This is a genomic window from Flavobacterium sp. CFS9 (assembly GCF_041154745.1).
Lineage (GTDB): Bacteria > Bacteroidota > Bacteroidia > Flavobacteriales > Flavobacteriaceae > Flavobacterium.
Genome location: NZ_AP031573.1, coordinates 4,611,719 through 4,669,389, shown reverse-complemented (window position 1 = coordinate 4,669,389; position 57,671 = coordinate 4,611,719). Strand labels below are relative to the sequence as shown.

The following is a 57,671-nucleotide window of genomic DNA, read 5'->3' as shown; positions in this document are numbered from 1 at the left end:
CTGATCATGGCATAAATAATTTGTTTGTTTTCACCGTTTTTCTGCAATTCGTTCATGATTTTTGCATAATCGGCATCAAACACCTTCATTTGTTTTAAGGCATCGTTAATAATCTGTTCATTTTGAGGAGAACTTTTTTCTTTTAATTTTACTAGCTCATTATCGATTAAAATACTGAATATCGAATCGGTTCTTTTGGCTTCCTTCGAAGCAAACTTGTACTGTTTAGGCTCCTGGTAACTGTTGTAGAATATAGACACTCCCAACAATACCACAATTGAAGCAGCAATGGCCCAAACCGCGTGATTTTTTTTCTTAGGTTGTTTTTGGTTTAATTTATTTAAGAAATCAAGCTGATGGTCAGAAGTTAATTCCTGTACATCCCATTGGTTCTCAAAATTTTTGAATAATTGATCTAAATCGTCATTTTCCTTTTTCATATCTCCTCTAATTTTTTTCGTAAACTTTCTTTTGCTCTGCTTAGCGTCGTCCGGCAATTAGCATAACTGATGTTTAATATTTCACTAATTTCCTCCTGATCGTAACCCTCAATATAAAAAAGGGTTAAAACCATACGATAATTGTCTTTCAGGTTCGAAATCGTATCTAAGACTTGTTTTACTTTAAGTGAATTAAGGTCGATGCTGTCACTTAATACACTGTCGTTTTCCTCTATTTTATAAAGAGTTTTAGTCAAATCCTCTGCCTGAAAAGCATTCTTCTTTTTATAAAAATCAATACTGTAATTGATGATTATTCTTTTTAACCACGCACCAAACGCTACTTCTTGTTTATAGTCATTGATTTTTGTAAAAGCTTTAAGAAAACCTTCCTGCATGACGTCTTGTGCAAAATGTTCATCTTTCACAATGCGGAATGCCACATTGTACATCGCTTTACAATATCGATTGTAAACTTCGAACTGCGCTTTTTGGTTGTTCTCCTTACAAAGCGTGATTAATTCTTCGATATTCTGGTTAGTTATATTCAAGTAATTGTTGCTAGTTTTTAATAATGACTTTGCTTTTTTTGGTTTGTTACAGTTTTGATAAAATTAATTTTATTTTTTTTTAAATAATTGTCTTTCTTAGGTTATTTAACCTCTATCATACAATTTCAAAACTTTCTTTTTTGCTTTTGGCACAATGATTGTCTATTTTTACCGCTAATCTTGTAAATGAAATACTTTGCACAGATTTAGCGAAAACTAACGCTTGTAACATTATATTTGCGGTTAGTATGAAATATTTAATGACAAAACGACTTATATACTATTATGTCAAACCATAAAATACTCACAATTGACAATCTGTCACTTCAGGAATTTGACTCAGAAGCAGATTTGATTCCATTATTAACTCCGGAAGACGAAGAGGAAATGAACAACGAAGAGCTTCCGCTTTCGTTACCTATTTTACCGTTGCGTAATACCGTTTTATTTCCGGGAGTTGTTATTCCGATTTCGGCAGGGAGAGATAAATCAATCAAATTAATTAATGACGCCAACGCAGGCGGAAAAATTATTGGAGTGGTTTCTCAGATTAATGAAGAAGATGAAGATCCGTCAAAAGATGATATCCATAAAATTGGAACTGTAGCGAGAATTCTTCGCGTTTTAAAAATGCCTGATGGAAACGTAACCGTAATTCTACAAGGTAAAAAACGTTTCGAAATTGACGAAGTAGTTTCAGAAGAGCCTTATATCACTGCCACGATCAAAGAAGTTTCAGAAGAACGTCCGGCAGAAGATGATACAGAATTTACCGCTATTTTAGATTCTGTAAAAGAATTGGCGATTCAAATTATAAAAGAAAGTCCAAACATTCCGTCAGAAGCCACTTTTGCGATTAAAAACATTGAAAGCCAGTCGTTTTTGATCAATTTTGTTTCTTCGAATATGAATTTATCCGTAAAAGAAAAACAAGGTTTGTTATCGATTAACGGATTAAAAGAACGTGCGCTTGAAACTTTGCGTTATATGAACGTGGAACTGCAAAAATTAGAATTGAAGAACGACATCCAGTCAAAAGTTCGTTTTGATTTAGATCAGCAGCAGCGTGAATATTTTCTTCACCAGCAAATGAAAACCATTCAGGAAGAATTGGGAGGTGTTTCTCAGGAAGAAGAAATGGATGAAATGGGATTGAAGGCCAAAAGTAAAAAGTGGGACGAGAAAACGCAGAAACATTTCGAAAAAGAATTGTCAAAAATGCGTCGTATGAACCCGCAGTCTCCTGATTTTGGAATTCAGCGTAACTACCTGGAATTGTTTTTAGAATTGCCATGGGGTGAATATTCTAAAGATAAATTCGATTTAAAACATGCACAAAAAGTATTAGATAAAGATCATTTCGGACTTGAAGAAGTAAAGAAAAGAATGATCGAACATTTGGCGGTATTGAAACTTCGTAACGATATGAGATCGCCAATTATATGTTTGACAGGGCCTCCGGGAGTGGGTAAAACCTCAATTGGACGTTCAGTTGCCGAGGCTTTAGGGCGTGAGTACGTTCGTATTTCCTTAGGTGGTTTACGCGATGAAGCCGAAATTCGCGGACACAGAAAAACGTATATCGGTGCAATGCCGGGACGAATCATTCAGAGTTTGAAAAAAGCGGGAACATCAAATCCTGTATTTATACTGGACGAGATTGATAAATTGTCAAGCGGAAACAGCGGTGACCCGTCTTCAGCTTTACTGGAAGTATTGGATCCGGAGCAAAACAATGCTTTTTACGACAACTTCCTTGAAATGGGATATGATTTGTCTAAAGTAATGTTTATTGCGACTTCAAACAATATGTCAGCCATTCAGCCAGCATTACGCGACAGAATGGAAGTTATTAAAATGTCCGGTTACACCATTGAAGAAAAAGTTGAAATTGCCAAAAGACACCTTTTTCCAAAGCAATTAGAAGCACACGGATTAACCGTTAAAGATTTGACCATTGGTAAAAAGCAATTGGAAAAAATTGTAGAAGGTTATACACGTGAATCGGGAGTTCGTAATCTGGAAACTAAAATTGCTCAGGTCATTCGTAATGCCGCAAAAGCGGTTGCAATGGAGGAAGAGTACAATAAAAAAGTAACCGATGAAGATATCGTGACTGTTTTGGGCGTACCAAGATTAGAACGTGATAAATATGAAAACAACGATATTGCAGGTGTAGTTACAGGTTTAGCCTGGACGAGTGTGGGTGGAGATATTTTGTTTATTGAGTCTTTGATTTCTGAAGGAAAAGGAGCTTTGACCATTACCGGAAATCTTGGTAATGTAATGAAAGAATCGGCTACAATTGCTTTAGAGTACATCAAAGCCAATGCTAAAAAATTAGGTTTGAATGTTGAATTGTTTCAAAAATACAACATCCATTTACACGTACCGGAAGGCGCAACACCAAAAGACGGTCCAAGTGCCGGAATAGCGATGTTAACGTCTTTAGTTTCATTACTTACACAAAAGAAAGTAAAGAAAAGTTTAGCAATGACAGGAGAAATTACACTTCGTGGTAAAGTTTTACCGGTAGGTGGAATTAAAGAAAAAATCCTGGCAGCAAAAAGAGCTAATATTAAAGAAATCATTTTATGTCACGAGAACAAAGATGATATTGATGAAATTAAAGCCGAGTATTTAGAAGGGCTAACTTTTCATTATGTGAAAGAAATGAGCGAAGTTTTGGCTTTGGCATTGACTGATCAGAATGTTAAAAACGCGAAAACGCTGAAATAAAGTTGGACTTCAAATTCCAAAATTCAAATTCCAAATTCCAAAACTGAAATCTCAGATTGGAATTTGGAATTTTTTTATTGTAATTTATTTTTATAATTGATATAATTTTATCTTCGCACTTGCGTTATCCCACTATAGGATCGCCCCAGAAGAATGTTAAAACAGTTTGTTTTATTTTTATTAGTAACAATTTGTTCCGTTAGTTACGGGCAAATAGGAGGGCGGTACACCTATCAGTTCTTAAATTTGACGACTTCTCCGAGGCAGGCAGCATTAGGAGGAGAAACAATCACAATTTATGACGAGGATGTCAATCAGGTGATGTCTAATCCGGCGGCTTTAAATGAAGACATGGACAATCGTCTTGCTCTGAATTATGGGAGTTACTATGGAGAAGCTTCTTATGGAACGGCTTCATATGCTTATACTTACGATAGACATGTACAAACATTTTATGCTGGAGTGAGCTATGTCAATTATGGTTCGTTTGAAGGTTATGATGAAAATGGTCAGGCTACTTCTAATTTTACCGGGAGTGAGGGCGCACTTTCATTGGGCTACGCTTATAATGTTCCGTATACGGATTTGCATATTGGAGCGAATGCCAAGTTAATAACTTCTACGTTAGAAAGTTATAATTCGATAGGAGGAGCAATTGATTTAGGTTTTTTGTATGTAATTGAAAAAAATGATGTAAATTTGGGTCTGGTAATCCGTAATATAGGTACACAGTTTACAACGTATTCAGGAATAAAGGAAAATTTACCATTTGAAATCGTGGCCGGAGTTTCTCAGGAATTAGAGCATGTGCCCCTTCGCTGGCATCTTACATTAGAAAATTTGCAGCAGTGGAACATCTCTTTTTCGAATCCCGTTCGTGGAGGAACCGGCATAGACGGATCAACAAACAAAGAAAAAGTTTCGTTTTTAAACAACGCTTTAAGGCATGTTGTTTTAGGAGTAGAACTTTTCCCAAAAAAAGCATTTAATTTGCGTTTAGGATATAATTTTAGAAGGGGAGAAGAATTACGGGTGAATGAACAGCGTAATTTTTCAGGGGTGTCAGTAGGATTTGGATTAAAGATGAACAGATTAAAATTTAACTATTCATATTCCAGATATACGTTAGCAGCAAATACAAGTCTTTTTGGTCTAATTTTAAATTTTCAGTAATGATATGAAAATACTTAGTTTGTTTTTGTTTTTAACAGTAGGAGTTTTAACGGGTGCAAAACACTACTATAAAAAAGAAACCACTATTTCCAGTTTGGAAGTAGAACGTATGAATCTTAGGGTAAACGAAATAAAAAACATGATTAGTATTGATTCTAAATACAATACTAAAATTGCTTTTTTCGTTGACATGAGTATACCGTCAGGCAAAAATCGTTTTTTTGTTTACGATCTGGTAAACAATAAAATTATCGATCAGGGGCTTGTAGCTCATGGTTCAGGGTCAGAAACCGGGGTAAAAGGAAGTTTACGTTTCAGTAATACTCCTAACTCCAATTGCACTGCTTTAGGCCGCTATGCAATTCAGAAATGTTACAAAGGAATCTTTGGAAAAGCCTATAAATTAAACGGTCTGGATGAAACCAATAATAATGCTTTAAAAAGAGCTATAGTGTTACATTACTACTCTGCAGTTCCTTATGAAGAACAAGACTATTACATCAGCAACAGCCACGGCTGCCCGATGGTGAACGAGCAGTTCTTTAAAAGACTCGAAAAATATATAGATTGTTCTAAGTCAAATATCATTTTGGATGTTTATTATTAGAACGCTTAAAGTATAATTTCAATAAAATAAATCATACAGCTGTTGTTCTTTCAACAGCTTTTTTTATGGTTTGATTTTTTATAATATAATTAATTAAAAAAAGTTGGGGAGAGAAGGGCTGAAAGCCCGAAAAGCAAAAGTATAGTGCGCAGCACTATGAATTAGATTAAGGTGTAGAATTGCCCTGAAAGGGCAAAAGCAATTTTTGCCTCTGTAAATCTCAAAAAAAACTTAACACATAGAAACATAGGTTTCATAGCTGTTAAGGAGTGTAAAAAAGAAACAAGTTTCGTACACATAGTTGTCTCTGTGTATTTTAAATAAGTGAAACATCTTTTTTGAGAATATTAAACCTATGTTCCTTTGTGTTTAAAAATAATTGCACACCACAATGGGTTAATTAAAAAAAATAATCTAAAATGTAGTAAGGTGCTTTTTTATGAAGGGCTGCGTTAGGGATGGAAGCGGTATCCTTTTGCGAAACCTTAAAATTTTATGGTTTATATAAATTTTCTGTCGAAAAAGATTTAGCGTACAGCCCGACCCGGAGGGTAACGCTATCACTAGTAATAAATTAGAATGTCTTCACGAGAGATTGTTTTTCATTATTATTTTGATGTTCCGTATAAAGAGCAAAAAGGATATATTTGCAACAGTTATGGATGCCCGATGGTGAATAAAAAGTATTTTGAAAAAGTGGCAAAAATAATTGATAATTCCCGTTCAGAGATTTTGATGTACCTATACTATTAAAAAGGGATTTGAAGCAGTAAATAAGTTTAAATTAAAAAAAATATAAAAATTGAAAAAAATTACCATTGCAATTGATGGATTCTCCTCAACTGGAAAGAGCACTTTGGCAAAACAATTAGCAAAAGAGCTAGAGTATGTTTACGTAGATACCGGAGCGATGTACCGTGCTGTAGCGTACTTTGCCATGCAAAACCAGCTTATTGCAACCGATTTTTTTGATAAAGCTGCCCTTGTAACCGCTTTACCGAACATTCAGTTAGAGTTTAAATTTAATGCCGATCTGGGTTTTGCCGAGATGTATTTGAATGGCGAAAATGTCGAGAAACAAATCAGAACCATAGAAGTTTCCAGTTTCGTTAGTAAAGTAGCAGAAGTTTCTGAAGTGCGCTCCAAATTAGTAGAACAGCAGCAGGAAATGGGAAAAAACAAAGGTATTGTAATGGACGGTAGGGATATCGGTACCGTAGTATTTCCAAATGCCGAGCTTAAAATATTCATGACAGCCAGTGCCGAAACCCGCGCACAAAGACGTTTCGATGAATTGCAGCAAAAAGGTGACGACGTTTCTTATGAAGACGTTTTAAAAAATGTAGTAGAAAGAGACTATATCGATACACACCGCGAAGATTCGCCTTTAATTATTGCCGATGATGCGATAGAAATAGATAATTCTTACTTAAACAGAGAAGAACAGTTTACAGCAGTGCTGGAATTAGTAACAGATGTTGTTAAAACAGTTTAATTTTTTGTAGATATCATTTTTAATGGTAGTTTTACCGCTTCATTTATTTTAAAGACAATTTCATCATATGGGAATTAAAAACAGGTTGATTATAATGAGCTTTCTTCAATTTTTTGTTTGGGGAGCCTGGCTTATAACAATTGGAAATTATTGGTTTGGAACTAAAAACTGGGAAGGAACCCAGTTTGGTTTGGTCTTCGGAACCATGGGAATTGCTTCTTTATTCATGCCCACTTTAACCGGAATTATTGCAGACAGGTGGATTAATGCAGAAAAATTGTATGGTGCCCTGCACATTCTTTATGCAGCAGTTTTATTTGGTATTGCACACGTTACCACACCGGATAATTTTATATACGTAATGTTTATTGCAATGTGCTGCTACATGCCAACCATTGCTTTGAGTAATTCTATTTCGTATACCTCGCTTAAATTAAATAATAAAAATATTGTAAAAGATTTTCCGCCTATCCGTGTTTGGGGAACTATTGGTTTTATTGCCGCAATGTGGATCACTAATTTAAGTGGAAGCAAAGCAACAGAATATCAGTTTTACATTGCCGGAGTTGGTGCGTTGATTCTTGGAATTTATGCCTTCACATTGCCAAAATGTAAGCCGCAGCGCCTTACTAAAGAAGACGCTTCTCTGGTTGAAACTCTTGGATTGGAAGCCTTTAAATTGTTTGGAAATTATAAAATGGCCTTGTTTTTTGTGTTTTCTATGTTTTTAGGAGGTGCTTTACAATTAACTAATGCCTATGGGGATGTATTTTTAGACGAATTCAAACATTTTCCTAAATATGCAGATTCTTTTGTAATCCAGTATTCGACTATCATCATGTCAATTTCTCAGGTTTCTGAGACCTTGTTTATCCTTGCAATTCCATTTTTCTTAAGACGTTTTGGAATCAAACAGGTAATGCTGATTAGTATGCTGGCCTGGGTACTGCGTTTCGGATTATTTGGTTTTGGAGATCCTGTAGGAGGTTTATGGATGATCATATTATCATGTATCGTTTATGGAATGGCATTTGATTTTTTCAATATCTCAGGTTCGCTGTTCGTAGAAAGCAATACCGATTCGAAAATACGTTCCTCTGCACAAGGATTGTTTATGATGATGACCAATGGTATAGGAGCCGTTTTAGGAAGTTTAACCTCAGGTTGGGCTATTGATCGCTTTTTTACTAAATCATTCACCAATGCAACTGAATTGGCTTCATTTTTACAAACAGACAGCTCAAATTCAAAAATGCTTGATTTTGTAAAAGGTCAAGGTAATTCCGTTTCGGCTGAAGGAATTTTTGCCAATCCTATTTTAATGAAAGACTGGCACACCATCTGGCTGTCATTTGCAGCTTATGCCTTAGTGATTGCAATTGCATTTGCGATTTTATTTAAACACAAACATGACCCGAAAGAAATAGAGAATTTGAGTCATTAGAAATAAATAAACAGTATTTGGAATCCCGTTTTCATCAATAGAAAACGGGATTTTTTTTGAAGTAAAATCTAACATCACACGGAGGCAATAGTATAACGGATTGCTAATCTAAATCTACCGTGTCGAATAATGACAAAATTGTACAAGAAAAAAACTGTAAAATACAATTTATCCTACTTTTTTGCGAAATATCTTTGTTTGTGTAGTGAAACGACTAAGTCACTATAATGAGTAAATAAATTTAAAATTCAAAAAACATGACAAAATTAAAATTAGCAATTTCTACTATGATTTTGCTCGCTACTACTATGACTGCACAGCAGCAAGGAAATAACCTGAAAGTAGTTGCCGCAATGGATATTCGTCCGGGTGACGTAGCAGTATCGGCTGAGGGCAGAGTTTTTGCGACCATACATCCATTAGGAAGCCAGAAGATGCAGTTGACAGAGATTGTAAACGGAAAAGCTATTCCTTATCCCTCTGCCTCTTTCCAGAAATACGATGCAGAAGCATCCGATGCAAAATTCGATGCGATGTTAGGATTAATCTTTGATAAAAACAATCAGTTATGGGTTACCGATATGGGACTCGAATTAGGTAAATCAAGACTTTGGGCCTTTGATATCAGTAAGAATAAGGTAGTTGAAAAAATTGAATTGCCTCAAACTGTTGCGCCTAAAGGTACATTCACGCAGGATGTCGCCATTGATGAAAAAAATGGTTTCGCTTACTTAGCCGATATTGCCAATCCGGGGATTATTGTTCTGAATCTGAAAACAAAAAAAACACGTCGATTTAGCGGACATGTATCTTTACAGGCAGAAGATAAAGACATGATTATTGATGGTAAAGTAACTTATTTTGGAGGAAAACCGGCTCGTGTAGCCATTGACCCGATTACACTTTCAAATGACAGGGAAACGATATTTTTTGGAGCAATGAATGGAACTTCATGGTACAGTGTGCCGGCTAAACTATTCAGAGAAGGTAAAAGTGATGCCGAAATTAGCAATGCCATAAAAAAAGTAGGCAGTAAACCTTTTAGCGATGGTGCTTTAACAGATGAAACAGGAAATCATTATTTTACAAATCTGCAAGAACACGCCATAACAAAAGTGGATATTTCAGGTAAACTGACTACAGTTGTACAGGATGCTCAAAAATTGCAATGGCCGGATAATGTCTATAAAGGACCTGATGGCTGGATGTACATTTCAGTCAATCAGCTCAATACTTCACCTGCGTTTACCGGAGCAAAAGATCAGGGTAATCCTCCTTATTATATTTATCGTTTCAAACCATAAATCAATCTTTCTTATATAGAATGATAATAGTAATATTCGAATTCGCTTAATTTCCCTAATATTATCATTGTACGACCAGTTATTACCTAAGTGATAACGTGTTTTTAAAACATATGGCTAAACAGTAAGAATAGACTTATGTTTGCGCAAGTAATGCGATGGTTTATTACAGATTGCGTTTATGATTGTACAGTAAAAGTTAATTTTAAATATTACAAATACATAGATAATGAAAAAAGTAGTCAGCATAGCAATATTATTTTGCGTCCTTACAGCAAATGCTCAGGATAAAGGGAAAAGTGAAATTAGAGTAGGGTATAGTGATGCAACATTTCTTCTTATGGGAGAAGTATTTGCAAATGCATTAAGTTAAACTGTGGTTTCCGGTATAACCGGAGTCAGGTACAAAGATGCAAAATCAACCACATTCGGTATGTTTGAAGCAGGTTACCGTTACAACATTGGAGAAAGATTTAAGGCAGGGGGTGATTTGAGTTACCTTAGAACCGAAGATAAATTTGAAAAAAGTGATACAAACCCCAATACAGTTACCAGAAAAAGCAATTATTATATGGGAATGATAATAGGGCAATATAGTTACATTAAAACATCTTTCATTGATTTTTATGGCTCCGGTGGTATTGGGGCGATCTCTTTGTCTACAAAAGAGGAAGGCAACGGTGGTTATAAAGATAATGCCTTAGGATTTGCCTTCCAGGTTAATCCGGTTGGTTTGAGAGTAGGCAAAACATTTGGAGCTTTTGTAGAGTTAGGTTTTGGATATAAAGGAATTGCTACGGAAGGGCTTAATTATAAATTTTAAAAGAAGATTTAAAGATAAACTAACTAACCAATTTAATTACTAACAATTAACCATTTTTAAGAGGGGAGAAATCCCTTCTTTTTTATGTTATTATGTGATATTTTCCATAGCAAGTAAGCGTTGGGAGGAATTGACAAAGAAATTACTTAAGACATAGCAGTCTCTGTGTGTTTTATATAAGTGAAGCACCTTTATTGAGAAGGTTAAATCCATGTTTTTATATATTTTAAGAATAAAATCACTGATAATCAGGTTTGTATGCTGTTGAGTTTAGAGTATATTCCACATTTACAACAAAAGACATCAATTATTGCATAGGTTGGTGCACTTATTGAAACCGGCATTCGAATCCCGTGAGACTACTCTATATTTGTACTCAGAAAGCAAGTTTTATCAACTAACGGCACCTTTAAGAATTAAACAGCATGCAAATCATGATGATTTGTATATCATAAATTTTGATCTTAGCGAAGAGGTAAACTGGATCCAGATTCGTGATACAAGTTATAAAATTGGCTCTTTAGCAAATCTAGGACTTTTTGTCTGGAAAAATAGTGTAGAAAATACATATGAACACCCGGCTGGAAAAAGGATATTTACAATGCGTTTAATCGTAGATCAAAAATTATTGCAGCCTTTGTATGCTAATACTCTTAAGGGCCATAATAAATTTGACAGAAATGAATTGTGTTTTTATGATCTCATTGATAGTAACAGTAGAATATTAATCGATTCAGTAAAACAGAAGAGAGTTTTGGATCAATTTTCCAGTTTTTATTTGAAAGGAGTGGCCTTAAAATTACTGGGAAATTTTATCCAACGATATTCAGATACCGTTTTGCCTTCGTTGAGGATAAAAAAAACAGATCTGAGCGGCATGGAGATTTCTAAAAAGTATTTACTCCATAATTTAAAGAATAAATTCCCCGGAATTGCAGAGTTGTCAAAAAGTGCCAATATGTCAAGTAGTAAATACAAAAGACTCTTTAAAGAAATTGAAGGTGTAACACCAAATGATTTCTTTAAGAGAGAAAAGATTATTCTGGCGCATCAATTATTGTGTAGTGGATCTTATAATTCTATTGTTCGGTTGGCCTACGATCTTAATTTCACCAGAGTAGATTATTTTTCAAAGAAATATTTTAAAGTTTTTGGAAGGAATCCGTCTGAGGATTTGATTATTAAAAACAGTTGATTTTTTAACTGAAGTTGCGTTTTTGTTACTTACGTTTTGAAAAGCAGCAGTATTATATGCCAGAGGGTACACACTTATTGAAAATATTCTTAAAAGAACTAGAGTGCTCTCATTAAAATTGTTAGTTGAGATTTAAATCTTAACTGATTAAAGTTCTAAGCCGATCATGAAGAAAATTATTGTTGTTGTGATTTTTAGTTTAGTTTGCTGCCAAAAGAAAGGTAAAGCAGATTGTAATTCTGTTGATTATCAATCTGTTACAAATCATAAGAGTAAAAAATCTGAATATTGTGAAGATACCATTAAATGTAAGTATCTGAATAGGAGTGTTTTTAGTGACGCTCCGGTTAAAATACTATCCTCAACTTTAAGAAATAATGAATACTCGAGTTTTAAAGATATTCGTATGACTTTTAAAAACGTTACAAACAAAGATATTCAGGCGATTAAATTTCAGTGGTATACAGAAAATGCTTTGGGAGAGCCTTCAAATCTAAGGTCTTCATTTTATCTCCGTGGTGAAAGCTGCGGACTTTATACAGAGTTTTTTAAAAAAAAGGGATCATCTACGGTCGTTTTTGAGGAGTTTTCGAGTGATGCAAAACGCATTATTAAGGCTCAAGCCTATGAAGTAGTTTTTTCAGACGGGACGAAATGGAATCCCAGAAAACAAAAGTACCTAGATATTTATTTGATTAAATGTTATAGAAAAAGGTAGTTATTCTAGATAAATAGAGTGTGAAAAGTAATCGATTGATTCAAGTAAATAAACATTGCTTGAAGAAGGAATATAAAATCATTTAAAGATGTAGAAATTTTAAAATCTCAAAAAGATGACTTTTTTTATGATACTCCTTATTAAGGAACGAGAGTATTTAAAGAGTAGAGGAATAGAGGTTGAAGATGCTTAGGTTAAGTTAGATATAAAGGATTAAAAAAGCACCCGAATTTGGGTGCTTTTCTATAGAATATTGGTTTTGCTTTATAAATTATTTCTAATATTTATCGACAGATTCACGTAAAAGTATCATCCTTTTAATCTGTGGTAAAAGGTTAGATATTGTTGTAGTTTTTATATGGATCGTACCTACGGAACTTCCTGTATTGTTTTTTTTCAACGAATTAAAATCCGTTGGTACAAAATGGATCGTTGCTTCGGAACTGTTGTCAAAAAAATCTCTTTTCAGCCAAGGACCCTGAAGCAAATGAAATCTTTGCGGCTCTAGGCTTAACGAGAAATTCTAATCTGCGCGAAAACAATTAATGTTACAGTCTTTGCAAAGACCAATGTGTTTCTTGTGATTAGAAAAAAATCAAACCGGAAGATTCTTCTCAAATGCTGATCCAAAAGAGAAAAACGAATCAGTACTTCCCACACCTTCAATTTGATGAATTTGCTCGTATAAAATTTTGCGAAGCTCTTCATTATTAACTGCCACGATTTTAATAAATAAGGCATACTTTCCCGAAACCCAATGGCATTCTACCACTTCCGGAATTTCTTTTAGTTTTTCAGCAATAGAATAGGAGAATCGTGCTTCTTTAGTCACAATTCCTGTATAGGTAGTGGTTTCAAAACCAATCTCTTTAGGGTTTAATTTTACTGAAAACCCGGTAATAATTCCCGATTCCTGCAATTTTCTAACTCTTAAATGCACCAATGAATTGGATATGTTTAGTTCCTTGGCAAGATCTGAAAAAGAGATTCTTCCATTCTCACTTAGTTTATGTATGATTTCGCGGTCTAAATAGTCAGTATTTTCATTCTTCCTGATACTTGGCATGGCTGGGCGTAGTTTAGAGATTTCTATTATTTTGACAATTCTAAAGTTAAAAATGATTTTATAAGTGTCAAAATTACAAAAAAAAGGCTATGAAATGTCGGATTTTAAATAAACGTAAAAGTAAGGTGTTATAATTACACTTTTATATATAAATTTGTGTGATAATCACACTATTTTAACAAAACGGAAATGGATAAAAATCAATTACTTATGAAATTATGGGAGCAATATGCCAATATTACCCCATCTGCAAGAAGAATTCATGAATTACTGGAAGAAAGAGGAGAAGAAATAAAAAATGACCATATAGCGATTCGTACTTTTAATGATAAGCGTGTAAATATTGAGGTTTTGGAAAAGCCTTTCCTGAATGTTGGTTATGAAGCAAAAGGAGAATACAATTTTGAGAGCAAAAAACTTTTTGCGAGACATTATGAGCACGCTACTGATAAAGATGCACCGAGAATCTTTATTTCGGAACTGGAATTAGAAAAATGTTCCTCTGAGTTACAGGACTCAGTACAAAATATTCTGAACAGTTGCGATCAGAACTTGTTTAACGATCCTGAATTGGTTTTAAGCGGATCTGTGTGGAAAGGGAATTCTCAGGCCATTTATAAGTCTTTATTGGAGGAATCGGAGTATGCGGCGTGGATGTATGTTTATGGATTCAGAGCCAATCATTTTACGATTAATACCAATGCCTTAAAAGGGTTTGACACGTTGGAAGAGCTGAATACTTTTTTAGAAAACAGCGGATGGAAACTGAATGCTTCAGGTGGAAAAATTAAAGGGACTCCAGAGCAATTATTAGAGCAATCGAGCACACTTGCAGATTTGTATGTAGTCGATTTTGAAGAGGGGGCTTTAGAAATTCCGTCTTGTTATTATGAGTTTGCGCTTCGTTACCCAATGGCGAATGGAGAATTGTATCAGGGATTTGTTGCCTCATCTGCTGATAAGATCTTTGAGAGTACAGATGTAAAGTTACAAGAACTTAAATAATTACAGGAATTAAGTATAGTTATCATTATCATAATCAGTTTTTTATATTATAAAACTGGACAACCTATTTTAAAAAAGTCATAATGGCAGTAACAGAATTACAATTCGGAATAAAGGAAGCTTTAAGCCAGTTGGGAATAAAAGAAGTTAATGAAGGAACTTCAACCGGAGTGAATCATTTTTCAGGAGGGGAAATTCTGGAGAGTTATTCTCCGGTAGACGGACAATTGATTGCAAAAGTTAAAACATCAACTGCTGGAGATTACGAAAAAGTAATGGAGGCTGCAACAACAGCTTTCAAGCAATTCAGACTAATGCCGGCACCACAGCGTGGAGAAATTGTGCGTCAGTTTGGGGAAAAGCTTCGCGTACATAAAGAGGCGTTAGGAAAATTAGTTTCTTACGAAATGGGGAAATCTTTACAGGAAGGTTATGGTGAAGTACAGGAAATGATTGATATCTGCGATTTTGCAGTTGGACTTTCCCGTCAGCTTCACGGATTAACCATGCATTCAGAACGTCCGGGGCATCGTATGTATGAACAGTACCATTCTTTGGGGGTGGTCGGAATTATTTCGGCTTTTAATTTTCCGGTGGCGGTTTGGGCCTGGAATACAGCTCTGGCCTGGATTTGTGGTGATGTTTGCGTTTGGAAACCTTCAGAGAAAACTCCTGTTTGTGCTATAGCTTGTCAAAATATTATAAGTGAAGTCATTAAAGAGAATAATTTACCGGAAGGTATTTCAGGTTTGATCAATGGTGACTATACCATTGGAGAGTTATTAACAAAAGATACACGTGTTCCTTTGATTTCGGCTACTGGTTCAACTCGCATGGGAAAAATTGTAGCGCAGGTAGTTGCAGGACGTTTAGGAAAATCATTATTGGAGTTGGGAGGAAACAATGCGATCATTGTAACTCCGGATGCTGATATTAAAATGACGGTTATTGGCGCTGTTTTTGGTGCCGTTGGAACAGCGGGACAAAGATGTACGTCGACACGCCGTTTAATCATTCACGAAAGTATATTCGACAAAGTAAAAGATGCAATAGTAGCTGCTTACAAGCAACTGCGCATCGGAAATCCGTTGGACGAAAAGAACCATGTTGGTCCATTGATCGATACTCAGGCTGTTGAAATGTACCAGCAGGCACTACGAAAAGTGGTAGCCGAAGGCGGAAAAATTTTGGTTGAAGGCGGTGTACTTTCAGGTTCGGGATACGAAAGCGGCTGTTATGTAAAACCTGCTATTGCAGAGGCTGATAATTCATTTGAAATTGTACAGCACGAAACTTTTGCTCCGGTTTTATATTTATTAAAATACTCTGGTACTGTCGAAAATGCAATCGCCATTCAAAACGGTGTAGCACAAGGCTTATCCTCAGCAATCATGACTAATAATTTGAGAGAAGCCGAATTATTTTTATCGGTTACAGGCTCTGACTGTGGTATTGCGAATGTTAACATCGGTACTTCCGGTGCTGAAATTGGCGGTGCTTTTGGCGGAGAAAAAGAAACAGGCGGTGGGAGAGAATCCGGCTCCGATGCCTGGAAAGTGTACATGCGCAGACAAACCAATACGATCAATTATACCACTAGTCTGCCATTGGCACAAGGAATAAAATTTGACTTATAAAATAAACGAATACCAACCGTTTTTCTAAAGGCCAAATCAAAGAGAATACCGCACTTTATAAGGCAGTTCTGTAATTGAATGTTTTATAAAGTGCTTGCCTACAAATAAAAAAAACTAAAAAAGCGAAATTTTAATTAACCAAAACCATTACCAAAATGAAAAAACTACTCAGTAGGAAGTTCTATTTTCTTCCTTTATTGTTATGCTTGTGGTTGCCAAACATCAATTTTGCGCAAGCAAATCAAGCACAAAAGACCATTTCCGGAAAAGTTACTGATGATAAAAACAATACGCTGCCGGGTGTGAGTATTTCGATTAAAGATTCTAAATACAATGCTGCAACAGATATTGACGGAAATTATACTTTGGTGTATTCATCAAGTCTTGTGAATCCGGTTATCGTTTTCTCTTATATGGGATTTATAGAGAAAAGTGAGGCTGTAAACAACCGTGGTGAACTTAATATTACCATGCAGGAAGAAACCAATAAACTGAATGAAGTAGTCGTTATTGGTTATGGTTCTCAGAAGAAAAGCAACGTTACGGGAGCTATTTCTACTGTTAAAAAAGAAAGTTTAGAAACCAGAGCGACGACAAGTCCTTCTGAAGCACTTCAGGGCCTAGTAGCAGGGGTAAACGTGCAAAAAAGCGGTGGTGTGGCAGGAGCTTCTGTGAGCGTAAAAATCCGTGGGGTAAATACCTTTGGAGCTACAGAACCACTTTATATTATTGACGGATTCCAGGGAGATATTAATACGATAAATCCAACCAATATCGAATCGATGGAGGTATTGAAAGACGGTGCTGCGGCTGCTATTTACGGATCTGTTGCTGCAAATGGGGTTATTATCGTAACCACTAAAAATGGACAAAAAGAAGGTGTAAAAATAGATTTCAGCTCTTTTTTAAGTATCACCAATCCATCGAAAACATTAGATTTATTAGATGCTGACGGATATCGTACGGTTCATAAAAGAATGTACGATGAGTACAATAAGTATGCGGCTTCACCAAAAGCACTTCCGGCTTATATAACAGCTCCGTCTGATGTTAATACCGACTGGCAGGATGAAGTTTTCCGTTCCGGATTTACACAAAACTACGGTTTGGGAGTTCAGGGAAGACAAGGAGATTTTAAGTTTGCTTTATACGGAAACTTTGTAAAGCAAAAAGGAATTATTATCGACAATCAATTTGGTTCTCAAACAGGAAGTGCAAGGGTAAGTTTCAAAAAATCGATTTTTGATATTGATGGAAAAATGGCTTATATCGGAACGCAAAATGCATTGCCTAACTTTCAGTTGAAAGAAGTTTATACAATGTCTCCGTTAGTTCCGGTTTATGACGATAATGAGCAATACGGTTATGGATTGACTAATAAAAATGGTTTGCCGGCCGGAACGAACCCGGTTGCCGAAGAGCATTTTAGAAAAAGTAATAATGTAGGGCAGGATATTACAGCTAATATTGCTGCAACGGCTAATATTGCACCTTGGTTCAAATATAAATTGGCCTATTCTTATCGTGTGAAAAATAACCAGCAAACCGCTCATTTTCCCCCATTTATTGCTAATCCAAAAGAGGTTCACCTTTATCCGTCACAACGAGAATTGAGAACAACCTGGAACGAGCAAATATTAGATAACATTATTACAATTGACAAAACTTTTGGAAAACATGTTTTTGGTTTAATGCTGGGTAATACTTTTAACAGTCAGGCTTCTAACTGGAATGACATAACTGTTGAAGGAAAAACAACTGATTATACTGTAGAAAATGGACAATTGGTTTCGATTGACCGTCCATCAGGATTTCTTGACCCTGGTTTTGAAACAATCGGAGCCGGAAGAGGGGGGACTTATACTGCAGACGGTTCAAAGTTTCAATACAATCGTGTTTCATTCTTTGGAAGGTTAAATTATTCGTATAATGATCGTTATTTATTGCAAATGACGGTTAGAAGAGACGGTTCTTCTAAGTTTGGAGCTGACAGCCGTTGGGGAACTTTCCCATCGATTGCATTAGGATGGAAAATCGAGCAGGAAGATTTTTTCCCGAAAGATATTTTTATCTCTACTTTAAAACTACGTGCCAGCTGGGGGCAATTGGGTAACGAAGCCGCTTTAGGATACTATTCTGCTAATACCTTAATTAATACAGGTAACAAGCTAGGTTCAGGTTATGTACAGGGAGTTGGAAGTAATCCTTGGCCGGGAAGTATCGCAGTAGCATTAGAAAACAGAAACTTACAGTGGGAAACTACAGATTCTAAAAATATTGGTATTGATTATACTCTTTTAAAAGGGAAAATCAGCGGTTCGATGAACTACTATCACAATGTGACGGATAATTTGCTGATTACGAAAAAACTGGCTCCATCTGCCGGAGTTGATGATCCGATTCTTAACGTAGGTAAAATTAGCAACAGCGGTTTTGAATTTGAAGTAAATTACCGTGATCAGGTTAATGAATTTAAATACAATGCAGGTTTGAATTTTACGACTCTTAAAAACAAAGTAATATCATTAGCAAATGAAGGTCAGACCATTTATGGTGAAGGATTAAAGTTTGGTGACGAACATTTTCCAACTCAGGCACGTGTAGGAAGTCCAATTAGTGGATTCTATTTGTACAAAACAGATGGCATTTTTCAATCGGTTGAAGAGGTAAATGCTCATAATAAAAATGGTGTTTTATTACAGCCAAATGCAAAGCCGGGTGATATTCGTTTTAAAGATATAAACGGAGACGGAGTTATTGACGATAACGATAAAGCTTATTCAGGAACAGGATTGCCAAAAGTTGAGGTTAACCTTACTTTAGGAGCCAGCTACAAAGGATTTGATTTCTCAGCATTGATTGGAAGCGGCTGGGGGAATAAATTGTACAACGGAAACCGTTATTTTTACGAGTCTATGAGTTCAGGAACTAACATGTTAGCTTCAACATTAAATTCGTGGACACCGGATAACCGTAGTGATATCCCAAGAGCTGTATTGCAGGATCCTAATGGAAACAGCCGTGAGTCTGATCGTTTTCTGGAAAGTGGAAATTTTATAAGAATGCGTCAATTGCAGTTTGGATATACGATACCAAGCAAAATGTTAGGCAAAGCAAAAATAGACAAGCTTAGAATTTATATCAGTGCAGAGAATTTATTTACGATCACCAATTATTCAGGTATTGATCCTGAGTTTTCACGTAGTTCTGTACTTAATACCGGTATTGATCGTTTTGTGTATCCATTTACAAGATCGTTTGTATCGGGTATTCAGTATATATTTTAATTCTATTTTATAAAAGACATCATCATGAAAAAGATATTTTTATTATTTTCCACTATAGGTTTGCTGACTATAACAAGCTGTAGTGATTATCTGGAGCAGCAATCTCCGGACCAATTGACCTCAGAGAATTTCTGGAGAAATAAAGCCGATGCCGAATCTGCTTTGGCTGCCACTTACGGACAGCTTGAATGTGCTACTAATGAATGGTCTTTTGCCGAAGTAAAATGGCCGGTAGAAGCCTATCGTGAAGACATAAACGAATTGGGAAGCGATGCTTTGAACTACCAAAACTGGGTTGAACTTTCAACTTTTACTTATACGAACGGAAATAGTCAGTTCACCAGTTATTGGAAAATTAATTACAGAGGAATCAGTAATGCCAATCAGGTGATTGATAAATTACCAAAGGTTCCGGCTTCTGCCATAACAGATGCTGACCGTAAACAAATTGAGGCGGAAGCCCGTTTTTTACGTGCCTATTTTCACATGAAGTTGCTTTTGAACTGGGATAAAATTTACATTAGAGATAAATATGTAACCAAAGAAAGTGATTTAAATGTTCCGTTATCAACAAGACCGGAGGCCTGGGATTTTATCACAAAAGAGTTTAAAGCGGTGGCAGACATACTTCCTGCAAAACAAACTTCTGATAAAACAGGACGTGCAACAAGCGGAGCAGCTAACAGCTACCTTGGATTTGCATATTTAACCAGAGCTTATGAAGAAACAGCTCAAAAGCAAGCTTTTTTAAACGAAGCGCTTACGGCATTGAATAAAGTTCAGGGCTATGAGTTAGTGAAGGATTATGTATCGATGTTTGACGGTACCACAAAAAATACCAAAGAGTCTATTTTTGAATTGCAATTCTCTGAAACCACTGCTAATGGTGCTTTCTACCGTAACGCTCTTCATTACTGGATGGCAGCGGGAGAACTTGGCGGATGGGATGAAATTTTGCCAAGCCCTATGTTGATAAATGAATTCAAAAAAGAAGGAAAAATTGCGACCACAGGAAATTATGACACGCGTTTTTATAGTACGATTTTCTTTAAAGATCCTTATTTTAATGATGCTAACAATCCTTTGGTATTAGGAACTACTTACGATGAAAAATTTGAAGGTAAAGACAAACCAGTGTACCGCAGATACATTCCTAGTACTCAGGACAAAATGAATCAGGAGTTTACGGCAATCAACATCCCTTTGATGCGATATGCGAATGTATTGTTGATGCAGGCTGAGGCACTGAACGAGTTAGGCCGTACCGGAGAAGCGATTCCGTATATCAATAAAGTTCGTGAAAGAGCAGATATGCCAGCTATGACCGGAACAACAGCAGCCGATGTAAAGGCTCAGATTGAACACGAAAGAATCATAGAATTTCCGTTAGAAAACTACCGTTTTTATGATTTACGTCGTTGGGGAAAAACGAAAGCGGCACTTGATGCAGTAGGACGCAGCGGTTTTGATGCAGCAAAAAACAATTTTTACCCAATTCCATTAACGGAATTACAAACCAATTAATTCGATTAATTGATTTTAGTACCAGAAAACATTGGATTAAAAAATATAATTGGTATAACTTTAAAAAGAATAGCCTAATTTTCGGGCTATTCTTTTTATCTGATAAGTAAGAAAGCAATTGTTTGCGCTGACTTTTTTATCAACAGTAACAAATCAAAAAAAACAAAATAACATGAGAAAAAGGGAAATACTTTTTATTCTTGCGTCCTTTTTTATAGTTCAATCAGGCTGGTCTCAAAAGAAATATCCCAATTTAGAAGCGGCCCAAAACAGCATCAACTATAAAGGTAACCCGATAAATGCCACTGATCGAAAATCACTGGCGTTTTCAGATAAAGGGGCTTGGTTTGGGTTTGGATTTTTTGAACCATCAGCAGTGGAGGCTGGATTTTCCGGACCTTTTCTAATGACAGAACAAAACGGTGTCTGGTTAAGTCCTTCGTTTGTTTCTTTACAGCTTACGGATGAAAACAAAAAAGAAGCCATTCAGTGGAAAAGTACACTGGTGAAGCAAAATAGTTACAACAGTCATCTGGAACAGGAATTTAAGAACGAAAAGCTAACAGTAAAACAACAGTTGGTTTATCTATCCGGTCATTCGGCTTTACAAAGAACAAGTATTACGAACACATCAGGCAAAACGGTAACACTTTTTCCGTCCTATCATTCAACACTTTTTTTAAATGATTTACAGCTTTCAAAAGAAGGTAAAAAGTTAAAAATTGTTTCATCAAAAAGCACAGCAACAGGTTACATTCAGTTTTTGAATAGTACGCCTGAAATTGAAATTACGAATCAGGGCTACAAAGCTCAGACAGAGAAACTGATTCTAAAACCAAATGAAACTAAAGAAATAGTGGTTTCACAAACCTTTATTTTTTCTCAGTATTCCTGGAAAACAGAAAATGAGAGCATTGCTAAATCGGCATTCAATACTATTCTGAACAACACACAAAAAGAAAAAGAAACTCAACTGACGCAATTAATTGCCAGAAAGAAAAATATTTACAAAGAGGTCGTTTACTCTAATTTGATTGCTAAACTGCTACTGACCTTACAAAACAATACCCGAATTGCTGCCGAAGGCTTGAAACACGGTGGACTTTTCCCAAGCTACAATTACGAATGGTTTCATGGTTTCTGGGCTTGGGATAGTTGGAAACATGCCGTTGCAGTTGCCAATTACGATTCAGAACTGGCAAAAGATCAGATGCGTGCTTTATTTGATTATCAGGAGCCAAACGGATTTATTCCGGATTGTATTTACAGAAACAATCTTCTAGAAGAAAACAATTACCGAAATACTAAAGCACCTCTTGCAGCATGGGCCATCTGGAAGATTTATGAAAAATCAAAAGACGTTAATTTCATAAAAGAGTTTTATCCGAAGTTAAAATTATACCACAATTGGTGGTATAAAGAACGCGATCACGATCAGGATGGTTTGTGTGAATTTGGCTCAACTGATGGAACTGTGATTGCAGCCAAATGGGAAAGCGGAATGGACAATGCCGTTCGTTTTGACGATAGTAAAATTCTGAAAAATGGCGAAAAAGCCTTTTCGTTAGATCAGGAAAGTGTAGATTTAAATTCCTTTCTATATGCCGAGAAGAATTATTTAGGAAAGATGGCTGCTGTTTTAAAATTAACAGAAGAAGCCAAAAAATATAAAGAAGAAAGCGCTGTGTTGAAAGTTAAAATTCAAAATCAGTTTTGGGACGTTGCTACAGGTTGGTTTTACGATACGACTATCGATGGTAAAACGTTGATAAAAGCAATGGGCTGTGAAGGATATTTACCCGTTTGGGCTGAAGTAGCTACCGCTGAACAAGCTCAATTAGCCAAGCAAAACATGCTTGATACGGCCAGTCTGAACACTTTTGTTCCTTTACCAACACTGGCAGCCAATCATCCAAAATTCAAACCGAATAATGGGTATTGGAGAGGGCCGGTCTGGGTTGACCAAAGTTATTTTGGTATAAACGGACTGGAAAAGTACGGCTATGTGAAAGAAGCTAACGAACTGGCTCATAAATTAATTTCCAATGCCGAAGGAGTTTTGGACAAAGGGACTTCTATCAGAGAAAATTATCAACCTATTACAGGAAGAGGATTGGAAGCCTATAACTTTAGCTGGTCGGCCTCTCATTATTTAATGCTGCTTTTAGAAGATAAATAGACAAAGGAGTTACGTAAGATTGCTAGTTTGAAATCAATTAACTAAAGGTAATTTGATTTGATTAAAAGATTTTAGAATGAAGATTAACGATTGCAGATTTCTGATTTGGTATTGGTAAATAGTATATTTTCTATATATCTAAATTTTATACATCTGAAATCAAAAATCGGTAATCAAAAATCAGCAATTGTTATAACTATTTTATTAACTTAATCACATTGCTCACAAGGGGAAACTATATTTAAGCCCACAATAGGAATTAACTATCTAAATTTGATTAACACCAATAGTACAGATTATGTTCAAGCACAACAGATCATTTACCAAAATAGTTGCAACGGCTCTGCTTATTGCGGGCTGTACTACAACAACCGTTTTTTCTCAAAGTAAAAAAACAACAGCTACAGAAAAGAAAGATCCACAGCGTTTTTTTTCAAAACCTGATTTAATGCAGATCGGTGTTTATTATTATCCGGAGCAATGGCCAAGAGAGCAATGGGAACGCGATTTAAAAAACATCAAAAAACTGGGATTCGAGTTTACGCATTTTGCCGAATTTGCCTGGACTTATATGGAACCGGAAGAAGGGAAGTATGATTTTAAATGGCTGGATGACGCTTTGGCAATAGCTGAAAAAGAAGGTTTAAAAGTCATTCTTTGTACACCAACGCCAACCCCTCCGGCATGGATGGGGGAAAAGTATCCTGAAATTTATTTGGTAGATGCAAGCGGACGCCGCAGAGAGCATGGAAACAGAGCCAATCAATCGGTTTCTAATGAGAAGTACAGAGCATTTGTTGAAAAGATTGTGACTGAACTTGGAAAAAGATACGGGAAGAATAAAAACATTATGGGCTGGCAAGTGGATAACGAACCGGGAGCACCGGATGATTTTAGTCCGTCTGCACAAAAAGGATTTCAAAAATGGTTAAAAGCCAAATACGGTACAATCGAAAAATTGAATGCCGAGTGGCTGGGAAGTTTTTGGAGTATTCGCTATAACAACTTCGAACAGATTGCGATTCCAAATGCAGAAATTTATTTTGAAGACAAATTGAGCCCGCACGCAGTATTAGATTTCAAAAGATTCACTGCAGATTCACAAGCTGAATATTTGAATCTACAGGCTGAAACACTTCGAAAATATGTTGATCCAAAACAATGGATTACGACCAATTATACGAATGTAGTTTATGGCGCAGACCCAAGAAGAACTGATAAGATAGATTTTGCTACCTATACGATGTATCCCGTTAGTGGCAGGAATCAATTAGGAGGTCAGAATTTTAGAATGGGACATCCGAATAAAATATCGGAAGCCAATGATTATTACAGATCTATCAATGGGATAACAGGAGTTATGGAAATGCAGCCGGGACAAGTAAACTGGGCGAGTATTAATCCGCAATTGCTTCCGGGAACTGTTCATATGTGGATTTCACAAGCTTTTGGTGGAGGATGTTCTTTCACCTGCACCTACCGATACAGACATCCACTGGGAAGCAGTGAAATGTACCACGACGGAATTGTAGGTACCGATGGTGTAACATTGACTACAGGAGGAAAAGAGTTTGTACAATCGATCGAAGATATGAAACTGCTTCGAAAAGAATACAATCCAAAAGCAGTACTTCCGGCAGAATTGGCCAAAAGAAAAACAGGATTTTTATGGAGTCATGAGAATCTGTGGGATTTGGAAAACCAAAAACAAACGGAGTTTTGGAGTACATGGAGACACCGAAATACCTATACTTCAGCAGTAAAATCGACTGGCGCACCAATGGATTTTATTACAGAAGAGGATGATTTTTCGGCATATCCTTTTATTGTGGCTCCGGCCTATCAGCTGATTGATCAGAAACTGGTTGACAAATGGACTAAATATGTAGAGAACGGTGGTAACCTGATTTTGTCCTGCCGTACCGGTCAGAAAGACAAAAATGGACATTTCTTTGAGACGAAATGGAGTGGGCCAATCGTTCCGTTGATTGGTGCTGATGTGGACTTTTTTGATATGTTGGTAGCGGATGTAAACGGAACCATTAGTGCGGGAAGCAATACGTACAAATGGAATACCTGGGCAGATGTTTTAAGTCCGAAACCGGGAACAGAAGTTTTGGCAACCTATGCCGATCAGTTTTACAAAGGAAAAGCGGCAGCAATTACCAGAAAACTTGGAAAAGGAACGGTTACATATATTGGAGCAGAAAGTAAAGACGGTGATCTGGAAAGACAAGTGGTAAGATCGGTTTACGAACGTGCCAAAATCGCTATCGAAGATTTACCAAAAGGTGTATTTGTAGAATGGAGAGACGGGTTCTTTACAGGAGTAAATTACACTAATGAGCCTATAAATTTATCAATCCCACAGGGAAGTAAAATTTTGGTAGGACAAAATCCTTTACAACCGGCTCAGGCTATTATTTGGAAATAAAATTTAGACACGAATTTCACGAATGCGCACGAATTTTTAAGTGGCGTGTGTATAGCAGCTTGTAAATTTGCAGTAAAAAAAAGTTTGCCACGAATTGCACAGATTAGCACGAATTTTATAAACAGTATGCATATATTAATTCGTGAGTTCGTGGCAAAAAAAATGGTCACGAATAGCACGTATTTTTTAGATGGCATAAGTCTAATAATTCGCAAATTCGCGGCAAAAAAAAGTAAAAAACAATTTTAATATAGTATCAATGATTTTTTCAGAAGCAGCTATTCAGGATTTAGTAAAAGAACATTACGGATTAAATGTTACCGTAAAAGCATTAAATGGATATGACGAACTGAACTTTCTTTTATCAAATGAGAAAAATGAAAAGTACATTCTAAAAGTATCAAACGAAAGTCACCCTTTTCCTTTTTTAGAGGCGCAGATTAATATCATTCAGCACTTAAAAAAGAGTCCTGTTTCAAATTGTTTTCAGCATTTCAGTATCAATAAACATGGAGAAGAACTGACTAAAATTGTTGGTAATTCTCAAACCTACTATATCAGAATACTGAACTTTTTGGAAGGTGTTTTTTGGGTAGATGAAAAAGCTAAAACAAAAGAATTACAATATGATCTGGGGAATTTTCTAGGGAAGATGGATCATGCTTTGCAGGATTTCTCACATCCTGCCATGCACCGCAATTATACCTGGGACATCAGTCGTGCGAGTGAAGCAGCGGATAATTTAAAATATATACTAAATCACGAAAAAAGACGTATTGCAGGATACTTTCTTCTGCAGTTTGATACCGAAGTTTTGCCTCAGCTGCACCGTCTGCGTCATGCTTATGTGCATAACGATGCCAATGACTATAACATATTGGTACAGGACAATCGTGTTAGCGGTTTAATCGATTTTGGTGATATGGTGTATACTGCTTTAATCAACAACTTAGCAATTGCCTGTACGTATGCGATGCTGGATGAAGAAAATCCGCTGGCTGTTGCGGCATTAATCGTTGAAGGATACCACAAATCGTATGCTTTAACCGAGCCGGAATTGGATGTATTGTATTATCTGATTGCCGGAAGACTTTGTATAAGTGTCACACAATCGGCTTATAATGCTTCATTAGACAGTAACAACGAACACCATTTTATTACCGAAAAACCAGCATGGGATTTATTGTTTAAACTGATTCAGATTAATCCAATCAAAGCGCAGGATGCTTTTAGAAAAGCCTGTGGTTTTGAAGGCGTAATTACTACTGATGATTATAGTAATCTGTTGGAAGTTCGAAAAAAGAAAATAGGACGTAATTTAAGTATTGGTTATCAGGACAAACTTAAAATTGTAAAAGGTGCTTTGCAGTATCTGTATGATGATAAAGGAAGAACTTTTGTAGATTGTGTCAATAACCCTTCGCATGTGGGGCATTGCCATCCGGTCGTGGTTCGAAAAATGCAGAAGCAGATTGCCACTTTAAATACTAATACCCGTTATTTAAATGATGCAATTACAGCCTATGCAGAAAAACTAACTGCAACCTTACCTTCAAAACTCAGTGTTTGTTATTTTGTGAATTCGGGGAGTGAAGCCAATGATCTGGCGATACGTATGAGCCGTCATTTCACTAAGCAAAAAGATATTATTGTATTGGATCATGCCTACCACGGAACTTCTACCGTGGCGATGGAAATGAGTCCGTATAAATTTGACAGTAAAGGCGGATTTGGTCAGATGCCCTGGATACACAAGGCAATTAATCCTGACTTATACCGTGGACCTCATAAATATGGTGATATTAATGCAGGAGAAAAGTACGCGGCTGATGTACAAAGAATTATTGAGGAATTGAAAGAAGAGAACAAAGCTCCTGCGGTATTCATTTGTGAAACCTTATTGGGAGTAGGAGGTCAGATTCCGTTACCGGAGAATTATTTGAAAACAGCGTATGATTATGTCAGAGCAGCCGGAGGAGTTTGTATTGCTGATGAAGTTCAGGTTGGATTTGGACGAATCGGAGACCACTTTTGGGGCTTTGAACTGCAAAATGTAGTTCCCGATATAGTGGTATTAGGAAAGCCAATCGGTAACGGACATCCATTAGCAGCTGTGATTGTAACCGAAGAAATTGCCGATGCCTTCAACAATGGCCTGGAGTATTTTAACACCTTTGGCGGTAATCCCGTATCGATGACTACAGGATTGGCCGTATTGGATGTCATTCAGGACGAAGAAATGCAACAGCATGCTCTGGAAACCGGAAATCACTTAATGGATGGTCTTAGAAGGTTAATGGCAAAATATCCAATTATTAGTGATGTTCGCGGACATGGTTTGTTTATTGGCGCCGAAATGGTAAAAGACAGAACCACCATGGAGCCAGCTGTTCCTGAAATCGATTTTGTAGTCGAAAAAATGAAGGCTCAAGGCTATTTATTAAGTACAGACGGTCCTTTGCACAATGTGTTGAAAATAAAACCTCCTATGACATTCAACAAACAGAATGCTGATGAAATGGTACGATTGTTAGATATCGCTTTAAGCGAATTGTAGGTGCCTATAACATACAATATTGTTATCTGGTGAAACGAGAAATCTTCGCGCCAATATTTTACAAAGATGGAAATACTTTGTCGAGTTACTTGCGAAGATTTTTCGTTCCTCGAAATGACAAACACGAATTAATAAAAGAATAAAAATGAATAACGATAATGTCTTTTCCGATAGTTCTGTTCCTTTAGAACAGCTGGAAAAACAGTTAGTAGGTAAATTATTCTACGATCATACCATGCGTTTGCTTTATGCGACGGATGCCAGTGCCTACAAAGAAATGCCCCTTGCAGTTGCCATTCCAAAAACAAAGGAAGATATTCAGAAGATCATTGCTTTTGCGAGAGAGTATAAAAGCAGTGTAATTCCGCGAGCTGCCGGAACATCGCTGGCGGGACAAGTTGTAGGGAACGGAATCATAGTAGATATTTCGCAGGAGTTTACCAAAATTATATCGGTTGACGAGGTGAACAAAACGGCCTGGGTAGAGCCCGGAGTTATACGTGATGAACTGAACCTTCATTTGAAACCCTATAAATTGTTCTTCGGACCTGAGACTTCGACGAGCAATCGTTGCATGATTGGGGGAATGGTAGGCAACAATGCCTGTGGTGCGAGATCGGTTATTTATGGATCGACCCGCGAACACGTGCTTGAAATCAAGGGTTTTCTGGCCGATGGTCACGAAGTCACATTTGGAGCTTTAACCAATGCTGAATTTGAAGATAAATGCAATGGAATTAACGTTGTAAGTCCATTAGAACAGGCCATTTATGTTCAGGCAAAAGAAATTTTATCGTCAGCGTCCAACCAAATTTTGTTTGATGATCATTTTCCTAAAAAAACAATTCCAAGAAGAAATACCGGTTATGCTTTAGATTTACTGGCAGATACTATGCCTTTTAAAGATTCGAAAGAGCAATTCAACTTTTGTAAGCTGATAGCAGGTTCAGAAGGAACTTTGTTCTTTTCAACTGCCATAAAACTGAATTTGGTCGATGCCTTAAAACCTTATTCGGCATTGGTATGTATTCATTTTGAAAGTATTAATGAGTCGCTCAAGGCTAATATTGAAGCTTTAAAATTCCAGCCGGACAGTGTGGAGTTGATTGATCATTATATTTTGGAATGTACCAAAGAAAATATTGAGCAAAGCAAAAATCGTTTTTTTGTAAAAGGTGATCCTCAGGCGATTTTAGCGGTTGAATTTTTAAGAGATTCTCCTGAAGAGATTGCCATTATTGCTAAAGAAATGGAAGCTTTGCTGCGTTCTAAAAATTTAGGGTATCATTTTCCGATTGTTTACGGTGAGGACACTAATAAAGTTTGGGCTTTACGCAAAGCAGGTTTGGGCTTGTTGTCTAATATTCCGGGTGATGCCAAAGCGGTTGCCGTTATTGAAGATACAGCGGTAGATGTAAACGATTTACCGGATTTTATTGAAGATTTTAATGCTATTTTAAAAGAACGAAATTTAAGCTGTGTACACTATGCGCACGCGGCAACAGGAGAACTGCACCTGCGTCCGATTATTGATTTAAAAACCGAAGAAGGAACGAGGCTTTTCAGGATGATCGCGACAGATATCGCGCATTTGGTTAAAAAATACAAAGGTTCTTTAAGCGGTGAACATGGAGATGGCAGGTTAAGAGGTGAGTTTATTCCGCTGATGTTAGGTGAGGAAATTTACCAATTGTTTGTTCAGATTAAGGAAACCTGGGATCCTTTAGGCGTTTTCAATCCCGGTAAAATTGTGAATACACCACCGATGGATACCAGCCTGAGGTATACGGCCGGACAGGATACCCCGATGCCGGAAACTTATTTTGACTTTTCGGAACATAACGGAATTTTGCGTGCTGCCGAGATGTGTAATGGTTCCGGAGATTGCCGAAAAACCGAAAAGAGCGGTGGTACTATGTGTCCGAGTTATATGGCAACACGAGATGAAAAGCACACCACACGAGCCAGAGCAAACATGCTGAGAGAGACGATAACCAATTCTACAAAAAACAATAAGTTTGATGACGACAATCTTGTTGACGTATTGGATTTGTGTTTGAGCTGTAAAGGATGTAAATCTGAATGTCCATCTAATGTAGATATGGCAAAATTAAAAGCCGAAACTTTACAACAATATCATGATAAAAACGGAGTGAAACTTCGCTCCAGACTTATCGGGAATACTCCTAAAATAAATAAATGGTTTGCTGCAATTCCGTGGGCCTATAATTTATCGACAAAAGGGGCTTTTGGAAATGTGGTTAAAAAAACAACAGGATTTGCTACAGAACGAAAATTGCCTTTGATGCACAAAATTACTTTTGCCAAGTGGATGAAAACGTATAGTCAGGAAGGAAATTTTAGCAATGGAAAAGTGTATCTGTACAATGATGAATTTTTAAACTATTATGATGTTGAAATAGGGCAGACGGCTGTTCAACTTTTGAATCGTTTGGGTTATCAGGTCGAAGTTCCCAAAATAGGGATTAGTGGGAGGACGTACCTCTCAAAAGGAATGTTGAAAGAAGCACGTGAAATTGCAGAACAAAATATCAAAGATTTTGAGCAGACGATTCCGAAAGATGGTATTCTGATCGGAATAGAACCCTCGGCGATCTTAACTTTTAGAGATGAATACCCTGATTTATGCCGAGGAGAATTAAAAACCAAAGCAAAAAACTTTGCCACAAAAGCCTTGCTGATTGAGGAATTTTTAGCAAAAGAGCTGGAGGAAGGCAGAATTTCTTCAGACAATTTTACCGATAAACCGGAGCGCATACGTATGCACGGACATTGTTTTCAAAAAGCTTTATCCTCATTGGTACCTCTTAAAAAAATATTGGCTTTACCCGAAAATTATACCGTCCTGAACATTCCAAGCGGTTGTTGTGGTATGGCAGGATCTTTTGGATATGAAAAGGAGCATTATGAGCTGTCGATGAAAATTGGAGAATTAGTTTTGTTTCCAACCATTCGTTCTGAAGAAGAAGCCACGCTAATCTCTGCCTCGGGTACCAGTTGCAGGCACCAGATTGCTGATGGTACGGGCAGAATAGCACAGCATCCGGTTGAGATTTTGTATAAAGCGTTAAAATAGCTTGAAACGAGCGATTTTTCCATCTTCGATAATATTAGGACTGTGACGACTTGTTAATCAATTGTTTATAGTTTGTTGATAAAAAATGATTTATGTTTGTTTTTTTAACAAGGAGTCAAAAGAATAATATTTAAATTTGAGTAGAGGATAAAGGTTTGTCATTTTAAAACATCTATTATGGAAAAAGCTATAAAACTAAAAGTTCGCAAGGAATTAGATGGTCGCCAACAGTTGAACATTATAAAACTCAAAGGAAGTTTAATTTCTAAAGGGTATACAGAAATCATACACATTCTGGATCAGGATGATGAATTTCATATTAACTCTTTTGAAACACGATCTGAAAGCACTAACGAAGTTCAGGAGTTTATTACAGCTTTTATACACCGAGAAAACCTAACAGATACAATTTCGTTTTACAAATAGTACATTTGTAGTAAACGATAAGTAACGCATAAAAAACAAGAACCCCGTTTCGGTATAGAAGCGGGGTTCTTTGTTTTGGAAGAGGTTGTCCAAAGTTTCAGGTTTGAAGTTTCAGGTTTCAAACCTGTACTGATCTACAAGGTGAAAATGTGAATTAGCAAGGATGTTGTATTCTTACGCAAGAAGATATGGTGTTTGTTCTGAAAGAGCTCTGGCAAAAGCATGGTGCGCAGCACTATGAATGATGATGGCAATTATGGGTTACGCCCTGAAAGGGCAAAAGCCTGACCACAAAGAAAGCATTTGCATATTTGCGTACGATTCTCTAAGAGTAGGAACGTTTTTTAATCGAGATTTGTTGGGGTGAAAATTGCTGTCACCCTTTCAGGGTAATTCTATACCTTATAATTTAACGCATAGTGCTTTGCACTATACTGCTGCTTTTGGGGCTTTCAGCCCTTTTCTCCCCAACATCTACTCTTGATCTCTTTGAAACTAAAAAAAAAATACATTTCTCTCCTAAAGCTTTATAAAGTAGAATACTCAATGTAGTCTAATTAAATGGGACTAATTTTATACTGAAACTTATCTTTATAATTGGCATTTGCTCTGAAAGAGCTTTGGCAAAAGCATGGTGCGCAGCACTATGAATGATGACGGCAATTATGGGTTACGCCCTGAAAGGGCAAAAGCCTGACCACAAAGAAAGTATTTGCATATTTTGCGTACGATTCTCTAAGAGTAGGAACGTTTTTTAATTGAGATTTGTTAGGGTGAAAATTACTGTTATCCTTTCAGGGTAATTCTATACCTTATAATTTAACGCATAGTGCTTTGCACTATACTGCTGCTTTTTGGGCTTTCAGCCCTTTTCTCCCCAACATTTGCTCTTGATCTCTTTGAAACTAAAAAAAATTACATTCCCCCTCCTAAAGCCTTATACAGTAAGATCTGTGCATTTGCATTTTTCAATTGAATATCTACAAAATCAAGCTCAGCCTGTAATTTGTTTTTTTGCGCATTGATAATTTCAAGGTAATTGGCGTAACCACTCAGATACAAATCATTGGAAACATTCACGGCAATTTCAAGATGCTCAATTTCTTTAGATTTATATTTCAGCACATTTTCAAAAGCTTCAGTTCGGTGCAATAAGGCACTTAGTTCATTATAAGCAGTTGTAATTGTGTTTTGATATTGAAGAAAAGAAATTTCCTGTCTACGATTGGCAGTAAAAAACTCCTGTTTGATTTGGCCTTTATTGAATATCGGAGCGGTGATTCCGCCTAATAACTGCCAGGCAAACGAACCGCTGTCAAAAAAAGTTGCTAATGAAAAAGAGTTCATTCCCACGTATCCACCTAGGTTTACAGTTGGAAAGAAAGCTGCACGAGCCGCTTTGGCATCTGCATTTGTAGCCCTCAATTCAAAGTAAGCTTCCGACACATCGGGTCTTTTGTGTATGATAGAGTCTACACTTATTTTTTGGTTTAAGACTTTAAGATAACCTGATGAAAAATCAGTGTTTCTTTCGATTTTCCCGCCGTACTCTCCAAGTAGCGTAAGTAATGCCTTTTCTGCCTGATCGATTTTAAGATTTAATTGTTCTGCCTCTGCCAGTATATTGTTGTTTTGGGCATTGAATTGCTGTACGGCAAGTTCTGTGGCCTTTCCAACAGATCGCTGTGCCGAGACAATATCTAGGGCATGTTTTTGAGTATCAAGGTTTCGTTTGTAAATTAGAGCTTGTTTGTCTAAGGCTACCAGTTCGTAGTACAGTTCAGCAATGTCGCCTAAGAGCTTAGTTTTTAGCAACCGCATTCCTTGTTGAGAGGCAAAATAGCGGTCACGTGCCGCTTTCTTTCTATTGCTTAGTTTTCCCCATATATCAGCTTCCCAGGATACTTTTCCTCCCAGAAAAAAGTTCGGAGTCATACCTGTTGCAATTCGTTGTTTGTCGGTTATGTTTTGAGAAAAATTGGTATCAAAGTTTCCAACGCCTTCCATGGTGTATTTTCCGTAACGGGTTCCCGAAGCATCGGCCTGAAAATCCAGTGAAGGCAATAAAGCCAGCTTAGCTGCTTTCAAATGCGAGTTGGCTATTAAGATACGCTGTTCCATGATTAAATAATCCGGATTTTGAGTCGTCGCTTTGTTTAATAATTGTTCTAATTTTTCATCCTTAAAATAAGTGGCTGTTTGCAGCGGAACAAAAGTTGTTCCGCTGTCAGCAGCTTTTTTTGAAGTAATATCGAAGTTTTTGGGCAGTGCTTTAGCCGCCAGATTATCGTTAACTTTCGGAGCAGAACAAGCTGTCAATAACAGCATTCCGGTTACCAGTAAGAGTGAAAAAGACTTAAACTGATTGTTTTGATAAGTAACTGCTTTATATTGATTTAGTGATTTTTTCATTTTGTATTATTTTTTCATTGCTTTTTCAAGTTTTGCAAACAGTATGTAAAGACCCGGTATGATAACAAGTCCAAACACCGTTCCGATGAACATTCCTCCAGCTGCAGCTGTACCAATCGAACGGTTACCAACAGCTCCTGCACCCGAGGCAATACATAAAGGAATCAGTCCTGAAATAAAAGCAAAAGAAGTCATTAAAATAGGTCGGAAACGCAGTCGGGCTCCTTCGATAGCAGCCTCCGTAATATCTCGTCCGATTTTGTTCTGCGCCATCGCAAATTCTACAATCAGAATGGCATTTTTGGCGAGCAGTCCGATCAGCATGACGAGTGCGACCTGAGCATAAATGTTATTGTCGAGTCCAACCATTAACAAAGCGAGATACGATCCGAACACCCCAACAGGTAAACTTAAGAGTACCGGAAACGGAAGCAGTAAACTTTCGTATTGGGCAGCAAGAAGCAAATAAACAAACAGTATACACAACGCAAAAATGTAAATTGTTTGATTTCCCGAAAGGATTTCCTCACGTGTCATACCGGACCATTCCACTTCAAACCTGCCCGGAAGTTTTTCGGCAGCGATTTTCTCTACAGCGGCAATTGCTTCACCGGAACTGTAGCCGTCAGCTGGTTCTCCATTGATCATGGCCGACATGTACATGTTGTATCGGGTCAGAACTTCAGGACCGTACACACGTTCCAATTTGATGAAGGTAGAGAACGGAACCATTTCGCCCGCCTCGTTCTTAAGATACATATCCAGAATACTTTCCGGATTCTTTCTGAATTGCGGACTGGCCTGAACCATTACTTTATACATTTGGGAGAAACGAATAAAATTGGTCGCATAAAAAGAACCCAGCATTGTTTGCAACGTTGACATGGCATTGTCTACCGAAATTCCTTTTTTGGCAGCCTGATCGTAATCAATATGAATTAAATACTGCGGGAAAGTAGCATCAAAACTGGTAAAAGAGTTTTGTATTTCAGGCGAAGCATTTAGTTCTTTAATAAAGTTTTTGGTGACAGCATCAGTATTCGTAATCGTTCCGCCGGATTTATCCAGTAAGCGAAGTTCAAAACCGCTTGTATTTCCAAAACCAGGTACAGTTGGCGGGGCAAAAATCTCAATCTGAGCATCAGAGATGTTCTTTGTTTTCTCTCCCAGTTTGGTGATGAATTCGTTTACCGAGATATCACGATCGTTCCAGTCTTTCAAGTTGATCATTCCCATTCCGTAAGAAGCTCCTGCAATTTCGGTCACGATACTGTATCCGGCAAGAGTGGTGACGTTGTCGACACCCTTAATTTCTTTGGCCAGACGGGTAACCTCATCCAATACTTTTTCAGTACGTTCTACAGTGGCTCCCTGAGGTGTAGTGACACTTACATAAACCATTCCTTGATCTTCAGAAGGAATAAATCCACCCGGAACAAATTTGCTGGTTCCCCAGGTAAGCAGACAGAATAAAACCAATAAACCAGCAGTAACTGTGGTACGATCTGCAAATTTGGCCAGTATTCGGATATAACCTGCAGTTACATTATCAAACCATTTATTAAAACTGTCGAAGAAACGATTCAGTAAAGAAGCCTTCTTCTCATCCGGATTATGCGGTTTAAGTAAAATAGCACAGAGAGCAGGAGTTAAAGTAAGTGCATTGATTCCCGAAATCACAATACTAATCGCCATAGTTAAAGAGAACTGTCTGTAGAAAACTCCAACAGGACCGCTCAAAAAGGCAACAGGAATAAACACGGCACTCATTACAATCGTGATCGCAATAACTGCTCCGGTAATTTCTTTCATGGCACTTATCGTTGCCGGCAGCGGTGCCATATGTTCTTCGGAAATCTTGACGTGGACGGCTTCGACTACTACAATGGCGTTGTCAACCACAATTCCGATTGATAATACCAAAGCGAATAGGGTTAACAGATTGATCGAAAAGCCCATCATCGACATGAAAGCAAACGAACCAATAAGGGCTACAGGTACGGCCAGTACTGGTATTAAAGTAGAGCGCCAGTCTTGTAGGAAGATAAAAACCACAAAGGCTACCAAAATAAAGGCTTCGACAAGTGTCTTTAAAACCTCATCAATCGAAGCGTCCAAAAAGCGCGATACATCGTAAGCAATATTATAATCCATACCAGGAGGGAAGGAAGTCTTTTGAAGTTCGGCCATCTTTTCTTTCACACTGGCAATTACTTCAGAAGCATTCGAACCCGGACGCTGTTTTAGCATGATAGATGCGGAAGGTTTACCATCGGTTTTAGAAACCATTCCGTAACTCATTGATCCAAATTCGATCTTCGAGAGGTCTTTTAATTTTAGAATGGTTCCGTCTGGATTGGCACGAATCGGAATTTCTTCATACTGTTTAGGTTCATAGAATTTTCCGCCGTATTTGATCACATATTGAAGCTGATTGTCCAATTGTCCTGAACCTTCACCTACTTTACCAGGTGCAGCAGAGATGTTTTGTTTTTGAAGAGAAGCAATAACCTCATTTGCCGATATCGCATAAGAGAGCATTTTTTGTGGATCAAGCCATACCCGCATCGAGTATTCCTTTTGTCCCATAATTTCAGCTCTCCCGACACCGTCAATACGTTTCAATTCCTGAAGAATATTAATATCCGTGAAGTTGAAGATGAATTGCTCGTCCTGAGTTTTATCTGTACTCGTAATGTTCAGATACATCAGCATACTGTTTACCTCTTTCTCAGTGGTTACTCCGGCACGAATTACCTCTTCGGGCAGCTCATCGAGTATAGTCGTCACACGGTTCTGAACGTTTACGGCTGCCAGATCGGGATCGGTTCCTACTTCAAAAAAGACTTGTATAAGAGTCAGACCGTCGTTTGAAGTAACTGTCGACATATAGGTCATACCGGGAACACCGTTAATCGCACGTTCCAGAGGCAATGCGACTGCATTGGCCGAAACTTCAGCGTTGGCACCTGTATATTTAGCTGTTACTGTTACCGATGGCGGAACGATATCAGGGAATTGTGTAATAGGTAACTGAAATAAGGCCAGTATACCGAGGAGTACTATCATCACCGAAATGATTAACGATAGTATTTTTCGTTTGATAAATAACTCTATCATTTTATGTTTTTTTGATACTAATTAATAAGGAATTATAAGCTTGCGTTTTGGATGTTAATTTTGTCACCGTCCCGTAATGATTGAGTTCCTTCCTGTACAATCAGGTCATCGCTTTTTAATCCTTTGTTCAGTATAAACACATCGTCAAGTGTACTTCCAATACTAATGTTGGTCATTTTTACAATTCCTTCTTTGTTGACGAGAAATACAAACTGTTTGTCCTGAATCGAAAAAACAGCTTTTTGAGGAATTAGGATCACATTCTTTTTAGGTTCTGATATAATAAGTTTTCCTGATGTTCCGTGTTTGATAAAACCTTGTGGATTGTGAAATTTGGCTTTGTACTGAATAGAACCCGTTTGTCGGTCAATTTCACCATCGGCAGTTCTTAATTCGCCTTTTTGGTTGTAAACAACTCCGTTTGGTAATTCCAGTTTAATATCGCCTCCGGGTTTGTTGAGGCTTTTGTCGGTCATCATTTGGAAATAGATGTTTTCGGGAATCGAAAAGTAGGCGTAGATATCATCCAGTTGAGAAACCGTTGTCAGCAGAGAACCATTCTCTACAAGACTGCCTTCTTTGAACGGAATACGATCGATTGTTCCGTCAAAAGGAGCTCTGATGGTGGTGAAACTAATCTGCTGATTGATTGCTTTTCGTTCGGCAACTGCATGGGCAACTTTGGCAGAAGCAGCTTCATATTTGGCTTTAGAAAGTTCCAGTTCTTTGTCGGCAATTACTTTCTTGTTAAACAGGGTTTGTGCCTGCTCAAGTTCGACTGTGGCAATTCTGAGATCTGCCATCGTACTTTTGTATACGGCCTGAGCTTTTAGCAATTGTATTTGCAGTTCAACATCACTGATTTTAAACAGCAGTTGTCCTTTTTGTACCTTTTGTCCTTCGCTCACATAAACCTTGTCCAGTAATCCGGGGATACGGACATGTATTTCTACATTGTTTTTGGCGTGCACATCGGCCACAAACCGGTTAGAAACGATGGTGTCCTGCAAGGTGACTTTATAGACAGGCAGTGTTTTGATTTTTGAAGTCTCTTTTTTGGTTTTATCTCCGCAAGAGCTCAGAAATAAAACAGATAAAACAATTAACAAGAATTGATTTTTTGTAGTGTTCATAATGAATTTTTAAATAGAGGTATATAAATGAAGGTGCTCCCCAACACTGATTTGTAGGGAGGCATGAATAATTTAAATGTTAAATAAGCGGAATTGTAACGACTACTGCTTTTAGAAGACAGTAACGCTTGCAGAAAATATTTTTACATCACAAGTTATCCTTTGCAATAGAAACACAGAAAGCGCATTGCATAAGAGGAATATAAAAATGAAATGAATGATGACCTAGAATAACTGGTACAGGTGCAAATGGGTATGACGCTGAATCTGGTAGACAGTAGCCATACCATAAATTAAGCGATCATTAAAAATTCTGAATGGTACTAACTTGGTATAGTACGGTGTTTTTAAAGTACTGCTGTCTGAAGTTGTAGCACGATGTTTAATCTTCTTTTTGACAATGAAATGAATGTCAAGATCTTTGGGACTGACCAAAGCGGAAGATGAAAATTGTGGTACTTCTGAAGCGGTAAAGTTTTCCTGAAGCTGACAGATAGTAAGTTCAGCAGGGCGTTTGCCAAATTCTCCTCTACTTAAAAAAGAGAACAGGAACAGCAAAATAATACCTATGAACTTTAATGGTTTCATGTATGCAATGAGGAATTGTAGCTTGTTGTCTGCAAAGACAACTTCTATTTGATGTGGGCCAAATATAGGCATTTGTAAAATAATGAATTCTTAAAATTTTAAGAAAATATTAAAAATTGAGGATAGGATAACATTCAGGAAAGACCTATTTCATTTTTTAAATGGTTTTGTAGCGACTTGGAATCGTTATAACGGAATTCATTCTTAATTTTGTAAAAGGACAAAGAAGCATTAAAATTATTGAAATGAATAAAGTATTCTCAGAACAGGGCACATTTTTATTGGGAACAGATCAGTCAGAAAATTTTGTTTTGAATAAACCTGTTCAGTTTAGTGAGTATACTGTTTTATTTGTCAGTGAAGGTGAGGGAATCTTTCATGCCGATTTTGCTTCTTTTCATTTCAAAGCCCCGGTTCTTTTATTTTCTACACCTCAACAATCTATTCATATTAAAGAAATTAAACCACTTGTATATAGTGTTTTACAATTTCATGGGGATTTTTATTGTATTGAGTATCATAGAAATGAAGTTGCTTGTAATGGCTTACTTTTCAATAATATTTATTTGGAACCTTCTATATCCCTGACTGTCGAACAGCATCAGCTGTATGCACAATTAATGGAGCAGATTACGGATGAACTGAAGCAGGAAACTCCTTCTGAAATTGTGTTAAGAGCCTATATTCAGCTTTTCTTGGCCAAATCGAGCAGTATCAAAATGAACAGTGTGGAGAAGCAGGAACTTCAAAAAGATGAAAAAATGGATGAGTTTAGACTGCTGTTGGAGGAACATTTTCTAACCCTTCATAAACCAAGTGATTATGCTTCCTTATTAGCGATGACTCCAAACAGTTTTACCAAACAATGTAGAAAACGCTTCCATAAAACTCCAACGCAAATGATTCAGGAAAGACAAATTCTTGAAGCCAAAAAACACCTGCACCTGACGAGAATGAGTATTAAAGAAATTGCTTTTGCTTTGAAATTTCAGGACGAATATTATTTTAGCAGGGTCTTTAAAAAAATGACAAATGTTTCTCCGCAAACATTCCGAAAAACAACCGGAATCTCAATTGTGGCAGATTTGTCTAGCTAATATCCTTTTTCGTCCATTCTTTGCCAAACCTCTGCAATGTAGTTTTGCTGTGTCATTTAAAAACAAATAATTTAAAAACAACAGCAATGAAAAATACCATTTTGAATACAATTGCAAATCTAGATCAGTTAGGAAAAAAAGCAGTACGTGCCGGAATCGTAATTGTTTTTTTATGGATTGGCGGGCTTAAGTTCTTTACCTACGAAGCAGACGGAATTGTACCTTTTGTAGCCAACAGTCCTTTTATGTCTTTCTTTTACAATCAGCCCTCCGAGTACAAGGAATTTGTCAATAAAGAAGGAGAGCTGGTAATCAAAAACCACGAATGGCATGTAGCCAACAATACGTATGGGTTTGCCAATGGCCTTGGAATTTTGTTAATCGGAATAGGTTTTTTGGTTGCAATTCATCAATGGGCACCTTTGGCAAGTCTGATCGGAAGTATATTGGTCTTTATATTGACTATAGGAACCTTATCTTTTTTAGTAACAACACCTGAAAGCTGGGTGCCACATTTAACGGATGAACAATATGGCTTTCCTTATTTGTCGGGTAGAGGGCGTCTGGTTCTAAAAGACATTGTGATATTGGGAGCTTCTTTGATTACCATGAGTGAATCGGCCGCATTGTATCTCAAGAGACAGCGTTGAAACTGAACCGAAGTAATATTAGAAAAGCCTTTATTGCTCAGGGCAACTAAAGGCTTTTACATTCTCAATTATTAAAATTCTAAAATTATTGTACAGTCACAGCATAACTTAGATTTGAGGTTGCGGTACCTCTTTTAAATCTCATTCTGTTGTATGCTCCGACAGGAATTTTCAATACGGCTTTTATAAAGAAGTAAGGCTTACCATTTCTAAAGGATATGTGACAGCAGTATTACTTGTATTGTAAATTTCTACTGCTGTAAATTCATTTAATAAACCACCTCGCACTTCAAGAGTTTCTCCTGAACGTTTAGTCGCTGGAAAACCGAATCTCTCTGTTTTGAAATAGTCAGGTTCTGTTACCTCAATTTTAAATCGGTTTTCTACACTGGCATTCTGGAGGGTGTAAGCTCCATTTTTAATACGGAGATCATACAATCCCAACGGCATGTTTTCCGGAAGAAAGTAGTACACTCCATATTGCAGAAAAGGAGCCACAGTTTCGCCGTTGCCTAAGTACACGATTTCTGCGGTGTATTCTGTTTTTTGATCGGCAGCAGAAACAAAGTAAACTCTGGTATCTTTAGACTCATCCATCTAAAAATATCAATTTAAACTTCAACTAAATGGTTTTATCTAATTATTTATTAGTGTTTTAAATGTTCAAATGATAAGTAGGGAATTTTTTGTGTTTAAGAAAAAAATATCAAACAAAAGGAGGTAAGAAAGCATGAAAGAGATAGTTTTTTTGAGTTATTTAGGCATCAGTTATTAGAAAACCGTCTCAAAAAACAAGAAAAGTGCTTTTGAAAATTTAATTAATCTCTGTTTTGGAGTTTGAATTATGTTGGATCTGAGCTGTCCTGTTGGTAATAGAATTTAAAAAAAATCTCATTTCGAAGTGAAATGAGATTAGTGAGGTTGCCATTAAGAGAGTATCTATATCCATTCTCCTGCAATATTGTGATCGTTTGGTAAATAAGTAAGATACTGTACCATGCGTGGATTTTGACCTTTGTTGGGTGTGGCACAATGTGGCAATGCGCTGTTCCAGATGATAAAATCGCCTGCTTTTCCTAATATAGGTTCTGATTTCAATGTTTTTATTGCTTCTTCTCTGGGATCGACATCCGGATCAAGGTTATTTAACCAATCGTCTATTTGGTTATGAAATCCGGGAACACAATGAAAAGCACCATCATCAGGTCCGCAATCGGTGAGGTAAAGCAATCCCTGTATTTCAAATTGAATAGGCTGTCTCAAACTCATGTCCCAATGAAGCGGACTCCCTAAAAAAGTAAAATCTCTGGTTTCCGGCGGATTGAAACTTACTTTATCGATAGTTTTATAAATTTGATCAGTATTGTAAAGCTGTTCGTAAGCTCTTTTAATTTTGGTTGAAAATCGGTTTCGGTTTAACGTCTCATGATCCGAAAAATTAAGCATCAGGCCTTTCTGATCTTCGTGTCTTTCGTACCAGGTTTCTTCTTTGAAAGGATCCATTTGCAGAAAATCCCAAATGGCACGCTGCGTTTCTTCACAATCTTTTTCCGGAATGGCATTTTTCAGAATAACATAACCGTTTTCATTCCAAAATTCCAGATCTTCCTGCGAGAGAACATCAGTGGTTGTGCTTTCGGATTCATAAGTGATATTTCGCATTCTGTTAGTGATCCAGGTTTTAAAAGTATCAAAATCCGGTTTTTCAAAATATAAATACTGCAAGGTGTCTTCCATACCAATGCCCAATTGGAACAAGGCTTTAATTTCTGCATTCCAGGTTTCATCATCGGTTTGAACGGTTAAACCCTCCGGCTGTAAGGTGCGTTTCCATAACTTTTCAAGAACAGTTAGTGAGTCTGTCATTTTGGTAGTTTTTATCGTTTATGAATCAATACTTTCAAATGTAAGGTTTTTAGAACAGTTTGTTGAAAGTAGAAATACGTGTTTTTTTCAGTTTATGGTTTATAGTTTATGGTTTATAGTTTATGGTTTATAGTTTATAGTTTATAGTTTACCGTTAGCATCTCACATCTCACATCTCACAGTCTATAACTGCACTCCGTTAAAGAACAAGATATGAAAATTTAAGGTATGATTTTTTCTACCACCCCATAAAATGAAATAAAACAGGTGTATTTACTTATTAATAATAGTGCTTTTTTACTTATACTTGTTGGTAGTTTACGGGGGAATAAATTGATTGTAACGCACTAAATTTTTTTAGGTCTTTTCGTCGTTAAGAATCGAATTTTACCCTTCCAGAGATATTCAGTAAGGAGTACGCTAAAAATCCTTTAAAGAGTAAGCAAAACTTTAAAATCAGAGATAATGGACATCAGTTTTTTTTCCTCCACTATTGTTCAGGTCGCTATTTCACTTATCATAAGCTGGGCATTATTTGCCTTACTGTGCAGTATGATTCTTGAACTGACGGTACAGATAAAAAGTGAACGAGGCCGGTTTTTCAGAAGTAAAATTATCGAAAAGCTTTTTGATTTTTCCAATCAGATCAATTGGGGATTGTTAATGTACAACAACAGTAATATCAGATTATTGACCAAATCGGAAAAAGCGCCTCCAACCGAAATTACTCCCAAAACTCTCGCAGAAGTATTGGTGGATACTGTTGCAAATGCTCAGGCGGCCAAAATACTGTTACAGGACGATGAGGTAAACCATGAAAAGAAGTACAGCAATGATTTATTGAATAATTTTGAATTTGCAATTACCTATTTAGGACAAAGCGATTTGATTCTGATGTTGAGAAACGCCATGAACAAAGCCAAGATAAGAGCTTCCAATACAGAAACCGGTACTACAGAGAAGATTCTTTATGAAGAATTAATCAAAGAAGTCACCATTTGGTTTGATCAGTTTAGTGATCGAACCAGTGTATGGTATAAAAAACTCTCCAGAAAGCGTTTGTTTATTATCGGGCTTCTGGTAAGCTGCATCATTAATATAGACAGTATTGTTTTGTTTAAGTATTATGATACTAATCCCACGGCAAGAACGGCCATGATTGATTATTACACAAAGAACAAGATGCAGTTAGAAGTACTCAGCGCAAAATATGCTGCGCCGGGACAAGGTACAGTAACTGATACGGCAGCCCTGAATGCAACCAAAAAAGATATTAAGGGTTTAGCCAAACAAATAGACAGTTTAAAAACCAATTTAGATTTGCCTATTGGCTGGAAAAAAGCGCAGTGTGCTGATGTGAAAAGCAGTTCAGAAAAAGATTGTTTTACCTTCTCTTGTATTCTGCTTAAAATTTTAGGTATCGTTGTTTCGGCCTTTGCTGCAAGTTTAGGGGCTCCGTTCTGGTTTGATATTTTGAAAAAAGCAACGACTACTACAGCGCAAACAGTAATTAAAGAAGTATAGATTATGGAAAATAATTACAAAAATGCTCATACGCACATATTCACCATGAATAATGCGCCAAAGAACTTCCTGGAACTGTATATGCCTCCCTTTTTAGCAAAAGGAGTCGATAATTTTACGAATACAAATCTCGGAGCGTGGCTGATCAGACAATTGGCGAGCAGCAATAAAGGAATGGCCAAAAGATATGCTACCTTCCTTCAAATCGGTAAAAGTAAATACCAGACCGATATTTTTGAAGATTTAATGTCCCGATACCCTAATGAAACATTTCAGTTTATTACCCTATGTCAAAACTTAGAGTATTTAGGAGTTGGAAGATCTGTTAGCGGTTTTGAAGGACAAATTGAAGAAGTAATTGATATCAAAAGAAAATACCCTGACAATATTCTGCCTTTTTTTGGACTTGACCCAAGATGGAAAAGCAGTGGAGACGAAATTCAGAAAACGGTAGAACGTTATTTCGAAACTAAAATTGAAGTAGGAGGAACGTATGTATATCCGTTTCAGGGCTTAAAAATGTACCCAAGTACCGGACATTATGCTTTTGATGCAAAACTGAGAAAAACCATGGAATGGGCTGCTGATAATGGTGTACCGATAATGACACACACTTACTACCTGGGCGGAATTTATAATTATGATAAAGAGTACATCAAACGAAATTTAAACCCTGTTGACCCCTATACCGGAAATGTATATGGAGTACCCAAATTTATTGGTGAGAAAGGAGGTTTGTTCGGAAATCTTTTTAATGGAAAAGACCGGGAAAGCTGTAGAAGCAGCTGCTCTTATTTTCTTGAGCCACATTCGTATGAGTCTATGTTGAATTCAATTAAAGATCTTAAGATATGCTTTGCGCACTTTGGCGGTGTCAATCAGATACAAGCTTCCGAAGGAAACAATAAAGAGAGCAATCAAATCAATCCTTATGGAGTGTTAAGAAAGAACTGGTTCAATCAGATACAAAACCTGATGACTGAGCATCCAAATGTTTATACAGATATATCGTATGATGTCGCAGAATGTCTCTTAAAAGAAAACAGTGAACTTTATAAAGTATTTTTTAGAGAAGTGGATAAATCTTATGGTAATCAAATATTGTTCGGAACAGATTATTTTATGACCGAGAAAGACAGTCTGGAACAAGTTGCCGTGCAAGGATTTAGAAATTATGCTTCGAATGTTAAGCTTCAAAATGGGAACTCTCTATGGGATCAAATGGCCAAGAATAATATCAATAATTATTTGAAGAGCAAGTATTATTCCGGAAAACCTGTAAGTATTCGCTCGGCTTAATTAGAAGAATAAGACAAAATTTAGAACCTCCAGAATCAATTGATTTTGGAGGTTTTTTTGTGAAATAAGGTCTGAAAATCCAAAAGTACAAGCATAGTGCAACGCACTATGAGTTAAGTTGAACAAAAGATTGCCCTGAAAGGGCCAGAGCAGAGTGAGGATCCGAAATAAATCCTTCAGAACTGTGATTCTTACAATTGTGATTTATCTTAATGATTATTTGTTCAAGAAGCTGTTTTTAATTAATCGATTTAAAATCAGGTATTTATACTCTTTTGTACTTGATTTAGTTTAACGAGTTTTGTTATCCTTGAAATAAAATCTTACAAACTATATCGGATTTGTAGGTAAATAGCACTTGTATAGATAGGCTTACCGAAGAGTTAAACCTTACAATATTCTACCAATTCTTTAACCTTTAAACTATTCAATTATGGAAACCAGAAGCCCCCCTTTTTATTTGTAAAGATTTTTGAGATATAAAGAATGATTCACCCCTTAATCAAATTATATGAAAAATTTATACAAAATTATGTTACTGTGTGTCTGTGGAGCTACTTATGGACAAACACAGAATGATATTGCAAAAATTAGGTCCGGAAGTAACGTGTCTGAACTTCAGTCATTGAGTCAGAGATACCAATCCGAAGCGGATCAAAACAAACAAAGAGTTAGTAATCTTGCAAAAGCTAATGGCTGGCGTACTTCATTTAGTAATAAAAATGGAACTACGAGCGAATTAGTGGATGTAAGTGCTGATGGAAAAACACCTATTTATTTCGCTACTGAAAATGTAAATGCAGCAAAATCCACACGAGCTAATTATTTGAATTCCGGTGGTGGTTTAGGACTGAACCTTAACGGACAAAATATGACGGCTTATGTTTGGGATGGTGGTGCTACACTTCCAACTCACAATGAGTTTGGCGGAAGAGTAGTAATTAATGATGGAGTTACTGCCATTGTTGCCGGAAGCAACAACAGTCAACACGCCAATCACGTAACGGGTACCATTGTTGCAGCAGGTACTGTAGCGGCATCCAAAGGAATGGCCTTTCAGGGAAATGCCAGAACTAACGAATGGACTAACGATTTGTCTGAAGCTACTATAGCAGCGGCAAACGGAATGTTAATCTCCAATCATTCTTATGGATGGGCTACAAGAAACTCTTCCGGAACAGTTCTGATAGCTCCGTGGCAGTTTGGCGCTTATCAGACTACTGCCAGAGACTGGGACAATCTGATGTTTAATGCTCCTTATTACCTGCAGGTGAAATCGGCCGGAAATGATGGTGGTGATAACACTGCAAATACAAGTCCGTTAGGAGGTTTTGCAGCTTATGATAAGCTTACAGGATTTTCTACCTCTAAAAACAATCTGGTGATTGCTAACGCTAATGACGCTGTGATAAGTTCAACAGGATCTTTAACAAGCGTTACCATTAGCGGGTCCAGCAGTCAGGGACCTACAGACGATTTGAGAATTAAACCGGATCTTGCCGGAAACGGAACTTCCGTTTATTCCACAGCCACACTTACAAATCCGGTAACACCATTAACCAATAGCAGTTATGGTAATGCCAGCGGAACTTCAATGGCAGCTCCAAACGTGACCGGAACGTTACTTTTGCTGCAACAGCATTATAAAAATCTGACCGGAAACTTTATGCGTGCTGCCACTCTAAAAGGATTGGCGCTGCATACAGCTGACGATGCGGGAGCTGTTGGACCTGACGCTATTTTTGGATGGGGTTTACTGAATGCAAAATTTGCAGCAGAAACCATTACCAAAAACGGAACAGCATCTATCGTTCAGGAAAGTACATTAGTAAATGGAGGTACTTATACATTATCAGTAACTTCAGATGGAGTTAATCCATTAATTGCTTCTATTTCCTGGACAGATCCTGCCGGCGTTGCTTATTCAGGAAGTACGCCAAATATTGGTACAGCTAAATTGATAAACGATTTAGACATTCGTGTAACTAATGGAGCGGGAACTAATTTTCCATACCGATTGCTTACCGCAACCACAAACGGATTGGGTGACAATACCAGAGATCCTTTTGAGCGTATCCGAATTGTTGGTGCTGCGGGAACTTATACCATAACCGTAACGCACAAAGGAAGTTTGGTCAATGGAAGTCAGAATTTCTCCACAGTGGTAACCGGAATTACCATACCGGATCTTTATATTAAAGACAGACCGTTTGATGTGGGATTACAGCCAAATCCGGATTCTGGTCCTATGTGGATCAGTGATGATATTTGGGTAAGACAAACTATTGATGGAGGAACTACACATGAAAATCCTGAATTTAAATTAAGCTCTCCAAACGGCGTGTATGTTAAAGTTCACAACAAAGGAACAGTTCCTAGTGCATCCGGAAAAGTGAAACTGTATTTTGCAAAAGCTTCCTCAGGATTAACATGGCCTACCAACTTTGTTAATTTTTATGTAGGCACTGTATTGCATGGTGACTATATTGGAGAAGTTGCTATTCCGGCAATCGCAGCAGGTGGTAATGCTACAGTAGTTATTCCTTGGTATCCGCCAAATCCAGCTGATTTCACTTACGACATACATCACTTCTGTTTAGCAGCGAGAATAGAATCATCTGAAGATCCTATGTTTAATGAGCAAAATAATGTGGGTATAGGTGTAAATACCAAAAATAATAACAATATTGCCTGGAAAAATTTAAGTGTTTATAACCTGAATACCACTGATTTTGTACCTCCAACTGCAGTATTCATCAGAGGAATCAGATCTAAAAATATCAATGTGAGATTTATAGACAGAGGATTTAACGAACAGTTTAAGAATAATTTCTTTGATTTGGGCGGTACAGTTGAAGCTACACTGGATCCAAAACTATTTGAAAGAGCACAGGCCAACGGAAGTCTGAAAGGCGTGCAGATTTTAGATAAAAATAAAATCCTGATTACTTCCCGAGAAGCATCCATAGCAAACTTACCAATTGATATTGATGAAACGTTCGGAATCACATTTGATTTCAAAGTAGCAAAAGACTTCCCTGTTGAGGAGCAAATTACCTTAGACCTTGTTCAGGAAGATGCCAGAAGCGGAGAACTTGAAGGAGGAGAGCGTTTTGCACTGGTAAAAGCTAAACCGAATACTAAAGCCGGAGCCACGTCACTTGTTGAAGCTCCTGAATCTCGTATTGTTGCGATCTATCCAAATCCAACAAACGGAGTATTTAAAATAGCCGTAAATAGTGAGGAGCAGGGAACATTAAAAATAACAAGTGTTTTTAATAATGTTGTTTTTGAAGAGAAAACAAATAAACAAAAAGAGTTTAGTGTGAACATCTCCAAACAAGCTCCCGGAATTTATATTGTTCAGTTTATCTCTGAAAAAGGAAAAGTAGTGACCAGAAAAATAATTAAAAACTAATATTTTTCTGTTGAAACGCTTATTACTTTAAATGAGTGTACGAAAATGAAGAAAGTCGTCTCAAGGTAAAATTTGAGACGATTTCTTTTTTTATAAAAGAAAAGCTTTGCAAATTCTGGCATTTAAACGCAAAGTACGCTAAGTTTTTTTTGATGCACAGTATATATAAAAAACATAAAGTCCGCAAAGCTTTGTTTAGAGATAGCTTTGCGAACTTTGTTTTTCTAAGCGTAATACAGCTAAAATTCTTCGCGTGCTTTGCGTTAAAATTTCCAGCTTCAAATGGAAGCAGAGTTGCTTTGGTATTTAATCGCAAAGTACGCTAAGTTTTTTCATGCTCAAGGTTTTATATAAAAACATAAAGTCCGCAAAGCTTTGTCTAGATGTAGCTTTGCGAACTTTGTTTTTCTAAGCGTAATACAGCTAAAATTCTTAGCGTACTTTGCGTTAAAATTTTCAGCTTAGATGATTATGGCTCTATTTTCACGGATGAACTTTTGCAACATACGAAGACACTGTAACTGTACCCGAATCATCTTTGACTGTATAAACCCCTAAAATGCTATTTTGATAAGCAGTATTAGCACTTGTACTGTCGGCATCCGGAAAATCAATATCGATCCAGTTAGCTTCTCCAAATGAACCATCTGAATTTCGATTTACAGCAACAAAGGAAGCTCCCATATCTTTTCCGTTAAGACTAATCCAGTCAGACGGCATATGATAACCATTGTCTTTGGATGCAGTGATGCCTTCAAAATGTGTAACTACAGACAGTATAGTTTCATTCTTGTAACTAAACGATTTTAAATTATTCGTTTGCTTTGTTTTGGAATTATAATCCACCAGAAAAGCCTGGCTTATTTCTCCTAGTTTAGCACTCGAATAACCACCTGCCATAGTATAATGATCACCGCCATTGTGCCAGATACCGTACAAAGTAGTCGTTAAGGAATCCGGAATTTTAAAATCGATGTATTCTTTAGTGATAACATCATACAGAAATGCGTATCCATTCTTGTCGTTCTCCACATCATAATTCCCAACAGCGATTCCGCCCATTATACTATGAACAAATACATTATTGGTATTACCGCCATTTGGCGACACCTGAATCCAGGTTCCTGAACCATCTACCGGACCTTCGTAATAAAAACCAAGATTTCCGCTTGGAGCTTTACCCGAAGAGGCAGATATTTTATAGGAGCCCACTATTTGTACTTTGCCATGATGCCCGTTGTTAGGGCCGTAACAAGAGGTATTGATAACCGTTGCCGTTGATGTACTTGGAAAATTTACAATGTTCCATTTGCCCTGATTACCGCTTCCATTAAGTGGTCCTTCATAAATTAAGCCCTGAACAATATCATTAAGGCCTATTAAACTGCCTGAAATGTATACATTTTCAGATCCTGTTACGCCTCTTACGCCTTGTATGCTGGTTTCTCCGCCATTAGGATAATTGAAACCCGTATACTTTGCCGTATTGACTTCCAGATTTATATTTTCTGACATAATTTTTTTTTTTTGATTATTACTTTATTTTTTGGAACTGTGTTCTGCAGCTGTTTTTTAGTTAAACGTTGTTGTACTATAAACATCTTTTGGTGCATTTACCCAAAGTTTTTCAACTTCCAGCTGATGCAGTTGTTCTTCTAATTCGTGTCTGATTTCACTGTACGCCGGATCGTAGGCTAGATTTGTGATTTCCAACGGATCATTAACTAAATCATATAACTCATATTGTTTGAAGTAGGCCGTAGCGGCATCAAAATAATAATCGAATTTCCATTTTTCGGTTCTGATACAGCGAATGCGATTCGCAGCTCTTACGATCGTCCACGTACTGTTAGAGCCTGCTTTGATATCATCATAAGTAAACAGTATACTGTGCTGAACAGGAGTGTTGTCCTGCATTATAGGAAGTAAACTGGTACCCGCAAGCCCCGTTGGCGGATTGGATACATTAGCAATATCAATAAAAGTTGGAAAAATATCTGCTAAGGTTGCTAAAGCCATAGATTGTTTGATCGGATGGTCTTTAAACAATATCGGATTGGATATGACAAGCGGAACTCTTAAAGCTTCTTCGTAAGCGACAAAAGTTTTCTGACGTAATCCGCCATGGGCGAGTCCCATTTCTCCGTGATCAGATGTCATCGTAACCAGAGCCGAATCAGCCAGTTTTTTGCCGAATTCATCTTCTCTGTACAATTCGTCAATCAGGTATCCGAACTGCTTGTCGGCATGACTTAACAAATAACCGTAAAAATTGATATAATTCAGTTTGTCTTCTGTACTATTGATCGCTCCAAGACTTAAAGCCATATTAATCAGAATTTGTTCCTGCGCCATAGGTTTTTTATTTTGGAGTAAATTTTCGTTAACTGTAGAAGGGAGTCCTATTTCTCTGCCCAGCCAACTGTCCGGATGATATCCTGATGTACCCGCACTATTAGGATAAGCCAGTACATCATGAGGATTTACGAGTGAAAGAATCAAACAATAAGGTTTATGATTTCCTGCAGCTCGCTGCGCTCTCACTTCTTTTAGATATTGGATGGCCTCGGCGGTGTATCTGGCGTCGTGATTAGCGTAGCCGCCACCAAAATTAAGAGGGTTCACATCTTCACCGGCATCCGGAGCCACCCAGCCCATAGCACCAAATAAAGAAATGTCAGCAGGAGTTAAATCATCATAATTTGTTTTCGTACCATTAGGAGCAACACCTTTACTCATGTGCCATTTTCCTCTATATTGCACATCATATCCATCTGCCCAAAGCGTATTCATAATATTAGGCAGTTTATTGCTAAGCGTAGGTTCCTGAGGCGACAACAGGCCGCCTACAGTCAACGTTTGACTTACACCATGTTTCGCAGGGTATAAACCTGTAAATAAGGTCGAACGGCTAGGGGAGCACATGCAGGTATTGCAGAATGCGCGGTCAAAGCTAAAACCATTCTTCTTTAGAAAAGTCAGTGTGGGAAGATTTTCTTCCTCCCATCCCGGTGGGAAATGTTGAGTAGCGCGCTGCTCATCCGTAATAATTAAAATCATGTCCGGCTTTTGGCCAATTTCTTTAAGTTTTTCTTTTAAGTTCATTGTTTGTGGTTTTAAGGGGTTAATAAAAAATGCAATTATTGTTATAGGAATTGGTAATTCATATCGTTGGGTCAGTTTGAAATATTTCAAAAGACGGATTGATTATGGTATAAAATTCAGGCGTGAAGAGAAAATGACAGCAGTGCTTTTTCAATATAATGTTCAAACAAAATAAATTGCAAAAGGCTTGTAGACGATACTGTAGGGTAGTGCTGAATTCGATTAATAAGAATAAAATTACAATAACTAAGCAGATTTAAATTACGTATAAATACCTGTTTTGTAGTAGTTTATCTAATTTTTAAAAAGTATAAAGTGTTCAATAATCTGAAGGACTTCAATTAGAAAGATATTTTGTTATTAAAGTGGCTTTTGTGTATGAAGCAATAAAAGTAAATAGGAGTGATTATCCACCCTCAAAGTGTTGAAAAAGTTAAGAATCTGAGGGTTAGAGGGTAAATTAAACTAAACGGCTGCATTAATGTTTAAATAACCCGATGCGTTAAGTTTAATCAATAAAGAATGATTAATCACATAGAAATATAAATTTAGATCTAAAAAAACAAGTAAGGAAATGCATTCTTTTCAATTAGTACTCTGTGTATTTAAGTGAAGTGAAATGCCTCTTTACGGTTACTAAACCTATGTTTCTATGTGTTAAAATGAATTATACTCAAGAGGTATAAAATAATAGTCGCGGGTTTTTAGTTTCCCTTTAATAAATTGATACTTACTGTAGCGATATCGGCATCCGGGAAGCGTTTAAAAATAGCCTGGTCCGGAAATAATCCCGCTTCTGCGGCAACTTTATTAAAAACGTCGATCTCTACAATATACTGGTCCGAGAAACCGTGAGTAGCATCGTAAGCCGTTGCAGGAGTTTTTCCGATATTAACGGCTGCCAGTTTGGGATCGATCGTATGCAGTTCAATCAGCAGTAAGCCAAATTTACGTACATAAGGAGACCATTTTTGTAAATGTTCGAGAAGGTTGTCTTCGACCAGATTGTTGCTGATTCTTTTTCCTCTGTAAGCAAATGCACCCGTTGAGGTACTAACCCTGTCTTTGTTACTGTTTTTCGGATCTGTCCAAATTCGATTGTGATCTAAAAAAGTTCTTACATTAAGCAGATCTTTCAAATCAATATTATAATTTTCTTTCAGGTCATCCGATAGCAGTTGAGGATTTCCGATATCGCCCCAAATCACTTTTGCCCAAATGTCAGCCTTAATAAGATTGGCTCTGGTAACTTTTAAAGCTGTCTGATTATAATCGGCACCAACCAAAAATAAAGGGTACTCGTCGAGCATTTTTCCACGTAAAGTCTGTCTGTCGATAACTTCGAAAATATGCTGTAAAAAAGCACCATTACCGCAACCCATGTCAAGTATTCCTTTAGGTTGTTGTTCGATAGGTAAATTAAACAGCGCGACAATAATTTCGTCCACCACTTTAAAGTAAGTGTCGTGTGCACCGCCGCTTCCCCATACATTCATTTCCCGATCCACGTGAATTTCGTTTTCACCATCGGCTATCATTCTTAAAACTGCCGGATCACCAAAAATCAATTCCTCAATTTTAGTAAAGGTGGGCAAGTAAGAAACCGTAACACCATAAGCACTGGCTCTTTTGGCATAAAACAAACCAGTTTCGGTAAACTGATAATTGCCGTTTTTTTCCAAAAACCATCCCAGATGTACGAAAAAGTCCAGTATTTTTTTAAAGTTTTCCGGTGATTTATGAAACTCTTCAGGTTGAAATGAAGTTTCCATAAAGTATTTGTGAAACATGCCTTTCATGGCCAGACGTACAATTGTCGGACCAATCAAATGTCCTTCTATGTGTTTTAAAATCTGTTCCTGAAGACTATTTCTCAAAGGATCATCAGAAGGTTCGATTCCATATCCTTTTTTATATTTTTCAAAAATAAGATTGAGTTTTTCAAAGGGTATGTCGTCAAAAAGTCTCGGATGAAACTGCCCGGAGAATTGGAGTAAATCAACAACATCCTGATAAAGATGAAACAGCGAAAAAGCGATTGCTGTTTTTTCGTTTACGGTGATTGTTATTTCCTGTGTACGATTATTTACTTCGTATTCTAAAAAGCCCTGAGAAGCCAGAACTCTCAAACCAACATTCAGGTAACCTTCATTTGCTTTAAAAGCAGTAGCTAACTGTGATAGTCGTACTTGCTTTTGATTTAGAATATACTCTAAAACTTTGTGGTTTTGTAGTGCAACTGCAACCGGAGCAACAGCCAGGCCGTCAAGGTGTCTGAAAATAGAACTTCGAAGTTGTGATTTATCGGTCATAGAAAAAGGTTGAAGGTTAGTTAAAAATAGTGATTTTTTTTAAATCGATATTTTTTATTTAGGTCTATTGCTAAATTTTAAAACTGTCCGACTGAACAACATCGTAAAAGTATGTTTTGGGTTAAAAATGTTTTATAGATTAAAACAGGATGATTATCAAGTTATTAAAATGCTATCTATAGTTAGGAAGTATGCTTCTTAAATAATAAGTTGAGTTAGAAACTTAATTTACTGAGGAATAAATTTTAAAAAGAGATACATTTGCATGAAATTACTTCTAAAGAATAAATCCTAGAAAATAGATCTATTTGGTTAAGAGTCAAAGAATTGATTCTCTATAAAATAGTAATAAAACAAAAATCGTTGAGAATTAAAATTAAACTTTAATATGAAAATGAAATTCGTTTCTGCAGTTACTCTGCTATTTGTGACATTTGCTAAGGCTCAAATCTATACTCCTAATGGTACTATCCAGGGAGTATCTGGTAATAACAATGTGGGAATAGGGACAAATTCACCCAATTCACAATTGTCATTAAGTAAAGTGTCTACTATACTTGGTGACCCACAAACTCTAAGTTTATACGAGGAAGGACCTGCAAATTATGGTTTTGCAGTAAATGGGGCACATGGAGGTTTAGATTTTTGTGCTAATCAGGCAGTGGCAGGTACAAGTTTTAGATGGTTTGGAGGAGCTGATAAAGCCACACCAAAACAGTTAATGGTATTGTTAGGTAACAATCAGTTGGGTGTTGGAGGTTCACCTATTTTTGGAAAAGTAGAATTGTTTAGTAAGTCATATGGGACACAGGCACTTTCATTCTATACAAATGATGGTGCAGTAAACAGCAGGGCATTAATTGAACATATAACTACCGCAAATTCACAGAGAGTTAATTTTACCAGTGCTTTTTCTTCTGCTTCGGGAGATGCTAACTGGACTTTTGAAAAGGGGAATGTAGGAATAGGGACACTTACACCTAATTCACAGTTATCATTAAGTAAAGTATCCACTGTTCTTGGCGACCCACAAACTTTAAGTTTATATGAAGACAGCCTTATAAATTATGGTTTTGCAGTGAATGGTCCGCGAGGCGGTTTGGATTTTTGTGCCAATCAGGCTGTGGCAGGAACAAGTTTTAGATGGTTTGGAGGGGCTAATAAAACCACTCCTAAACAGCTAATGGTATTGTTGGGGAATAATCAGCTAGGTATTGGAGGTTCGCCCATCTTTGGAAAAGTAGAGCTATTTAGTAAGACATACGGGACACAGATACTTTCATTTTATACAAATGATGGCACGGTGAATAGTAGAGCATTAATTGAACATATAACCACCGCAAATTCGCAAAGAGTTAATTTTACAAGTGCCTTTTCTTCTGGATCGGGAGATGCAAACTGGACTTTTGAAAAGGGCAATGTTGGGATAGGAACAACAAATCCTACATCATTGCTTACTGTAGCAGGAAATATAGCATCGAGAGAGGTAAAAGTAACGGTAGACGCAGGTGCCGATTTTGTTTTTGAAAAAGATTACAATTTACCGTCTTTGGAAGCTGTTGACAAATATATCAAAGAGAACAAACATTTACCTGAAATAGCTTCTGCTCAGGAAATGCAAAAAGAAGGTATTAATTTGTCTGAAATGAATATCAAATTATTGCAAAAGATTGAAGAATTAACGTTGTATACTATCGAGCAACAGAAAAGTACAGAGAAGTTAAAGCAAACCATTGAAATACTGAATAAAAGATTAGAGGCTGTTGAGAAAAAATAGTTTTATTAATTGTTACAAATCAATATTTGCAGTGGGTTGATTTCCTCTGCTATTAATAAAAAAACTTCTAAGCATCGAAAGCTTGGAAGTTTTTTTAATTAATAACCTTCTTAAAGTAGATATTGTTTGCTAGGAAAGAAAGACATTAACTAACCGCCATTTTATTATACTTGTTACGATATTCCAACGGATTTAATCCTGTTACTTTCTTAAAAATGGTTCGAAATGCTTTTGTATCGGTGTAACCCACATCATACATTACTTCATTGATATTTTTACGGCTGGTCTCGAAACTTTTTTTGGCGTACTCAATTTTTACGCGATTGATATATTCTAAAACTGAATTGTTGGTTGCGGCTTTAAATCGTCTTTCAAAACTTCTTCTTCCCAGTAATACCATTTCGGCCAATTCATCAATGGTGATTTTTTCCTGAATATTCTCTTCAATAAAATTCTGTACCTGTTTAATGGCCTCATCGTTATGATTCTTTTGTCCCTGAAACATAGCAAAAGAAGCCTGACTGTCTCTGTCGATATCGATGGCAAAGTATTTAGAGGCGAGTATAGCAGTTTCTCTGTCGGTATATTTTTCGACCAAATGGAGCAACAGATTCCAGTAAGAATGAGCACCTCCGCTGGAATAAAGGCGGTGTTCTTCGGTAATAATACTTCCATCTATAACTTCTACTTCGGGAAACATTTCTCTAAACTCATTTTGAAAACCCCAATGGGTAGAGCATTTTTTTCCGTTTAGCAGACCAGTAGAGGCTAACAAAAACGCTCCAACACATAGTGATGCCACTTCGGCACCCTTATGATATTGTTCGCTGATCCATGGCAATAGTTGTTGATTTTGAGCAATGGCGCTTTTCATGTCTCCGAATAAGGCAGGGATTACAATCAAATCAGTGGAGGTGATCTCTTTTGTGAGCTGAGAAGTATTGACCAAATACAATCCGTTATTCAGTTTTACTTCTTTTTCTAAACCTACTAATTGTACATCAAACAATAATTTTTTGCCTGAGGCGGTCATAAATTGATTTACAGCCGAAAATAAATACTGTGGATCTGCAATTGCCTGTAGAACCGAACTTTCAGGCACAAGTATACTTACTTTTTTTATCATGGTTTTTATAGGTTAGATCAAATCAGGTTAAAGATTTACAATTGACTGGCAGTTGCTGAGCCCTTGATTTTTCTTGGCTGACTGTTGAGTACAACACTTTATCGGAATCATAGCAATACAGCAATTGATTTCAATGCAATTTCAAAGATAAAGATAGTTTGTCGTAAATGCCCTTTTTGTTGTCGTTTTTGTGTAGGTGGATTCTGTTATTTCTGCTCCATCTTTGTACTATCAATTAACAACTTAAAAAACACACAAAATGGCAACGAAAATTTTCATCAATCTGCCGGTAGCAGATTTACAAAAAGCAATGTCTTTTTACACAGCAATCGGATTTACAAACAATCCTCAGTTTACAGATGCAACAGCAGCTTGTATGGTTCTAACCGAAGAAATTTATGTGATGTTACTGACTCACAATAAATTCAGTGAGTTTACCAACAAAGAAATCGGTAATGCTTTCCAGAAAGCTGCGGTAATTAATTCCTTGTCAGTAGACAGTACAGACGAAGTGAATGAAATGATCGATAGTGCCCTGAAAGC

Annotated in this window: 40 protein-coding genes (2 of these 40 running past the window's edge); 27 read left to right on the top strand and 13 right to left on the bottom strand. The window is 36.9% G+C overall.

The window, feature by feature from the left end; all coding sequences use genetic code 11:
• On the bottom strand, positions 1–440 hold the 5' portion of the coding sequence (locus ACAM30_RS19670) for an anti-sigma factor (protein WP_369616215.1). Its footprint begins 100 nt before the window's first position; only the first 440 of its 540 coding nucleotides appear in the window; its start codon is at positions 438–440; its stop codon lies beyond the left edge, outside the window.
• A complete protein-coding gene (locus ACAM30_RS19665) occupies positions 437–991 on the bottom strand; it encodes an RNA polymerase sigma factor (RefSeq protein WP_369616214.1) in 555 nt (184 codons plus the stop codon). The genes ACAM30_RS19670 and ACAM30_RS19665 overlap by 4 nt, the downstream gene beginning before the upstream one ends.
• Positions 992–1,276: 285 nt before the next feature.
• Here ACAM30_RS19665 and lon point away from each other — a divergent pair, with 285 nt between their 5' ends.
• From lon to ACAM30_RS19610, 11 genes are all read left to right on the top strand, one after another.
• Positions 1,277–3,730, top strand: coding sequence for an endopeptidase La (lon, locus tag ACAM30_RS19660; RefSeq protein WP_369616213.1), 2,454 nt, complete (start codon positions 1,277–1,279; stop codon positions 3,728–3,730).
• Between the two features lie 153 nt (positions 3,731–3,883).
• Entirely contained in the window at positions 3,884–4,903 is a 1,020-nt protein-coding gene (gene porQ / locus ACAM30_RS19655) for a type IX secretion system protein PorQ (RefSeq protein WP_369616212.1), read from the top strand.
• Between the two features lie 4 nt (positions 4,904–4,907).
• Positions 4,908–5,510, top strand: coding sequence for a murein L,D-transpeptidase catalytic domain-containing protein (locus ACAM30_RS19650; RefSeq protein WP_369616211.1), 603 nt, complete (start codon positions 4,908–4,910; stop codon positions 5,508–5,510).
• 579 nt (positions 5,511–6,089) lie between these two features.
• On the top strand, positions 6,090–6,263 hold the full coding sequence (locus ACAM30_RS19645; RefSeq protein ID WP_369616210.1) for a murein L,D-transpeptidase catalytic domain-containing protein: 174 nt from the start codon (positions 6,090–6,092) through the stop codon (positions 6,261–6,263).
• Between the two features lie 49 nt (positions 6,264–6,312).
• Positions 6,313–7,005: a (d)CMP kinase gene (cmk, locus tag ACAM30_RS19640; protein WP_369616209.1), complete on the top strand. Its 693-nt coding sequence runs from the start codon at positions 6,313–6,315 to the stop codon at positions 7,003–7,005.
• Positions 7,006–7,072: 67 nt separating this feature from the next.
• Positions 7,073–8,449, top strand: a complete 1,377-nt coding sequence (locus tag ACAM30_RS19635) for a nucleoside permease (RefSeq protein WP_369616208.1) — start codon at positions 7,073–7,075, stop codon at positions 8,447–8,449.
• Positions 8,450–8,706: 257 nt separating this feature from the next.
• Positions 8,707–9,753, top strand: coding sequence for an L-dopachrome tautomerase-related protein (locus ACAM30_RS19630; RefSeq protein ID WP_369616207.1), 1,047 nt, complete (start codon positions 8,707–8,709; stop codon positions 9,751–9,753).
• Between the two features lie 229 nt (positions 9,754–9,982).
• A complete protein-coding gene (locus ACAM30_RS19625; RefSeq protein ID WP_369616206.1) occupies positions 9,983–10,126 on the top strand; it encodes a hypothetical protein in 144 nt (47 codons plus the stop codon).
• A 3-nt stretch (positions 10,127–10,129) separates the two neighbouring features.
• Positions 10,130–10,576, top strand: coding sequence for a hypothetical protein (locus tag ACAM30_RS19620; protein WP_369616205.1), 447 nt, complete (start codon positions 10,130–10,132; stop codon positions 10,574–10,576).
• A gap of 310 nt (positions 10,577–10,886) precedes the next feature.
• Positions 10,887–11,771 (top strand): helix-turn-helix domain-containing protein, encoded by an 885-nt coding sequence (locus ACAM30_RS19615; RefSeq protein WP_369616204.1) that lies wholly within the window; start codon positions 10,887–10,889, stop codon positions 11,769–11,771.
• Positions 11,772–11,937: 166 nt separating this feature from the next.
• Positions 11,938–12,489 (top strand): hypothetical protein, encoded by a 552-nt coding sequence (locus tag ACAM30_RS19610; protein ID WP_369616203.1) that lies wholly within the window; start codon positions 11,938–11,940, stop codon positions 12,487–12,489.
• A gap of 595 nt (positions 12,490–13,084) precedes the next feature.
• On the opposite strand, the gene ACAM30_RS19605 is transcribed toward ACAM30_RS19610, so the two are convergent.
• Complete coding sequence (locus ACAM30_RS19605; RefSeq protein WP_369616202.1) at positions 13,085–13,555, bottom strand: Lrp/AsnC family transcriptional regulator; 471 nt, start codon at positions 13,553–13,555, stop codon at positions 13,085–13,087.
• 210 nt (positions 13,556–13,765) lie between these two features.
• Between ACAM30_RS19605 and ACAM30_RS19600 the strand changes: the two genes are divergently transcribed.
• From ACAM30_RS19600 to ACAM30_RS19560, 9 genes are all read left to right on the top strand, one after another.
• A complete protein-coding gene (locus tag ACAM30_RS19600; protein ID WP_369616201.1) occupies positions 13,766–14,560 on the top strand; it encodes a DUF1338 domain-containing protein in 795 nt (264 codons plus the stop codon).
• A gap of 83 nt (positions 14,561–14,643) precedes the next feature.
• Positions 14,644–16,197: an aldehyde dehydrogenase family protein gene (locus tag ACAM30_RS19595; RefSeq protein ID WP_369616200.1), complete on the top strand. Its 1,554-nt coding sequence runs from the start codon at positions 14,644–14,646 to the stop codon at positions 16,195–16,197.
• Positions 16,198–16,352: 155 nt separating this feature from the next.
• Positions 16,353–19,484 carry a SusC/RagA family TonB-linked outer membrane protein gene (locus tag ACAM30_RS19590; protein ID WP_369616199.1) on the top strand — a complete coding sequence of 1,044 codons (3,132 nt, stop codon included), beginning with the start codon at positions 16,353–16,355 and terminating at the stop codon, positions 19,482–19,484.
• Between the two features lie 24 nt (positions 19,485–19,508).
• A complete protein-coding gene (locus ACAM30_RS19585) occupies positions 19,509–21,008 on the top strand; it encodes a RagB/SusD family nutrient uptake outer membrane protein (protein WP_369616198.1) in 1,500 nt (499 codons plus the stop codon).
• Positions 21,009–21,180: 172 nt separating this feature from the next.
• Positions 21,181–23,187 (top strand): trehalase family glycosidase, encoded by a 2,007-nt coding sequence (locus ACAM30_RS19580; RefSeq protein ID WP_369616197.1) that lies wholly within the window; start codon positions 21,181–21,183, stop codon positions 23,185–23,187.
• A gap of 298 nt (positions 23,188–23,485) precedes the next feature.
• Positions 23,486–25,621, top strand: coding sequence for a beta-galactosidase (locus tag ACAM30_RS19575; RefSeq protein ID WP_369616196.1), 2,136 nt, complete (start codon positions 23,486–23,488; stop codon positions 25,619–25,621).
• Between the two features lie 259 nt (positions 25,622–25,880).
• Entirely contained in the window at positions 25,881–28,178 is a 2,298-nt protein-coding gene (locus ACAM30_RS19570) for an aminotransferase class III-fold pyridoxal phosphate-dependent enzyme (protein ID WP_369616195.1), read from the top strand.
• A gap of 145 nt (positions 28,179–28,323) precedes the next feature.
• On the top strand, positions 28,324–31,275 hold the full coding sequence (locus ACAM30_RS19565; protein ID WP_369616194.1) for an FAD-binding and (Fe-S)-binding domain-containing protein: 2,952 nt from the start codon (positions 28,324–28,326) through the stop codon (positions 31,273–31,275).
• A 177-nt stretch (positions 31,276–31,452) separates the two neighbouring features.
• Positions 31,453–31,701, top strand: coding sequence for a hypothetical protein (locus tag ACAM30_RS19560; RefSeq protein ID WP_017497164.1), 249 nt, complete (start codon positions 31,453–31,455; stop codon positions 31,699–31,701).
• A gap of 915 nt (positions 31,702–32,616) precedes the next feature.
• Here the strand turns inward: ACAM30_RS19560 and ACAM30_RS19555 are convergent.
• From ACAM30_RS19555 to ACAM30_RS19540, 4 genes are all read right to left on the bottom strand, one after another.
• Positions 32,617–34,113: a TolC family protein gene (locus tag ACAM30_RS19555; protein ID WP_369616193.1), complete on the bottom strand. Its 1,497-nt coding sequence runs from the start codon at positions 34,111–34,113 to the stop codon at positions 32,617–32,619.
• Positions 34,114–34,119: 6 nt separating this feature from the next.
• Entirely contained in the window at positions 34,120–37,233 is a 3,114-nt protein-coding gene (locus ACAM30_RS19550) for an efflux RND transporter permease subunit (protein WP_369616192.1), read from the bottom strand.
• Positions 37,234–37,265: 32 nt separating this feature from the next.
• Complete coding sequence (locus tag ACAM30_RS19545) at positions 37,266–38,366, bottom strand: efflux RND transporter periplasmic adaptor subunit (RefSeq protein WP_264530198.1); 1,101 nt, start codon at positions 38,364–38,366, stop codon at positions 37,266–37,268.
• Positions 38,367–38,591: 225 nt separating this feature from the next.
• On the bottom strand, positions 38,592–38,954 hold the full coding sequence (locus ACAM30_RS19540; protein ID WP_369616191.1) for a hypothetical protein: 363 nt from the start codon (positions 38,952–38,954) through the stop codon (positions 38,592–38,594).
• 245 nt (positions 38,955–39,199) lie between these two features.
• Between ACAM30_RS19540 and ACAM30_RS19535 the strand changes: the two genes are divergently transcribed.
• Together ACAM30_RS19535 and ACAM30_RS19530 are read left to right on the top strand one after the other, a co-directional pair.
• Entirely contained in the window at positions 39,200–40,051 is an 852-nt protein-coding gene (locus ACAM30_RS19535; RefSeq protein WP_369616190.1) for a helix-turn-helix domain-containing protein, read from the top strand.
• 86 nt (positions 40,052–40,137) lie between these two features.
• Positions 40,138–40,701: a DUF417 family protein gene (locus ACAM30_RS19530; RefSeq protein ID WP_369616189.1), complete on the top strand. Its 564-nt coding sequence runs from the start codon at positions 40,138–40,140 to the stop codon at positions 40,699–40,701.
• Positions 40,702–40,884: 183 nt separating this feature from the next.
• On the opposite strand, the gene ACAM30_RS19525 is transcribed toward ACAM30_RS19530, so the two are convergent.
• Positions 40,885–41,298, bottom strand: a complete 414-nt coding sequence (locus tag ACAM30_RS19525) for a hypothetical protein (RefSeq protein ID WP_369616188.1) — start codon at positions 41,296–41,298, stop codon at positions 40,885–40,887.
• A gap of 342 nt (positions 41,299–41,640) precedes the next feature.
• Entirely contained in the window at positions 41,641–42,567 is a 927-nt protein-coding gene (locus tag ACAM30_RS19520) for a phytanoyl-CoA dioxygenase family protein (RefSeq protein WP_369616187.1), read from the bottom strand.
• 465 nt (positions 42,568–43,032) lie between these two features.
• Between ACAM30_RS19520 and ACAM30_RS19515 the strand changes: the two genes are divergently transcribed.
• From ACAM30_RS19515 to ACAM30_RS19505, 3 genes are all read left to right on the top strand, one after another.
• Positions 43,033–44,091, top strand: coding sequence for a hypothetical protein (locus tag ACAM30_RS19515; protein ID WP_369616186.1), 1,059 nt, complete (start codon positions 43,033–43,035; stop codon positions 44,089–44,091).
• 3 nt (positions 44,092–44,094) lie between these two features.
• Positions 44,095–45,390 (top strand): amidohydrolase family protein, encoded by a 1,296-nt coding sequence (locus ACAM30_RS19510; protein ID WP_369616185.1) that lies wholly within the window; start codon positions 44,095–44,097, stop codon positions 45,388–45,390.
• A gap of 511 nt (positions 45,391–45,901) precedes the next feature.
• On the top strand, positions 45,902–48,808 hold the full coding sequence (locus ACAM30_RS19505) for a S8 family serine peptidase (protein WP_369616184.1): 2,907 nt from the start codon (positions 45,902–45,904) through the stop codon (positions 48,806–48,808).
• A 483-nt stretch (positions 48,809–49,291) separates the two neighbouring features.
• On the opposite strand, the gene ACAM30_RS19500 is transcribed toward ACAM30_RS19505, so the two are convergent.
• The 3 genes from ACAM30_RS19500 to ACAM30_RS19490 all read right to left on the bottom strand — a co-directional run bounded on the left by ACAM30_RS19500 (position 49,292) and on the right by ACAM30_RS19490 (position 54,225).
• Entirely contained in the window at positions 49,292–50,323 is a 1,032-nt protein-coding gene (locus ACAM30_RS19500; RefSeq protein ID WP_369616183.1) for a hypothetical protein, read from the bottom strand.
• Positions 50,324–50,380: 57 nt separating this feature from the next.
• Positions 50,381–51,913 carry a sulfatase-like hydrolase/transferase gene (locus ACAM30_RS19495; protein WP_369616182.1) on the bottom strand — a complete coding sequence of 511 codons (1,533 nt, stop codon included), beginning with the start codon at positions 51,911–51,913 and terminating at the stop codon, positions 50,381–50,383.
• A 704-nt stretch (positions 51,914–52,617) separates the two neighbouring features.
• A complete protein-coding gene (locus ACAM30_RS19490) occupies positions 52,618–54,225 on the bottom strand; it encodes a class I SAM-dependent methyltransferase (RefSeq protein WP_369616181.1) in 1,608 nt (535 codons plus the stop codon).
• A 388-nt stretch (positions 54,226–54,613) separates the two neighbouring features.
• On the opposite strand from ACAM30_RS19490, the gene ACAM30_RS19485 reads away from it, so the two are divergent.
• Positions 54,614–56,002, top strand: a complete 1,389-nt coding sequence (locus ACAM30_RS19485; protein WP_369616180.1) for a hypothetical protein — start codon at positions 54,614–54,616, stop codon at positions 56,000–56,002.
• A gap of 145 nt (positions 56,003–56,147) precedes the next feature.
• Here the strand turns inward: ACAM30_RS19485 and ACAM30_RS19480 are convergent, their stop codons facing one another.
• Entirely contained in the window at positions 56,148–57,128 is a 981-nt protein-coding gene (locus tag ACAM30_RS19480) for a GlxA family transcriptional regulator (RefSeq protein ID WP_369616179.1), read from the bottom strand.
• 259 nt (positions 57,129–57,387) lie between these two features.
• Here ACAM30_RS19480 and ACAM30_RS19475 point away from each other — a divergent pair, with 259 nt between their 5' ends.
• A protein-coding gene (locus tag ACAM30_RS19475) for a VOC family protein (RefSeq protein ID WP_369616178.1) crosses the window boundary here: on the top strand, positions 57,388–57,671 show its 5' portion. Its footprint extends 124 nt past the window's final position; 284 of the gene's 408 nt are visible here — the first part of the coding sequence; its start codon is at positions 57,388–57,390; its stop codon lies beyond the right edge, outside the window.

Coding starts and splice junctions, on each gene's coding strand:
- lon (WP_369616213.1), top strand. CDS start 1,277: ATGTCAAACCATAAAATACTCACAATTGACAATCTGTCACTTCAGGAA.
- porQ (WP_369616212.1), top strand. CDS start 3,884: ATGTTAAAACAGTTTGTTTTATTTTTATTAGTAACAATTTGTTCCGTT.
- ACAM30_RS19650 (WP_369616211.1), top strand. CDS start 4,908: ATGAAAATACTTAGTTTGTTTTTGTTTTTAACAGTAGGAGTTTTAACG.
- ACAM30_RS19645 (WP_369616210.1), top strand. CDS start 6,090: ATGTCTTCACGAGAGATTGTTTTTCATTATTATTTTGATGTTCCGTAT.
- ACAM30_RS19635 (WP_369616208.1), top strand. CDS start 7,073: ATGGGAATTAAAAACAGGTTGATTATAATGAGCTTTCTTCAATTTTTT.
- ACAM30_RS19630 (WP_369616207.1), top strand. CDS start 8,707: ATGACAAAATTAAAATTAGCAATTTCTACTATGATTTTGCTCGCTACT.
- ACAM30_RS19625 (WP_369616206.1), top strand. CDS start 9,983: ATGAAAAAAGTAGTCAGCATAGCAATATTATTTTGCGTCCTTACAGCA.
- ACAM30_RS19610 (WP_369616203.1), top strand. CDS start 11,938: ATGAAGAAAATTATTGTTGTTGTGATTTTTAGTTTAGTTTGCTGCCAA.
- ACAM30_RS19605 (WP_369616202.1), bottom strand. CDS start 13,555: ATGCCAAGTATCAGGAAGAATGAAAATACTGACTATTTAGACCGCGAA.
- ACAM30_RS19600 (WP_369616201.1), top strand. CDS start 13,766: ATGAAATTATGGGAGCAATATGCCAATATTACCCCATCTGCAAGAAGA.
- ACAM30_RS19595 (WP_369616200.1), top strand. CDS start 14,644: ATGGCAGTAACAGAATTACAATTCGGAATAAAGGAAGCTTTAAGCCAG.
- ACAM30_RS19590 (WP_369616199.1), top strand. CDS start 16,353: ATGAAAAAACTACTCAGTAGGAAGTTCTATTTTCTTCCTTTATTGTTA.
- ACAM30_RS19585 (WP_369616198.1), top strand. CDS start 19,509: ATGAAAAAGATATTTTTATTATTTTCCACTATAGGTTTGCTGACTATA.
- ACAM30_RS19580 (WP_369616197.1), top strand. CDS start 21,181: ATGAGAAAAAGGGAAATACTTTTTATTCTTGCGTCCTTTTTTATAGTT.
- ACAM30_RS19575 (WP_369616196.1), top strand. CDS start 23,486: ATGTTCAAGCACAACAGATCATTTACCAAAATAGTTGCAACGGCTCTG.
- ACAM30_RS19570 (WP_369616195.1), top strand. CDS start 25,881: ATGATTTTTTCAGAAGCAGCTATTCAGGATTTAGTAAAAGAACATTAC.
- ACAM30_RS19565 (WP_369616194.1), top strand. CDS start 28,324: ATGAATAACGATAATGTCTTTTCCGATAGTTCTGTTCCTTTAGAACAG.
- ACAM30_RS19560 (WP_017497164.1), top strand. CDS start 31,453: ATGGAAAAAGCTATAAAACTAAAAGTTCGCAAGGAATTAGATGGTCGC.
- ACAM30_RS19555 (WP_369616193.1), bottom strand. CDS start 34,113: ATGAAAAAATCACTAAATCAATATAAAGCAGTTACTTATCAAAACAAT.
- ACAM30_RS19550 (WP_369616192.1), bottom strand. CDS start 37,233: ATGATAGAGTTATTTATCAAACGAAAAATACTATCGTTAATCATTTCG.
- ACAM30_RS19545 (WP_264530198.1), bottom strand. CDS start 38,366: ATGAACACTACAAAAAATCAATTCTTGTTAATTGTTTTATCTGTTTTA.
- ACAM30_RS19540 (WP_369616191.1), bottom strand. CDS start 38,954: ATGAAACCATTAAAGTTCATAGGTATTATTTTGCTGTTCCTGTTCTCT.
- ACAM30_RS19535 (WP_369616190.1), top strand. CDS start 39,200: ATGAATAAAGTATTCTCAGAACAGGGCACATTTTTATTGGGAACAGAT.
- ACAM30_RS19530 (WP_369616189.1), top strand. CDS start 40,138: ATGAAAAATACCATTTTGAATACAATTGCAAATCTAGATCAGTTAGGA.
- ACAM30_RS19525 (WP_369616188.1), bottom strand. CDS start 41,298: ATGGATGAGTCTAAAGATACCAGAGTTTACTTTGTTTCTGCTGCCGAT.
- ACAM30_RS19520 (WP_369616187.1), bottom strand. CDS start 42,567: ATGACAGACTCACTAACTGTTCTTGAAAAGTTATGGAAACGCACCTTA.
- ACAM30_RS19515 (WP_369616186.1), top strand. CDS start 43,033: ATGGACATCAGTTTTTTTTCCTCCACTATTGTTCAGGTCGCTATTTCA.
- ACAM30_RS19510 (WP_369616185.1), top strand. CDS start 44,095: ATGGAAAATAATTACAAAAATGCTCATACGCACATATTCACCATGAAT.
- ACAM30_RS19505 (WP_369616184.1), top strand. CDS start 45,902: ATGAAAAATTTATACAAAATTATGTTACTGTGTGTCTGTGGAGCTACT.
- ACAM30_RS19500 (WP_369616183.1), bottom strand. CDS start 50,323: ATGTCAGAAAATATAAATCTGGAAGTCAATACGGCAAAGTATACGGGT.
- ACAM30_RS19495 (WP_369616182.1), bottom strand. CDS start 51,913: ATGAACTTAAAAGAAAAACTTAAAGAAATTGGCCAAAAGCCGGACATG.
- ACAM30_RS19490 (WP_369616181.1), bottom strand. CDS start 54,225: ATGACCGATAAATCACAACTTCGAAGTTCTATTTTCAGACACCTTGAC.
- ACAM30_RS19485 (WP_369616180.1), top strand. CDS start 54,614: ATGAAAATGAAATTCGTTTCTGCAGTTACTCTGCTATTTGTGACATTT.
- ACAM30_RS19480 (WP_369616179.1), bottom strand. CDS start 57,128: ATGATAAAAAAAGTAAGTATACTTGTGCCTGAAAGTTCGGTTCTACAG.